At 58.6% G+C, this 56068-nt stretch carries 54 protein-coding genes, 1 tRNA gene and 2 pseudogenes (2 of these 57 running past the window's edge); 25 read left to right on the forward strand and 32 right to left on the reverse strand.

Going from position 1 to position 56068, the window contains the following annotated elements; translation table 11 throughout:
* Positions 1 to 321, reverse strand: partial view of a DUF6006 family protein gene (locus AC3IUA_RS12305; protein WP_489361222.1) — the 5' portion only. 96 nt of this gene lie to the left of the window's left edge; 321 of the gene's 417 nt are visible here — the first part of the coding sequence; it begins with the start codon at positions 319 to 321; its stop codon lies off the left edge, out of view.
* Positions 322 to 765: 444 nt separating this feature from the next.
* On the opposite strand from AC3IUA_RS12305, the gene AC3IUA_RS12310 reads away from it, so the two are divergent.
* The 4 genes from AC3IUA_RS12310 (at position 766) to AC3IUA_RS12325 (ending at position 4759) form a co-directional block, all read left to right on the forward strand.
* On the forward strand, positions 766 to 1155 hold the full coding sequence (locus AC3IUA_RS12310) for a RidA family protein (RefSeq protein ID WP_489361224.1): 390 nt from the start codon (positions 766 to 768) through the stop codon (positions 1153 to 1155).
* 197 nt (positions 1156 to 1352) lie between these two features.
* On the forward strand, positions 1353 to 2117 hold the full coding sequence (locus tag AC3IUA_RS12315) for an IclR family transcriptional regulator (protein WP_489361226.1): 765 nt from the start codon (positions 1353 to 1355) through the stop codon (positions 2115 to 2117).
* A 39-nt stretch (positions 2118 to 2156) separates the two neighbouring features.
* Positions 2157 to 3374: an amino acid deaminase gene (locus AC3IUA_RS12320; protein ID WP_489361228.1), complete on the forward strand. Its 1218-nt coding sequence runs from the start codon at positions 2157 to 2159 to the stop codon at positions 3372 to 3374.
* A 413-nt stretch (positions 3375 to 3787) separates the two neighbouring features.
* Positions 3788 to 4759, forward strand: a complete 972-nt coding sequence (locus tag AC3IUA_RS12325) for an IS110 family RNA-guided transposase (RefSeq protein ID WP_489355766.1) — start codon at positions 3788 to 3790, stop codon at positions 4757 to 4759.
* A gap of 87 nt (positions 4760 to 4846) precedes the next feature.
* Here the strand turns inward: AC3IUA_RS12325 and AC3IUA_RS12330 are convergent, their stop codons facing one another.
* From AC3IUA_RS12330 to AC3IUA_RS12395, 14 genes are all read right to left on the reverse strand, one after another.
* Positions 4847 to 5122, reverse strand: coding sequence for a peptidylprolyl isomerase (locus tag AC3IUA_RS12330; protein WP_489361230.1), 276 nt, complete (start codon positions 5120 to 5122; stop codon positions 4847 to 4849).
* Positions 5123 to 5178: 56 nt separating this feature from the next.
* Positions 5179 to 7716 (reverse strand): PAS domain-containing hybrid sensor histidine kinase/response regulator, encoded by a 2538-nt coding sequence (locus AC3IUA_RS12335; RefSeq protein WP_489361232.1) that lies wholly within the window; start codon positions 7714 to 7716, stop codon positions 5179 to 5181.
* Positions 7717 to 7849: 133 nt separating this feature from the next.
* Entirely contained in the window at positions 7850 to 9805 is a 1956-nt protein-coding gene (locus AC3IUA_RS12340; RefSeq protein WP_489361234.1) for an acetoacetate--CoA ligase, read from the reverse strand.
* Positions 9806 to 10006: 201 nt separating this feature from the next.
* On the reverse strand, positions 10007 to 10780 hold the full coding sequence (locus AC3IUA_RS12345) for a 3-hydroxybutyrate dehydrogenase (RefSeq protein WP_489361235.1): 774 nt from the start codon (positions 10778 to 10780) through the stop codon (positions 10007 to 10009).
* 7 nt (positions 10781 to 10787) lie between these two features.
* Complete coding sequence (locus AC3IUA_RS12350; RefSeq protein ID WP_489361237.1) at positions 10788 to 12179, reverse strand: GntP family permease; 1392 nt, start codon at positions 12177 to 12179, stop codon at positions 10788 to 10790.
* Between the two features lie 294 nt (positions 12180 to 12473).
* Positions 12474 to 13889, reverse strand: coding sequence for a sigma-54 interaction domain-containing protein (locus AC3IUA_RS12355; protein WP_489361239.1), 1416 nt, complete (start codon positions 13887 to 13889; stop codon positions 12474 to 12476).
* Positions 13890 to 13907: 18 nt separating this feature from the next.
* Positions 13908 to 14147 (reverse strand): hypothetical protein, encoded by a 240-nt coding sequence (locus AC3IUA_RS12360; protein ID WP_489361241.1) that lies wholly within the window; start codon positions 14145 to 14147, stop codon positions 13908 to 13910.
* A gap of 43 nt (positions 14148 to 14190) precedes the next feature.
* A complete protein-coding gene (locus AC3IUA_RS12365) occupies positions 14191 to 15780 on the reverse strand; it encodes an ABC transporter ATP-binding protein (RefSeq protein WP_489361243.1) in 1590 nt (529 codons plus the stop codon).
* Between the two features lie 27 nt (positions 15781 to 15807).
* A complete protein-coding gene (locus AC3IUA_RS12370) occupies positions 15808 to 16830 on the reverse strand; it encodes an ABC transporter permease (RefSeq protein WP_489361244.1) in 1023 nt (340 codons plus the stop codon).
* Positions 16830 to 17888, reverse strand: a complete 1059-nt coding sequence (locus tag AC3IUA_RS12375) for a microcin C ABC transporter permease YejB (protein WP_489361246.1) — start codon at positions 17886 to 17888, stop codon at positions 16830 to 16832. The genes AC3IUA_RS12370 and AC3IUA_RS12375 overlap by 1 nt, the downstream gene beginning before the upstream one ends.
* Entirely contained in the window at positions 17888 to 19756 is a 1869-nt protein-coding gene (locus tag AC3IUA_RS12380; RefSeq protein WP_489361248.1) for an extracellular solute-binding protein, read from the reverse strand. Before AC3IUA_RS12380 ends, AC3IUA_RS12375 begins: the two co-directional genes overlap by 1 nt.
* A gap of 137 nt (positions 19757 to 19893) precedes the next feature.
* Positions 19894 to 20175, reverse strand: a complete 282-nt coding sequence (locus AC3IUA_RS12385) for a peptidylprolyl isomerase (protein ID WP_489361250.1) — start codon at positions 20173 to 20175, stop codon at positions 19894 to 19896.
* A 141-nt stretch (positions 20176 to 20316) separates the two neighbouring features.
* Positions 20317 to 21198 carry an esterase/lipase family protein gene (locus AC3IUA_RS12390; RefSeq protein WP_489361252.1) on the reverse strand — a complete coding sequence of 294 codons (882 nt, stop codon included), beginning with the start codon at positions 21196 to 21198 and terminating at the stop codon, positions 20317 to 20319.
* A gap of 303 nt (positions 21199 to 21501) precedes the next feature.
* Entirely contained in the window at positions 21502 to 22593 is a 1092-nt protein-coding gene (locus tag AC3IUA_RS12395; RefSeq protein ID WP_489361254.1) for a 3-deoxy-7-phosphoheptulonate synthase, read from the reverse strand.
* A 627-nt stretch (positions 22594 to 23220) separates the two neighbouring features.
* On the opposite strand from AC3IUA_RS12395, the gene AC3IUA_RS12400 reads away from it, so the two are divergent.
* The gene (locus AC3IUA_RS12400) at positions 23221 to 24000 is read left to right on the forward strand and encodes a carbon-nitrogen hydrolase family protein (protein ID WP_489361256.1); all 780 of its coding nucleotides are present in this window, start codon (positions 23221 to 23223) and stop codon (positions 23998 to 24000) included.
* The gene (locus AC3IUA_RS12405) at positions 23990 to 24430 is read left to right on the forward strand and encodes a GNAT family N-acetyltransferase (protein WP_489361258.1); all 441 of its coding nucleotides are present in this window, start codon (positions 23990 to 23992) and stop codon (positions 24428 to 24430) included. The genes AC3IUA_RS12400 and AC3IUA_RS12405 overlap by 11 nt, the downstream gene beginning before the upstream one ends.
* 114 nt (positions 24431 to 24544) lie before the next feature.
* On the opposite strand, the gene AC3IUA_RS12410 is transcribed toward AC3IUA_RS12405, so the two are convergent.
* Positions 24545 to 24781, reverse strand: a complete 237-nt coding sequence (locus tag AC3IUA_RS12410; RefSeq protein WP_489361259.1) for a DNA-binding protein — start codon at positions 24779 to 24781, stop codon at positions 24545 to 24547.
* 81 nt (positions 24782 to 24862) lie between these two features.
* Between AC3IUA_RS12410 and AC3IUA_RS12415 the strand changes: the two genes are divergently transcribed.
* The 5 genes from AC3IUA_RS12415 (at position 24863) to AC3IUA_RS12435 (ending at position 28574) form a co-directional block, all read left to right on the forward strand.
* Positions 24863 to 25228, forward strand: a complete 366-nt coding sequence (locus tag AC3IUA_RS12415) for a helix-turn-helix domain-containing protein (protein ID WP_489361261.1) — start codon at positions 24863 to 24865, stop codon at positions 25226 to 25228.
* 141 nt (positions 25229 to 25369) lie between these two features.
* Positions 25370 to 26011, forward strand: coding sequence for a response regulator transcription factor GacA (gene gacA, locus AC3IUA_RS12420; RefSeq protein WP_489361263.1), 642 nt, complete (start codon positions 25370 to 25372; stop codon positions 26009 to 26011).
* Positions 26012 to 26013: 2 nt separating this feature from the next.
* The gene (gene uvrC, locus AC3IUA_RS12425; RefSeq protein ID WP_489361264.1) at positions 26014 to 27837 is read left to right on the forward strand and encodes an excinuclease ABC subunit UvrC; all 1824 of its coding nucleotides are present in this window, start codon (positions 26014 to 26016) and stop codon (positions 27835 to 27837) included.
* 33 nt (positions 27838 to 27870) lie between these two features.
* Positions 27871 to 28431 (forward strand): CDP-diacylglycerol--glycerol-3-phosphate 3-phosphatidyltransferase, encoded by a 561-nt coding sequence (gene pgsA, locus AC3IUA_RS12430; protein WP_489361265.1) that lies wholly within the window; start codon positions 27871 to 27873, stop codon positions 28429 to 28431.
* Positions 28432 to 28498: 67 nt separating this feature from the next.
* Positions 28499 to 28574: transfer RNA gene (locus AC3IUA_RS12435), tRNA-Gly, on the forward strand.
* Between the two features lie 195 nt (positions 28575 to 28769).
* Here AC3IUA_RS12435 and AC3IUA_RS12440 read toward each other — a convergent pair.
* Both AC3IUA_RS12440 and AC3IUA_RS12445 read right to left on the reverse strand, forming a co-directional pair.
* A complete protein-coding gene (locus tag AC3IUA_RS12440) occupies positions 28770 to 29600 on the reverse strand; it encodes a universal stress protein (protein ID WP_489361267.1) in 831 nt (276 codons plus the stop codon).
* A 117-nt stretch (positions 29601 to 29717) separates the two neighbouring features.
* Positions 29718 to 29948: a hypothetical protein gene (locus AC3IUA_RS12445; RefSeq protein WP_489361269.1), complete on the reverse strand. Its 231-nt coding sequence runs from the start codon at positions 29946 to 29948 to the stop codon at positions 29718 to 29720.
* Positions 29949 to 30088: 140 nt separating this feature from the next.
* Between AC3IUA_RS12445 and AC3IUA_RS12450 the strand changes: the two genes are divergently transcribed.
* A complete protein-coding gene (locus AC3IUA_RS12450; RefSeq protein ID WP_489361271.1) occupies positions 30089 to 31750 on the forward strand; it encodes a SulP family inorganic anion transporter in 1662 nt (553 codons plus the stop codon).
* A 63-nt stretch (positions 31751 to 31813) separates the two neighbouring features.
* On the opposite strand, the gene AC3IUA_RS12455 is transcribed toward AC3IUA_RS12450, so the two are convergent.
* The 5 genes from AC3IUA_RS12455 to AC3IUA_RS12475 all read right to left on the reverse strand — a co-directional run bounded on the left by AC3IUA_RS12455 (position 31814) and on the right by AC3IUA_RS12475 (position 34513).
* Entirely contained in the window at positions 31814 to 32005 is a 192-nt protein-coding gene (locus AC3IUA_RS12455; RefSeq protein WP_489361273.1) for a CopG family transcriptional regulator, read from the reverse strand.
* Between the two features lie 280 nt (positions 32006 to 32285).
* A complete protein-coding gene (locus AC3IUA_RS12460) occupies positions 32286 to 32729 on the reverse strand; it encodes a DUF6691 family protein (RefSeq protein ID WP_489361275.1) in 444 nt (147 codons plus the stop codon).
* Between the two features lie 2 nt (positions 32730 to 32731).
* Complete coding sequence (locus AC3IUA_RS12465; protein WP_489361276.1) at positions 32732 to 33166, reverse strand: YeeE/YedE family protein; 435 nt, start codon at positions 33164 to 33166, stop codon at positions 32732 to 32734.
* A 55-nt stretch (positions 33167 to 33221) separates the two neighbouring features.
* On the reverse strand, positions 33222 to 33479 hold the full coding sequence (locus tag AC3IUA_RS12470) for a hypothetical protein (RefSeq protein ID WP_489361278.1): 258 nt from the start codon (positions 33477 to 33479) through the stop codon (positions 33222 to 33224).
* Positions 33480 to 33586: 107 nt separating this feature from the next.
* Positions 33587 to 34513: a universal stress protein gene (locus tag AC3IUA_RS12475; RefSeq protein WP_489361280.1), complete on the reverse strand. Its 927-nt coding sequence runs from the start codon at positions 34511 to 34513 to the stop codon at positions 33587 to 33589.
* 226 nt (positions 34514 to 34739) lie between these two features.
* On the opposite strand from AC3IUA_RS12475, the pseudogene AC3IUA_RS12480 reads away from it, so the two are divergent.
* Together AC3IUA_RS12480 and AC3IUA_RS12485 are read left to right on the forward strand one after the other, a co-directional pair.
* A pseudogene (locus tag AC3IUA_RS12480) lies at positions 34740 to 35136 on the forward strand (MgtC/SapB family protein); the annotation flags it as partial.
* A gap of 161 nt (positions 35137 to 35297) precedes the next feature.
* Positions 35298 to 36215: a universal stress protein gene (locus AC3IUA_RS12485; RefSeq protein WP_489361282.1), complete on the forward strand. Its 918-nt coding sequence runs from the start codon at positions 35298 to 35300 to the stop codon at positions 36213 to 36215.
* A 163-nt stretch (positions 36216 to 36378) separates the two neighbouring features.
* Here the strand turns inward: AC3IUA_RS12485 and AC3IUA_RS12490 are convergent, their stop codons facing one another.
* From AC3IUA_RS12490 to AC3IUA_RS12505, 4 genes are all read right to left on the reverse strand, one after another.
* A complete protein-coding gene (locus AC3IUA_RS12490) occupies positions 36379 to 36552 on the reverse strand; it encodes a hypothetical protein (RefSeq protein ID WP_489361284.1) in 174 nt (57 codons plus the stop codon).
* A 107-nt stretch (positions 36553 to 36659) separates the two neighbouring features.
* Entirely contained in the window at positions 36660 to 37631 is a 972-nt protein-coding gene (gene dsdC, locus AC3IUA_RS12495) for a DNA-binding transcriptional regulator DsdC (RefSeq protein ID WP_489361286.1), read from the reverse strand.
* 294 nt (positions 37632 to 37925) lie between these two features.
* A complete protein-coding gene (dsdA, locus tag AC3IUA_RS12500; RefSeq protein WP_489361287.1) occupies positions 37926 to 39278 on the reverse strand; it encodes a D-serine ammonia-lyase in 1353 nt (450 codons plus the stop codon).
* Positions 39279 to 39321: 43 nt separating this feature from the next.
* Complete coding sequence (locus AC3IUA_RS12505; protein ID WP_489361289.1) at positions 39322 to 40662, reverse strand: GntT/GntP/DsdX family permease; 1341 nt, start codon at positions 40660 to 40662, stop codon at positions 39322 to 39324.
* A gap of 301 nt (positions 40663 to 40963) precedes the next feature.
* On the opposite strand from AC3IUA_RS12505, the gene AC3IUA_RS12510 reads away from it, so the two are divergent.
* Both AC3IUA_RS12510 and AC3IUA_RS12515 read left to right on the forward strand, forming a co-directional pair.
* A complete protein-coding gene (locus AC3IUA_RS12510) occupies positions 40964 to 41275 on the forward strand; it encodes a hypothetical protein (RefSeq protein WP_489361291.1) in 312 nt (103 codons plus the stop codon).
* 187 nt (positions 41276 to 41462) lie between these two features.
* Positions 41463 to 41690, forward strand: a pseudogene (locus AC3IUA_RS12515) (methyl-accepting chemotaxis protein); the annotation flags it as partial.
* Between the two features lie 78 nt (positions 41691 to 41768).
* On the opposite strand, the gene AC3IUA_RS12520 reads toward AC3IUA_RS12515, so the two are convergent.
* A complete protein-coding gene (locus AC3IUA_RS12520; RefSeq protein ID WP_489361292.1) occupies positions 41769 to 43301 on the reverse strand; it encodes a methyl-accepting chemotaxis protein in 1533 nt (510 codons plus the stop codon).
* A 764-nt stretch (positions 43302 to 44065) separates the two neighbouring features.
* Here AC3IUA_RS12520 and AC3IUA_RS12525 point away from each other — a divergent pair.
* The 6 genes from AC3IUA_RS12525 (at position 44066) to AC3IUA_RS12550 (ending at position 48861) form a co-directional block, all read left to right on the forward strand.
* Positions 44066 to 44908: an amidohydrolase family protein gene (locus tag AC3IUA_RS12525; RefSeq protein ID WP_489361294.1), complete on the forward strand. Its 843-nt coding sequence runs from the start codon at positions 44066 to 44068 to the stop codon at positions 44906 to 44908.
* 53 nt (positions 44909 to 44961) lie between these two features.
* Positions 44962 to 45714: a maleate cis-trans isomerase family protein gene (locus AC3IUA_RS12530; RefSeq protein ID WP_489361295.1), complete on the forward strand. Its 753-nt coding sequence runs from the start codon at positions 44962 to 44964 to the stop codon at positions 45712 to 45714.
* Between the two features lie 9 nt (positions 45715 to 45723).
* Positions 45724 to 46563: an alpha/beta fold hydrolase gene (locus AC3IUA_RS12535; protein ID WP_489361297.1), complete on the forward strand. Its 840-nt coding sequence runs from the start codon at positions 45724 to 45726 to the stop codon at positions 46561 to 46563.
* 2 nt (positions 46564 to 46565) lie between these two features.
* Complete coding sequence (locus tag AC3IUA_RS12540; RefSeq protein WP_489361299.1) at positions 46566 to 47612, forward strand: 2,5-dihydroxypyridine 5,6-dioxygenase NicX family protein; 1047 nt, start codon at positions 46566 to 46568, stop codon at positions 47610 to 47612.
* The gene (locus AC3IUA_RS12545) at positions 47609 to 48226 is read left to right on the forward strand and encodes an N-carbamoylsarcosine amidohydrolase (protein WP_489361300.1); all 618 of its coding nucleotides are present in this window, start codon (positions 47609 to 47611) and stop codon (positions 48224 to 48226) included. Before AC3IUA_RS12540 ends, AC3IUA_RS12545 begins: the two co-directional genes overlap by 4 nt.
* A gap of 131 nt (positions 48227 to 48357) precedes the next feature.
* Complete coding sequence (locus AC3IUA_RS12550; RefSeq protein ID WP_489361302.1) at positions 48358 to 48861, forward strand: MarR family winged helix-turn-helix transcriptional regulator; 504 nt, start codon at positions 48358 to 48360, stop codon at positions 48859 to 48861.
* A gap of 59 nt (positions 48862 to 48920) precedes the next feature.
* On the opposite strand, the gene AC3IUA_RS12555 is transcribed toward AC3IUA_RS12550, so the two are convergent.
* Genes AC3IUA_RS12555 through AC3IUA_RS12570 form a run of 4 tightly spaced genes read right to left on the reverse strand, consistent with a single transcriptional unit; the run spans position 48921 to position 52350 of the window.
* Positions 48921 to 49463, reverse strand: a complete 543-nt coding sequence (locus AC3IUA_RS12555; RefSeq protein WP_489361304.1) for an aromatic-ring-hydroxylating dioxygenase subunit beta — start codon at positions 49461 to 49463, stop codon at positions 48921 to 48923.
* Positions 49463 to 50752 carry an aromatic ring-hydroxylating dioxygenase subunit alpha gene (locus AC3IUA_RS12560; protein ID WP_489361306.1) on the reverse strand — a complete coding sequence of 430 codons (1290 nt, stop codon included), beginning with the start codon at positions 50750 to 50752 and terminating at the stop codon, positions 49463 to 49465. The genes AC3IUA_RS12555 and AC3IUA_RS12560 overlap by 1 nt, the downstream gene beginning before the upstream one ends.
* Positions 50745 to 52037, reverse strand: coding sequence for an NAD(P)/FAD-dependent oxidoreductase (locus tag AC3IUA_RS12565; RefSeq protein WP_489361308.1), 1293 nt, complete (start codon positions 52035 to 52037; stop codon positions 50745 to 50747). The genes AC3IUA_RS12560 and AC3IUA_RS12565 overlap by 8 nt, the downstream gene beginning before the upstream one ends.
* Positions 52038 to 52041: 4 nt before the next feature.
* Positions 52042 to 52350: a non-heme iron oxygenase ferredoxin subunit gene (locus tag AC3IUA_RS12570; protein WP_150799065.1), complete on the reverse strand. Its 309-nt coding sequence runs from the start codon at positions 52348 to 52350 to the stop codon at positions 52042 to 52044.
* A gap of 357 nt (positions 52351 to 52707) precedes the next feature.
* On the opposite strand from AC3IUA_RS12570, the gene AC3IUA_RS12575 reads away from it, so the two are divergent.
* The 3 genes in view from AC3IUA_RS12575 to AC3IUA_RS12585 are tightly spaced (each overlapping or abutting the next) and all read left to right on the forward strand, a layout consistent with a single transcriptional unit that may run on beyond the window.
* Positions 52708 to 55092, forward strand: coding sequence for a xanthine dehydrogenase family protein molybdopterin-binding subunit (locus tag AC3IUA_RS12575; RefSeq protein WP_489361309.1), 2385 nt, complete (start codon positions 52708 to 52710; stop codon positions 55090 to 55092).
* Positions 55089 to 55931, forward strand: coding sequence for an FAD binding domain-containing protein (locus AC3IUA_RS12580; protein ID WP_489361311.1), 843 nt, complete (start codon positions 55089 to 55091; stop codon positions 55929 to 55931). Before AC3IUA_RS12575 ends, AC3IUA_RS12580 begins: the two co-directional genes overlap by 4 nt.
* Positions 55928 to 56068 carry the 5' end (the start) of a xanthine dehydrogenase family Fe-S subunit gene (locus AC3IUA_RS12585; RefSeq protein ID WP_489361312.1) on the forward strand. 1056 nt of this gene lie beyond the right edge of the window, so 141 of the gene's 1197 nt are visible here — the first part of the coding sequence; the start codon lies at positions 55928 to 55930; its stop codon lies off the right edge, out of view. Before AC3IUA_RS12580 ends, AC3IUA_RS12585 begins: the two co-directional genes overlap by 4 nt.

The raw sequence follows: 56068 nt of genomic DNA on the forward strand, positions 1-56068 counted from the left end.
ATCAGCGTGGTTGAAGTACAGGCCTCCTTTTTTACCAAAGCGTGGATTGGTCAATGCCACCCACTTCGAGCCATTGTCGGAAAAACGGCCCTTCCAGCGGGCGCCGGAGGTACTGGTGGCGGTGCCGTCACCGTTGTCGATCGTTTGGCTATCCTCGACGACGGTCCACCGCATTTGCGCCGGCCGCCCGTCGATAGTGCAGGACCAGGAACCATTCCACCAGCCCGACACCGTGCTGGCGTAAGCCGGGCTGGCAACGGCGAGACAAAACAATGCCACGCTGCAGGAAGCGGCAAGTAGCGAACTGTACTTTGCGGTCATAAGCGGCATACTCCTTGCGAAAAAATACGGCCTCAATAACAGAAAAAGTGAGATTGGATGATTGATTGTTTCAGACTCCGATGCAGGGGCACTAGTTCTCTGACCAAGTACCGGATGTCGAATTTTTACGATAGACCGTACAAAGGCCGTCGTCAGAACAAATGGAAACTAATTGGGCGCTAGTAATCGCAATGAGATCAGCAGCAAATCCCATAAACATCCGAAAAATAGAACCCGTTTCACAAATCAAAGTTCGTTAATTCACAGTTGCTGACTAGTCAATCGAAATCCAATCAGGGCTTACGTCCTCTCACTGCCTGTGGCACACTTCCCGCTATACGATCCGCTATTGCGTACGTTATTCCGGTATAGCGGAATAGTGGCTGCCTCGGACCTATTTGACAGAATTTCTCAGAACACCGTTTTCACTCAGGAGAAACACTCATGAGCATTACTCGCTACGGCACCGGTAGCACCGCCGGTGGCGGCCAGCCGCGTCCTTTCGCCCGCGCAGTCGAAGCCGATGGCTGGCTGTACGTGTCCGGCCAGGTCCCGGCGGTGGATGGCGAGATCATCAGCGGCGGGATCGTCGAGCAGACTCACCAGGCCATGCGCAACCTGATCGCCATCCTCGAAGAGGCCGGTTATGCCCTGGAGGATGTGGTGCGTACCGGCGTGTGGCTGGAAGACCCGCGGGATTTCTGGAGTTTCAACAAGGTGTTTTCCGAGTACTTCAAAAGCGAACACGCCCCGGCGCGGGCCTGTGTGCAGGCGAACATGATGGTCGACTGCAAGGTCGAGATTGATTGCGTGGCGTACAAGAAGAAGGCCTGAATCGCGTGTTGTTGCACCTTCACGGGTGTACCTGCTCGGCGTAGGAGCTGGCGCAGCCTGCGATCTTTTGGCGATGTTGGAGATGGCCCAAGGGCAAGATCAAAAGATCGCAGCCTACGGCAGCTCCTACGGGCCATTAGTCTGTCGCCTGAGCCACGGTTAATATCCCCGGCGAATTTGAATGGGAACCCACTGACATGACCGAAGACACCATCAAGCGCCGGGCTCGCGGGCTGGACCGGGCGTTCGACATCCTCGATTTCCTCAAGGAAATCGGCCAGCCGTTGCGCCCCAACGATATCGCCAGTGGCATCGGCAGCCCGAAATCCACGGTCTATGAGTTGGTCGCGTCCTTGCTCGAACGACGGATTCTCGAACCGGTGGGCAAGGACGGTCACGTCTACCTCGGCCGTCAGCTGTACTTCCTCGGTCAGGCGCATTTACGCCATTTCGACCTGAGCCGCGAGGCTGATCATGCCTTGCAGGAGATCGTCAGCCAGACCCGCGAGACCGCGCAGTTGTGCCTGCTCAACGGGCGCAAGTACACCGTCGCGCAGATGAAGGAAGGCGAGCGGCACTTCCGGATTTCCTCGGACATCGGCGAGAACGCGCCGATTCCCTGGACCGCCTCCGGACGCCTGCTGCTCAGTCATTTGAGCGATCAGGAGATTGTCGAGCTGATCGCTGACGAGGACTTCATCCTGCCCGACGGTCAGCGCCTGCCGCTGGACACCTTCCTCAAGGAAATTCGTCAGGCTGGAGTCGAAGGCTTCTTTTCTTTCGACAGCGTGGCCGACACCTTTACCCATTGCTTCGCCGCGCCGGTGAAGGACGAACGCGGCATTTGCATCGCGACCCTGTGCATCGTCGCCCCACGGGCCGACGCCAGGAACAATTACAACGACTACCGCCGGGTGCTGATCGACAGTGCGAACAACCTGGCCCGTCGTATCAATGATTAACTGCGGTTGCTAGCGGCCGCACAGGTGAGGAATCAGATCATGTCTTGCGCCTTGAATATCGCTGCCGTGGAAAAGGGCACCGCCCAGCCCGGTGCCAACCTGGCGCGAGACGTCAGCCTGCCGGCGCTGGTGCTGCACCGTGAAGCCCTGGAGCACAATATTCGCTGGATGCAGGACTTCGTCAGCAACAGCGGTGCCCAGCTCGCGCCCCATGGCAAGACAAGCATGACCCCAGCGCTGTTTCGTCGGCAGTTGGCGCAGGGCGCCTGGGGCATCACCCTGGCGACGGCGGTGCAGACCCGTGCGGCCTATGCCCACGGTGTACGCCGGGTACTGATGGCCAACCAGTTGGTCGGCGCGCCGAACATGGCGTTGATCGCCGAGTTACTGGCGGACCCGTCCTTTGAATTCCATTGCATGGTCGATCACCCGGACAACGTCGCCGACCTCGGGGCCTTTTTCGCCGCGCGCGGAGTGCGCCTGAATGTGATGATCGAATACGGCGTGGTCGGCGGCCGTTGCGGCTGCCGCAGCGAGCAGGAAGTGCTGGATCTGGCGCAGGCGATCAAGGCACAGCCGGCACTGGCCCTGACCGGTATCGAAGGTTATGAAGGGGTGATCCACGGCGACCAGGCCGTGAGCGGGATTCGACAGTTTGCCGACTCGTTGGTCCGTCTGGCGGTGGAGTTGCAAGACAGCGGCGCCTTCGCTATCGACAAGCCGATCCTCACGGCGTCGGGTTCGGCCTGGTATGACCTGATCGCCGAATCCTTCGAGACACAGAACGCCAGCGGACGTTTCCTTAGCGTGCTGCGGCCCGGCAGTTATGTGGCCCACGACCATGGCATCTACAAAGAAGCGCAGTGCTGCGTGCTCGATCGGCGCAGCGATTTGCACGAAGGCCTGCGCCCGGCGCTGGAAGTCTGGGCCCATGTGCAGTCGTTGCCGGAACCGGGGTTCGCGGTGATCGCCCTGGGCAAGCGCGATGTCGCCTACGACGCCGGCTTACCGACGCCGCTGTTGCGTTACAAGGCTGGTGTGCTGCCGGCCAAGGGTGACGACGTCAGTGCCTGCGAGGTGACGGCAGTCATGGACCAGCATGCGTTCATGACGGTGGCGCCCGGTTGCGAGTTACGCGTGGGGGACATCATCTCCTTCGGCACTTCGCACCCATGCCTGACCTTTGACAAGTGGCGCACCGGGTGTCTGGTGGATGAGCAGTTGAATGTCATCGAAAGCATGGAAACCTGTTTCTAGGCTTGAGACCGAGTCGCGGCCGTCGGAACGCCCCCTGGAGCAAGCCCGCTCCTACATTAAACCGTGTCAAGCCAAATGCAGTCCCATGTAGGAGCTGCCGCAGGCTGCGATCTTTTGATCTTCTGCGATGTTGCCGACACCAAAAGATCAAAAGATCGCAGCCTGCGGCAGCTCCTTGTATCTCGACTATCGCTCCGCCAGGAGCGATAGTTCTCGACTGATCATCGAGGGAGGGATTTGGAAGCCGTGCAGCTCCTTAGGCCTAGAGCCTGCGACGTAGATCGTGCTCCAACCCTCCACACTCACTCATATAGTTCGAACGGTATCTTGGGCCCGTCTCTGGCGAGAGCCCGCATTCGCAAGGTTGGACAGAGTGCAGTGATGATCACAATTGATTCAATTGGGAGACGATCATGTCCGATTATGTTGGCGTCGACGCCGCTAAACACACCTTTGACATCGCCAAATACCTGCCTAACGGCAAACATAAAACCAAAGCAAAATTGCCCAATGCAATCAAGGGGTTCGAGGAGTTCCACGCCTGGCTGCAGAAGCACGTCGAGCCTTCAGCCTTAATCGTGATGGAAGCCACCGGCATCTACCACGAAGCGCTGGCCGAGTTCTTGTACAACAAGGGCTATCGGGTCTGTGTCGTCAATCCTGCGCAGACCAAAGCCCATGCCAGGAGTGATTTGCAACGGGTCAAAACAGACAAGACCGACGCCAAGCTAATCGCCGATTTCGCCAAGGAAAAGCATGAAAAGCTAACGCTGTGGGCGCCGGAGCCACTGAAGTATCGACAGGTGAAGGCCATGGTTCGTCGCCTGAACGACCTTCAGGAAATGCTGCAAATGGAACGTAATCGTCTGGACGTGTCCGACGACAGCGTCAAGGTTTCGATCAATTCCGTCATCAACCACATCCAGAAAGAGATTGCCGAAACCAAAAAGGCGCTGAAGAAACACATTGATGACGACCCGGACATGCGCCAAATGCGCGACTTGGTGGTGACCATTGATGGCATTGCCGACAAATCGGCGCAGATGCTTTTTGCCGAGCTGGGCGACCTGCGAAAGTATTCGAATCCTCGACAAATGGTGGCGGCGGCGGGCTTAAATCCAAAGCTGGAAGAGTCTGGCCAGCTTAAGGGCCGCACCTTTATCTCGAAAATCGGATCAGCGCGACTCCGCACCGGGCTCTACATGCCAGGTCTGGTGGCGATGCAGCATAACGAAGCGATTATCGCGCTCAAAGAGCGATTGAAAGCCAACGGCAAGGCCCCCAAGCAGATCATCTGTGCAGCGATGCGCAAGCTGCTGCACATCATCTTTGGAGTGATCAAATCGGGCCAACCATTTGACCCGAAACTTGCGCTTGCCCGGTGAGGGTTAAGACGGTATCTACAGAATCAAAAGATCGCAGGCTGCGCCAGCTCCTACGAAAAGCCCGGCCGCATCATCACCGAAATCTTTTCAGTCCCGATAAAACACCTGCACCAGGTGATAGCCGAACTTGCTCTTGATCGGCCCATGCACAGTGCGCAGCGGTTTCTTGAAGATCACTTGATCGATGGCGCCGACCATCTGCCCTGGCCGTACTTCGCCCAAGTCACCGCCGCGCTTGCCGGAGGGGCAGGTGGAGTACTTCCTGGCCAACACATCGAAGGCTTCGCCTTTGGCGATACGCTGCTTGAGTTGTTCGGCTTCTTCGGCCGTTTTCACCAGGATATGGCGGGCTTGAGCTTTCATCGGGGCAGTTACCTTGAAGCGGTAGTGTCAGCGGGGCGCGGGATTATGCCCGAAACTCAGCTGTTCTGGCTGATCATCGTGCGAATCTTGGTGGCCAGCACGTCGATGGAAAACGGTTTGGCCACCATGTCCATGCCTTCCTCAAGGAAGCCCTGGCGTTCGAGGGCCTTTTCGGCGTAACCGGTCATGAACAGCACTTTGAGTTGCGGGCGATTCTGGCGGGCGATTTCCGCCAGTTGGCGGCCATTCATGCCAGGCAGGCCGACGTCGGTCACCAGCAGGTCAACCCGCAAGTCGGACTCCAGCAGCGGCAGTGCGGTTTTTGCATCTTCAGCTTCATGGGCGTTATACCCCAGTTCATCCAGCACATTGAGCACCAGCATCCGTACCGCCGGGTCGTCTTCTACCAACACCACGGTTTCGCCCGCGATGGCCGGTGGTGTGACCTGGGGGCTGGCCGCCTGGGTTTTTTCCACGGCCGCGAGGTAAAGCCTCGGTAGATACAGGCGCACGCTGGTGCCTTGGCCGGGGAGACTGGAAAGGCTGACATGGCCACCGGATTGCTGGGCAAAACCATAGATCATCGACAAGCCCAGGCCAGTGCCCTGACCGATGGGTTTGGTGGTGAAAAACGGGTCGAAGGCTTTGGCCAGCACCGAAGGGGTCATGCCGCTGCCATTGTCGGTGACGCCAATCATCACATAGTCGCCGGCCTTGACTGGTTCCAGGGTGCTGATATCCGTACCGTCCAGGTAGCTATTGGAGGTTTCGATCAGTAGTTCGCCGCCATTGGGCATGGCATCGCGGGCGTTGATCACCAGATTGAGCAGGGCATTTTCCAGTTGGCTGACGTCGGTGTTAACCGGCCAGACTTCGTCAGCCAGCTGCAGTTTGAGGTTGATGTGCTCGCCCTTGGTGCGGCTGAACAGATCTTCCAGCGAGTGCACCAACTGGTTGGGGTCGATGGGTTTGCGATCCAGCGATTGCCGGCGGGAGAACGCCAGCAGCCGATGGGTGAGGGCAGCGGCGCGGTGGGCCGAAGACACTGCCGCATCGGTGAAACGGCCAATCTCGGCGCTACGCCCTTCGGCAATATAACGTTGCATCAGGTCGAGGCTGCCGATAATCCCGGTGAGCATATTGTTGAAGTCATGGGCGATGCCGCCGGTGAGCTGGCCGAGGGCTTCCATTTTCTGCGCATGGCGCAGTGCCTCTTCGGCGCGCTCGCGTTCGAACATTTCATTTTGCAGGCGCAGGTTGGTTTCAGCCAGTTCCCGAGTCCGGGCGGCGACGCGTTCTTCCAGGGTTTCATTGAGGTTGCGCAGGGCGGCTTCGGTTTGTTTGCGCTCGGTTTCATCGATCACAAAGATGTAGAAGCCATTGATCGCACCATCGGCACCGTGGCGCGGCAGGTACTTCATCAAGGCATGGCGCGGGCGCCCGTCACGGTGGAAGGATTCTGCCTCGAAGCTGCAAGGCTGGCCGGCGAGGGCCGCGGCGATCTGTTTGGCGCGGGCGGCATACAGTTCTTCGCCGATGACTTCGCGGATGGTTTTTCCGTACAGCTCTTGCGGGGTCATGCCATACCAATCCAGGTAGGCGGCGTTGTTCAGCCGAAAGCGCTCTTCGTTGTCGACATAACCGATCAGCACCGGCATGGCATTGATGATCAGCTGCAGCTCGGTCTGGCTTTGGCGCAGCGCTTGCTCCATCTGCTTGCGATCTGTCAGGTCGAGTGCGGCGCCAAGGAAACGGAGTGGCCGGTCGTGGTGATCCTTGTAACAGCGGCCGCGGGCAAACACCCAGCGCAGTTGGCCATCGGGCAGCAGCAGACGGTATTCCTCGGCATATTCAGTGCCGTGGGTAATGCAGTATTTGATCCCGCGGGCGACCATGCCACGGTCTTGCGGGTGGACGGCGCTCAGGTAGTCGCTGATGGGCAGTTGCCCGGCCAGGGCAGGATCGATCCCGTGCAGCTGGGCAAAGTGTGGGTCGGCGATAAAGCGATCTTCGGCGATATCCCAGTCCCAGATACCCACCGCGTCGGTGGCCGAGAGCGCCAGTTGCAGGCGCTCTTCGGACTCGCGCTGAGCCTTGATACTGGCTTCGGAGCGCAGTTTCAGTTCCAGCGCGACCCGCCGACGTTCGTTGGTCTCGATGGCGGTGACCAGAATCCCGGCGACCAGCCCGTGCTCATCGCGGATCGGGCTGTAGGTCAGGTCAAGCCAGAGCTCGGAGTCGCGGCCCCGGTGTTGCAGGTTGAAACACTGTTCGCTGTAGGTGCGCACCTGGCCCTGCAATACGGCATTGTAGATGGGCGCGGTGAAGTCCTGGAGTTCCGGCCAGATCAGGTGCGTCGGCTGTCCGAAAGCCTGCGGATGCTTGTGGCCGGCCAGCAGGGCGAAGCCGTCGTTGTAGATTTGCGTGAGCTGCGGGCCCCACAGCAGCAACATGGGCATCGGCGAATGAATCACGATGTCCACGGCCGTGCGCAGGCTTTGCGGCCAGTTGCCGGGCTCGCCCAGCGGACTTTGCGTCCAGTCCAGACGGGCTATCAGTGCCTGGGCTTCACTGCCGGTGGGCGATTCGTTCATCGGATAGATCCTGAGAGGGGAGCCTGGTGGCCTGTTGTATCTAGGATGCTTCCAGACGTTAGACGTTCAATACCTCAAAAAGTGGCATTTATCGATTGTTTCTATTCGTATGAGTGCTTAAGGGGGCCGGATTTTACACCTTCAACTCCGCGCGGTCGCGAAACTGTTCCAGGGCCTGCGGATTGGCCAGCGCATCAGTGTTCTTCACGACCTCCCCATGCACCACATTCCTCACCGCCAGCTCGACAATCTTGCCGCTGATGGTGCGTGGAATATCGGTGACGGCGAGGATTTTCGCCGGCACATGCCGCGGCGTGGTGTTGCTGCGGATCACCTGGCGAATTTCTTCCTCGAGCGCTGCATCGAGCTCGACGCCTTCACGCAGGCGCACAAACAGCACCACGCGCACGTCGTCCTGCCAGCTCTGGCCGATAGCGATGCTTTCCAGCACCTGCTCGATTTTTTCCACCTGGCGGTAGATCTCCGCAGTGCCGATGCGCACGCCGCCCGGGTTGAGCACCGCGTCCGAACGACCGTGGATCATCAGGCTGCCATGGGGCAGTTGTTCGGCATAGTCACCCTGGGCCCATACGCCGGGGAACTGGCTGAAATACGCGGCGCGGAATTTTTCCTGCTGCGGGTCGTTCCAGAAGCCGATCGGCAGGGCCGGGAAGTGACGGGTGCAGACCAGCTCACCTTTCTCGCCGATGACTGGCTGGCCAGCGTCGTTCCACACTTCAATGGCCATGCCCAGGCTCTTGCCCTGCATCTCGCCGCGACGCACCGGCAACAGCGGATTGCCGGCGACAAAACAGGAAACGATGTCGGTGCCACCGGACATCGACGCCAGGCACAGATCGCTTTTGATCTCGCGGTAAACGTAGTCATAGCTTTGCGGCGACAGCGCCGAGCCGGTCGACAGAATGGTCTTGAGACTGCCCAGGTGATGGCTGTGGCGCGGCTGCACGCCGGCGCTTTCGAGGCTTGCGAGGTACTTGGGGCTGGTGCCGAATACAGTGATCTGCTCGCTGTCGATCAGGTCGATCAAGCGCGCCGGCCCCGGGTGAAACGCAGAGCCGTCGTAGAGCAGCACACTGGCCCCGACCGCCAGCGCCGAGACCAGCCAGTTCCACATCATCCAGCCGCAGGTGGTGTAGTAGAACAGCAGATCGTCACGCCCCAGGTCGACATGCAGGCCATGTTCCTTGACGTGTTGCAGCAGTACGCCGCCGGTGCTGTGGATGATGCATTTCGGGATGCCGGTGGTACCGCTGGAATAGAGGATGTACAGCGGATGGTCGAAGGGCACGGCGACGAATTCGGGCTCGCCGCCGGCCTGGTAGAAATCATTCCAGAGCGCCACATTGGCCGGGCTCTGGTAATCCTCGACGCGGCTCTGGGGTCGTGCAAAGGGCACGATGATCAATTGCTGCAGCGAGGGCAGGCGCTGGAGAATCTCGTTGATCTTCGCGGTCTGGTCGATCTCTTTTCCAGCGTAGCGGTAGCCGGCGCAGGTGATCAGCACCTTGGGTTCGATCTGGCCGAAGCGGTCGATCACCCCTTGGGTGCCGAAATCCGGCGAGGAGCAGGACCAGATGGCCCCCAGGCTGGTGGTGGCGAGCATGCCGACCAGGGTTTGCCAGGAGTTGGGCATACAGGCGGCGACCCGGTCGCCAGCGGCGACGCCGGCCGCTCGCAGGCTCTTTTGCAGGCCGGCCACATGGTTGGCCAGGTCAGCGTAGGTCAGTTGTTCGCGCTGGCCGTTCTCGCGGATGGAGATTACCGCCGGGGAGTTGTCACGGCGACGCAGCAGGTGTTCGGCGAAGTTCAGCGTGGCACCGGGGAACCACTGGGCGCTGGGCATGCTGGGGCCTTCGACCAGCACCGCGCTGGGGGGCGTGTGAAATTCGATGTCGAAGAAGTCGACAATGGCCTGCCAGAACTCTTCGCGCCGATCGACGCTCCATTGGTGCAGGGCAGGGTAGTCGGTGATGTCGAGGTCGTGGCGGTGATTGATGAACCGCCGGAAAGCCTCCATGTGGGTCTTGCTGATTCGCTCGGCGCTGGGTTGCCAGAGGATTTCGGACATGGCTGGTCTCTTTTTTGTTTTAAATATGCCTGATCGATACACAACCCGTAGCAGCTGGCGCAGCCTGCGTTCCTCTGCGCAGCAGTCGTAATCCGGATAATTCAATCATCCTGACGGACCGCATGCACTGAATTTACGACCGCTTCGCGATCGAACGCAGGCTGCGCCAGCGGCTACGGGATTTGCACCAGCTTCAAAGTTTTATTGCGCCAACCACCCACCATCGATATTCCACGCCGCGCCACGCACCTGGCTGCCGGCTTCGCTGCACAAAAATAGTACCAGTTCACCCAGCTGCGGTGGAGTGACGAACTCCAGCGAAGGCTGTTTCTCGGCCAGCAGATCATGTTGCGCCTGCTGCGGGTCGACGCCTGTGGCAATGCGCGCATCGATCTGCTTCTGCACCAGCGGAGTCAGCACCCAGCCCGGGCAGATGGCGTTGCAGGTGATGTTGGTAGTGGCGGTTTCCAGGCCGACCACTTTGGTCAGGCCGATCACCCCATGCTTGGCGGCGACATAGGCTGACTTGTTTGCAGAACCGACCTGGCCGTGCACCGAGGCGATGTTGACGATCCGCCCCCAGCCCTTGGCACGCATGCCGGGCAGGCTCAGCCGGGTGCCGTGGAACACCGAAGAGAGGTTGATGGCGATGATTGAGTCCCAGCGCTCCAGCGGAAAGTCTTCCACGGGGGCTACATGCTGGATGCCGGCGTTGTTCACCAGAATGTCGACGCCGCCGAATTCGCGCTCGGCATAGGCGATCATCTCGGCGATTTGCGCCGGGTCGCTGACATCGGCCGGATGATGGCCGACCTTGCCGCCAAACTGTGAAACCTCGGCGATGACCGCCGAGGCATCCCCGAAACCATTGAGAATCAGATTGGCGCCAGCCTTGGCCAGGCTCAGGGCGATGCCCAGGCCGATGCCGCTGGTGGAGCCGGTGACCAGTGCGGTTTTGCCGGAAAGATTAGTCATAAGTTCCTCACACAATGCCGGTGGCGTAGAAGGTGCCGATCACCACGAAAACCGCGAGGGTCTTGATGATGGTGATGCCGAAGATATCTTTGTAGGCTTCGCGGTGGGTCAGGCCGGTAACCGCCAGCAAGGTGATCACCGCGCCGTTGTGCGGCAGGGTGTCCATGCCGCCGCTGGCCATGGCCGCGACCCGGTGCAGGACTTCCAGCGGAATATTCGCCGCATTGGCCGCTGCGATAAAGCTGTTGGACATCGCCGCCAGGGCGATGCTCATGCCGCCCGAGGCCGAGCCGGTGATACCGGCCAGCAGGGTGACGGTAATGGCTTCATTGACCAGCGGGTCGGGAATGCTCTTGAGCCAGTCGGCCAGCACCAGGAAGCCCGGCAGCGAGGCGATCACCGCACCGAAGCCGTATTCCGAAGCGGTGTTCATCGCCGCCAGCAGCGCGCCGCTGACCGCACTTCTGCTGCCTTCGGCGAGTCGGCCGCGGATCGCCTGGAAACCGAAGACCAGCACCATGATGATGCCCACCAGCAGCGCTGCCTGGACCGCCCAGATCGCGGTGAGCTTGGCGATTTCGGTTTGCACCGGTGCGGCCATGCCCGGCAGGCTGAGGCTGTGGGTCTTGCCGTACCAGAGCGGAATCCAGTGGGTGAACAGCAGGTTCATCAGGCCGACCAGCAGCAGCGGCGAGAGGGCGATCCAGGGGTTGGGCAGCGTGATGTCTGCAGCGGTTTCCGGCTCGTTGCGCAGCTCGCTGCCATAGCCTTCGCCCGAGCGCTGGGCCTTGTTGCGCTGGCGCTGCAGATAGAGCATGCCGACGCAGAACACGAAGATTGCACCGATCAACCCGAGCCACGGCGCGGCCCAGGCAGTGGTGTTGAAAAAGGTGCTGGGGATGATGTTCTGGATCTGCGGGGTGCCGGGCAGGGCGTCCATGGTGAAGGAAAACGCACCCAGGGCGATGGTCGCCGGGATCAGGCGCTTGGGGATATTGCTCTGGCGGAACATCTCGGCGGCAAACGGGTAGACCGCGAACACCACCACGAACAGCGACACACCGCCGTAGGTCAGCAGGGCGCAGACCAGCACGATGACCAGCATTGCCTGACGGGTGCCAAGCAAGCGAATGGCTGCGGCGACGATCGAACGCGAGAAGCCGGACAGCTCGATCAGCTTGCCGAACACCGCACCGAGCAGGAACACCGGAAAATACAGTTTGATGAAACCGACCATTTTCTCCATGAACACCCCGGTGAAGGCCGGAGCGACAGCGGAAGGGTCAGTGAGCAATACCGCGCCAAGGGCGGCAATCGGGGCGAAGAGGATAACGCTGTAGCCACGGTAGGCGGCGAGCATCAGCAGCGAAAGGGCTGCTAAAGCGATGATCACACTCATGGTGTGTCTCCTGGATTGTTATTTTTGTAGAGGTGAAGCTTTGGTGGCTGTGGGTATAGCCAGTTTCGTGCCAGTACACTAACTTGTTGAAAAATATAGATATTTTATTTTTGTGTGGTGTGGGAGAGTCAATCTGTCTCTTTTTGGAGACCGGGGGTGTCGGAAAAGATTGCAGCCTGCGGCAGCTCCTACGGGTTTTCGGTCGCGCCGATTGGTGTAGGAGCTGCCGAAGGCTGCGATCTTTTGATTTTCAGCAATCTGAAAGGTCATCTCAATTATGAGATTTATGTCTCTCTATTGAGACTCTGCAATCCCCAACGCCACCATCTTCTTGTACAGCGTCGATCGCCCCAACCCCAGGCGCGCCGCAGCCTCGATGACTTTCCCACCACATTGCGCGAGGGCCGTTTCAATCAACTGCCGATCAAACCGCTCTCGCGCCGCGCTGAAGCTTTCATTGACAATAGGCCCCAGCGCCGAAGACGCAAGGCGCTCCACCGGACTGAAAGTCCCGATTGCCGCGCGGATATCCGCTGCGTTCAACATCAGGTCGTCGCTGAGCAACGCCGCGCGTTCCAGCACATTACGCAATTCACGGATGTTGCCCGGCCAGGCATGCTGGCCGAGCAGCGCCAGGGCTTGGCTGTCGAGCTCATGCTGGCTGCGCAGTTCTTCGAGGATGGCTTCGCTCAACGCCGGCAGATCGTCGAGTCGTTCGCGCAGTGGCGGTACCTGGATCGGCAGCACGTTGAGGCGGTAATACAGGTCAGCACGAAACTCGCCGCGCTTGATCGCGGCCTGCAGGTCGGTGGAGGTGGCGGCAATCACCCGCACATCGCTCTGGATCACTTCGTTGGAGCCGACCGGTTCGAACTCCTTCTCTTGCAGCACCCGCAGCAACTTGCTCTGCAATGGCAGCGGCATGTCGCCGATTTCGTCGAGAAACAGCGTGCCGCCCTGGGCGATCTGCAGTTTCCCGCTGCGACCCTTGCGGTCCGCGCCGGTGAAGGCACCGGGGGCGGTGCCAAAGAATTCGGCTTCCAGCAGTGTTTCCGGAATCGCCGCGCTGTTGATGCTGACAAAGGCTTTGTGCGCCCGCGGCGAGGCGCCATGGATCGCCTGGGCCAGCAACTCCTTGCCAGTGCCGGTTTCACCCAGCAGCAATACCGGTGAATCGGCGCTGGCGCTGCGCCGGGCCCGGCGTTTGACTTCCAGGCTGGCGGCGCTGGTGCCGATGAAGTGCGCGAAGTTGTATTTGGTCTGCCGCGCCCGCAGCAGCGAGCGAGTCGAAGCCAGCTCCTCCTGCATGCTCATGTAGCGCTTGAGCATGGGTGACAGACTGCGCAGTTCATCGAACAGGGCAAAACCGATGGCGCCGATGACTGTGCCGGCATCGTCATGGATCGGCAGGCGCATCACCACCAGCGGCTCTTTCGGGGTGTCCTGCATGTCCAGCAGGATCGGTCGACCGGTGCGCACTACTTCGCGCAACAGGCTGCCGGGGATCACGCTTTCACAGGGCTTGCCGATGGCCACCTCGGCCGATTCGAGGCCGAAGCGTTTGGCGTAACGCTCGTTCATCCAGACGATATTGGCATCGCGGTCGACGATCACCGTGCCTTCGCTGGATTGCTCGATGATCTCGAACAACGAGCGGATCGCCAGCAGGCGCACACGCTGGTAATCCTTGAGGCTTTCGGTGTCGTTCATGGGCGGTCCCGACAAAGGTTACTTTTTCCGGGCAGCGGCTTCGGCGGCCAGACACTCAAGGGCGAACTGTTCGGTATAGGTCATCTGGATCAGGGTGGTTTCGCCTTTGACGGTGCGCGAACCTTCGAGGATGTAGCGAATACGCTTGTCGGTGACGCCGATGCGTTTGGCGATCCAGGAGGGGGTCTGGCCAATGCGCGAGATTAGCTTGTCGGCATAGTCGGTGGAGGGGTTATACAGTTCTGCGTTAGGGCTCATGGGTGATGTCCGGATAAGAAAATGGGCTGCAATAGGCTCAAGGTTACAGGGTCGCTGGCGAATGCGGGAGCGCGGCGGCCAGGAGTTCTTTGGTATAGGGGTGCTGCGGCGCACCGAACACCTCATGGCTGGCGCCACTTTCCACCACTTTACCGTCCTTGATCACGATCATGTCATGGGCCAGGGCGCGTATCACCGCCAGGTCATGGCTGATGAACAGGTAGGTCAGGCCGTGTTTTTCCTGCAGCTGACGGAGCAGGGCGACCACTTGCTTTTGCACCGTGCGGTCCAGCGCCGAGGTCGGTTCGTCCAGCAGAATCAGCGCCGGCTTGAGCACCAGTGCCCTGGCGATGGCAATGCGTTGGCGCTGGCCGCCGGAAAATTCATGGGGATAGCGATGGCGGCTTTGTGGATCGAGGCCGACTTCTTCGAGCACCCGAATCACCTGGGCTTCGCATTCGGCAGCGGTCGACTGGCTGTGAACTTCCAGGCCTTCACTGATGATCTGTGCCACGGACATCCGTGGGCTGAGGCTGCCGAACGGGTCCTGAAACACCACTTGCATCTGTTTGCGCCAGGGCCGCAGTTGCTTCTGGGTCAGGCCGTCGAGGGCCTGGCCCTGGAAGCGGATACTGCCTTGGGAATCGAGCAGGCGCAGGATCGCCTGGCCGAGGGTGGACTTGCCGGAACCGGACTCGCCAACGATGCCCAGGGTCTTGCCGCGCTGCAGGCTGAGGCTGATGCCATCGACCGCGCGCAGGTAAGTCTTGCGTTGAAACAGCCCGCCGCCCAGCGGGAATACCACGCTGAGGTCGTCGACCTGCAACACCGCCTCGCGTTCATCCCGCGGCAAGGCTTCGCCTTCCGGTTCGGCGTTGAGCAGTACGCAGCTGTAGGGGTGTTTTGGCTGGGTGAAGAGCGTCTCGGATTCCGCCTGCTCGACGATTTGCCCTTCGCGCATCACGCAGACCCGTTGCGCGATGCTGCGCACCAGATTGAGGTCGTGGCTGATCAGCAGCAACGACATGCCCAGACGCTGTTGCAAGGATTTGAGCAGCAACAGGATCTTGCGCTGCACCGTCACATCCAGCGCGGTGGTCGGTTCGTCGGCGATCAGCAGTTCCGGTTCGCAGGCCAGGGCCATGGCGATCATCACCCGTTGACGCTGGCCGCCAGAGAGCTGATGGGGATAGGCCTTGAGCCGCTCCTGGGGTTTGCGAATGCCCACCAGTTCGAGCAATTCGATGATGCGTTGTTGTGCGGCCCTGCCACCCAGGCCCTTGTGCAGCAGCAGGGTCTCGCCGATCTGCTTTTCGACACTGTGCAACGGATTGAGCGAGGTCATCGGTTCCTGGAAAATCATCGAGATGCGATCGCCGCGCAGCTTTCGCAGCACGCTGGCATCCGCACCCAGCAGTTCCTGGCCGCGATAGCGGATGCTGCCGCTGCTGTGTGTGCCGGTCTGGGGCAGCAGTTGCAGGATCGAGTGGGCGGTCACCGATTTGCCCGAGCCCGATTCGCCCACCAGTGCCAGGCATTCTCCGCGACGGATATCCAGGCACAGGTCGCGCACGACCTTCTGGCCGTTGAAGGCCACGCTGAGGTCGCGGATTTCGATCAGGTTGTCGCTCATGTATTGGGTCCGCTTCATAATCGTGGATCAAGATCGTGGATCAAAGGCGTCGCGCAACGCCTCGCCGATAAACACCAGTAATGAAAGAATCAGCGCCAGGGTGAAAAACGCCGTCAGGCCCAGCCAGGGTGCTTGCAGGTTCTGCTTGCCCTGGCCGATCAGTTCGCCCAGCGAGGCGCTGCCGGCGGGCATGCCGAAGCCGAGGAAGTCGAGGGCGGTGAGGGTGGAAATCGCCCCGGTGAGAATGAACGGCAAGTAGCTCAAGGTGGCGTTCATGGCATTGGGCAGGATGTGCCGCACGATCACCTTGCGGTCGGTCAGGCCCAGGGCGCGGGCGGCTTTGACGTACTCCAGGTTGCGCCCGCGCAGGAACTCGGCGCGCACCACGTCCACCAGCGCCAGCCAGGAAAACAGCGCCATGATCCCCAGCAGCCACCAGAAATTCGGTTCGACAAAGCCCGAGAGGATGATCAACAGGTACAGCACCGGCAGCCCCGACCAGACCTCCAGCAACCGCTGACCGAGCAGGTCGACCCAGCCACCGTAGTAGCCCTGCAGGGCACCGGCGGCGATGCCGATCAGCGCGCTGATAAAAGTCAGCGCCAGGGCAAACAGGATCGACACCCGCGCACCGAAAATCACCCGCGCCATGACATCGCGGGCCTGATCATCGGTGCCGAGCCAGTTGACTTTCGACGGTGGGCTGGGGGCGGGCTGGGTGAGCTCGTAGTTGGGCGTGTCGTCGTTGAACGGAATCGGCGGGAACAGCATCCAGCCGCCGTCCTGGCGAATCAGTTGCTGCACATAATCGCTGCGGTAATCAGCCTGGAACGGCAGCTGTCCCCCGAATTCCTGCTCGGTGTAGCGTTTGAACACCGGGAAATACAATGAGTTCTGGTAACTGAGCACCAGCGGTTTGTCATTGGCGATCAGTTCACCACCAAGGGTCAGGATAAACAGGCCGACAAACAGCCACAGCGACCACCAGCCACGGCGATTTTTCTTGAAACGCTCGAAGCGTCGACGGCCCAGGGGCGAGAGTCTGAACATCAGGCGTTCCTCGCGGCAAAGTCGATACGCGGGTCGACCAGGGTGTAGCAAAGGTCGCCGATGAGTTTTATCAGCAGGCCGAACAGCGTGAAAATAAACAGCGAGCCGAATACCACCGGGTAATCCCGCGAGACCGCCGCTTCGTAACTCATGCGGCCCAGGCCATCGAGGGAGAAGATTACTTCGATCAACAGGGAACCGGCGAAAAACACGCTGATGAAGGCCTGGGGAATCCCTGAGACCACCAGCAGCATCGCATTGCGAAACACATGGCCATAAAGTACCCGTCGCTCGCTCAGCCCCTTGGCGCGGGCGGTGACCACGTATTGACGGGTGATTTCGTTGAGGAACGAGTTCTTGGTGAGAATGGTCAGCGTGGCGAAACCGCCGATCACCAGCGAGGTGACGGGCAGTACCAGGTGCCAGAAGTAGTCGGCGATTTTGCCGAGGGTCGAGAGTTGTTCGAAATTGTCCGAGACCAGGCCGCGCACCGGGAACCAGTTCAACGAGGTGCCACCGGCGAACACGACGATCAGAAACATTGCGAACAAAAACGCCGGCATGGCATAGCCGAGGACGATCGCCGTACTGCTCCAGATGTCGAAGTGGCTGCCGTGATGCACCGCTTTGCGAATCCCCAGCGGGATCGACACCAGGTAGGTGATGAGCGTCGCCCAGAGCCCGAGGGAGATGGTCACCGGCATCTTGTCGAGAATCAGATCGGTGACCGTGGCGCCGCGAAAGAAGCTCTTGCCGAAGTCCATTCGCGCGTAGCTCTTGAGCATCAGCCACAGGCGTTCCGGTGCCGGTTTGTCGAAGCCGTATTGCTTTTCGATGTCCTTGATCAGTTGTGGGTCGAGGCCGCGACTGGCCCGTGAGCCATGGTTCATGGCCTCGCTGGAACCGCCGATACCCGCGCCGCCGATCCCTTGCAGGCGAGCGATGGCCTGTTCCACCGGGCCGCCCGGTGCCGCCTGGACGATGACGAAGTTGACCAGCAAGATCATCAGCAGGGTCGGGATGATCAGCAGCAGGCGCCGCAGTATGTAAGCCAGCATCAGTGTGGCCCTCCGGGTTTGCCCCGACGGATGCGCTCGGCGGCCATCTGTTCGTTGGTCAAGGGGACGCTGCTGGTTTCCCACCAGGTTTCGATGGCTTCGTCATTGCTGGCTTGCACCGCGGGCCTGCCAAAACGGTTCCACCACACGGTGGAGGACCCCGGTGGGTAGTAATTTGGAATCCAGTAGTAGTTCCACTGCAACACCCGGTCCAGCGCATGGGCATAACGCAGCATCTCTGGCGCAGTGGTGGCCTTGACCAGCCCGCTGATCAGGCTGTCGACCGCCGGATTCTTCAGGGCCATGTAGTTATTGGAGCCGGGGTCATTGGCCGAGGCCGAGCCGAAGTAGTTGTACAGCTCCATGCCCGGCGAGGTGGTGACCGGGTAGCCGGTAACGATCATGTCATAGTCACGGGCCATCAACCGGTTCACATACTGCGAGGAGTCGATGCGCCGAATGTTCAGGGTGATGCCGATCTGTGCCAGGGTGCGTTTGTAAGGCAGCAGCAGGCGGTCGATGCCGCTTTGCGTATTCAGGAAGGTGAAACTCAAGGGTTCACCTGCGGCATTGACCAGTCGATCGCCGTCCGGTTTCCAGCCGGCCTCTTCGAGCAAGGCCAGTGCCTGCAGCTGTTTGTCGCGGATCAGCCCACTGCCATCGGTCTTCGGCGCCTCGAATACCTGGGTAAAGACTTCATCGGGAATCTGTCCGCGCAGCGGCTCGAGGATTGCCAGCTCGCCCGCGTCCGGAAGTGCCCGGGCCGCCAGCGCGGTGTTGGAGAAGTAGCTCTGCTGGCGGATGTACATATCACGCATCATTTGCCGGTTGCTCCACTCGAAGTCCCAGAGCATGGCCAGCGCCTGGCGCACGCGGCGGTCCTGGAACATCGGGTTTTGCAGATTGAACACAAAGCCCTGGGAGGGTTGCGGTGCCTCTTTGGCCAGCTGGGCTTTTTGCAGGCGGCCATCACTCAGGGCCGGGCCCTCGTAACCGATGGAGTAGCCGGTGGCCGAGAACTCCCGGTTGTAATCATAGGCGCCACCGCGCAGCACTTGGCGCGCGACGTCGGTATCGCCGAAGTACTCGATGCTGAATCGATCGAAGTTGTAGAGCCCGCGGCTGACAGGGAGGTCCTTGCCCCACCAGTCGGCGTCGCGGGCAAAGGTGATGCTGCGGCCGGAGTCGACCTTGCTGACTCGATACGGACCGCTGCCCAGCGGTGCTTCGTAGCCGCCGCCATTGGCAAAGTCGCGGGTTTTCCACCAGTGTTCGGGAAGCACCGGCAAGCTCGCGATATCCAGCGGCAGGGTGCGGTTTTCATTGCTTTTGAAGTCGAAACGGATGGTGCGCGGCGACTCCACCTCGACGCCTTTGACGTCGGCGAACTGGGTGCGATAACGCAGGCTGCCCTGGGTCATCAGCAAGTCATAGGTGTAGCGCACATCCTCGGCGGTAATCGGCGTACCGTCGGCAAAACGGGCTTTGGGGTTCAGATAAAAGCGCAGCGACAAACCGTCGTCGGTCCGCTCCATCTTTTGCGCGACCAGGCCGTACACCGTGTAGGGCTCATCCAGAGAGCGCTGGGCCAGCGGCGAGTAGATGAAACCATCGAGTTGCGAAACGCCGATGCCTTTGTCGATATAGGGCAATACATGGTCAAAATGGCCGATCTCGATGGCCGAGCGGCGCATGCTGCCACCCTTGGGGGCCAGTGGATTGGCATAGGCAAAGTGACTGAAGCCGGCGGGGTATCTGGCGGGTTCGCCATACACCGTCATTGCATGTTGCGGTGCGGCATTCACAGCCGTGGCGCCCAGCAACAGGGCCAGGGCGGTGAACATCAATAAAGGGAAAGCCAGTCGCATTGTCAGCCTTAAGAGCCGGGTGATCGATGAAGATAATTTGTACGCTACCGGCGTGTCCCTCGCCAGTCACAATTGCTTCACTTAAACGCAACGGCCCACCAGAAGGCGGGCCGTTGTTAAAACAAATCGCGGATGGATCAGTCTTGACGGCTGGTCACTTCCAGCAGGTGATAACCGAACTGGGTTTTGACCGGGCCTTGCACGGTGTTGAGCGGCGCGCTGAAGACCACGGTGTCGAATTCCTTGACCATCTGGCCCGGGCCGAAGGAGCCGAGATCGCCGCCCTGACGGCTGGACGGGCAGGTGGAGTTGGCTTTGGCGATTTCAGCGAAGTCGGCGCCGGCTTCGATTTGGGCTTTCAGTTCATTGCACTTGGCTTCATCGGCAACCAGGATGTGGCGGGCAGTGGCTTTGGCCATGGGAGATACTCCATTCAACTTGCATTAAAAGTGCTGAGCCTACCGGATTCTGTGGGCTATTTCTCGGCAAAGTTCCCTGGCCGTGCCTGCTTTCGGTGCACCCTGGTGATGACCGGGGGATCGCAAATGGCCGGCACGGCATCACAAGCCAAGGTTTTTCAGGCGTTCGGCGTGCTGGACATAGAGTTCGACCGGGTCGACCCCTTTGCGCACCAGTCCGGCCGTCTGATTGACGGTGTCCATATGGTCCAGCGGGTAATCGGAGCGGATGACCGTGCCCAGGTGCGAGCTGTAGCGACCGACCCAGCCGTCGTTGCCTTCAGACTCACTGCTGAAGTACTCGGAAAAAGCCCGGCATATGCCGTGAAGCGGATCGAGCAGGTTCGGCCCTTCAGCGAGCAGGTTGTCAGTGAGGATGCCGCTCCAGGAGAAATAGCGCACACCGTTGACCAACTCCTTGCCGCTGCCGCCCCAGGTTTTCGGCAGGCCTTGCGGGTACTTGTGGTTGAAGGCGCCTACACCTTCGGTGGTCAGGGCGTTGAGTGCGGCTATCGCATTGTGGGGTGTCTGGGGGGTGGTGCTGAGCAAGGTCAGAAACTCGGCAAACAGAGTCACCACGGCCGCGGCCGCAGACTCGGGCAATTGTCCTGGGGTCAATGCCTTGCGCAGGTAGTCGGCGAGTTCTGAGCCATAATTCGGGCCGCTGACCGAGGTCACTGAGGCGATCTTTTTCGGTTGGGTCGCGGCCGCGTAACGGGCCGCCAGCGCGCCTTGGCTATGGCCGATCAGATTGACTTTGGCGGCACCTGTTTCGAGCAGCAGCCGATCGATTTGTGCCAGCAACTGTTCGCCACGCAGTTCGTTGTTATGAACGGCGGACAGGTAAGGGACGAAGACTCTCGCGCCAGCGAGTCGCAGGGCAGGCTTGATACCGTGGAAGAGCTCCAGCTTGCCTATGCGCTCAAAGCCGAACAGTCCGTGGACCAGGAGAATGGGATATTGAGTCTCTGCATTCCGTTGCATGTTCGTTCCTTTCTAAAGTGAAGGGGCGGGTTTCCTCCTCACTCTAGTGCAGGCGGCGAGGAGTAATGAGTGGGAAATAGCCGCAGTTTTCTGAAGAAAATGGCATAGGAATGGTCGGGTTATTCAGATTGTAATAAAGGGGTAATCGGATCCAGTCTTCTCCCTCGCAGGTGACGACTGGAGATTGAGTTGGAGTCACCCTGCGATTAATCGTTATTTACCCGCTGCGAGCTGTGGGGCGTCCGGGGTCTGATGGGCGATCAGGCCCCGAGCCGTGCGGGTGATGGGCAGTGGCGGTCGTTATCAAAGGCTCGCTTGCGCAGGGGAGGCGGATCCACGCAACTGCCGCGCCGCCTGGCGCAAGAGTTGCTCGGTGGCATCCCAACCCAGGCAGCCATCGGTCACGGACAGGCCGTAACGCAGGTTTTTGCCCAGCGGTTGGCAGCCTTCGAACAGATGGCTCTCAAGCATCATACCGATCAGCGAATGGTCGCCTTGCAAGCGTTGCTCGAGCACATCGGCGAACACTGCCGGCTGACGTGACGGATCTTTGCCGCTGTTGGCGTGGCTGCAATCCACCATGATCCGCATCGGGATCGCCAGTTTTCTCAGGTCGTTGTGCACCTGGCTGACGCTTTGCCGGTCGTAGTTCGGCCCGCGATGGCCGCCGCGCAGCACCAGGTGGGTATCCGGGTTGCCTGCCGTCTGAATGATCGCCGGATGCCCCTGGCTGTCGACACCGAAATGCCGATGGGGATGAGCCGCCGAACGCATGGCGTCACAGGCAATGGCGACGCCGCCATCGGTGCCGTTCTTGAAGCCGACCGGCAGGCTCAGGCCGCTGGCCATTTCCCGGTGGATCTGCGACTCGGTGGTGCGCGCCCCGATGGCGACCCAGCTCAGCAGGTCATCGAAGTAGCTCGCGGCCATTGGCTGCAGCAGTTCGGTGGCAATCGGCAAACCCAGGCGCAGCATTTCGCGCATCAGCTCGCGGGACAGGGTCAAGCCGCCCGCCATGTCATCGCTGCCATCGAGCTTCGGATCGTAGGCCAGGCCTTTCCAGCCGACGGTGGTACGGGGCTTTTCGACGTAGGCGCGCATCACCAGCAGCATTTGATCGCTGACCTCGGTCGCCAGTCGCGCGAGGTTGCCGGCGTATTCGAGTGCCGATTGCGGGTCATGGATAGAGCAGGGGCCGACAATGACCAGTAGACGGGGGTCTTCACCGTTGAGGATCGCGCGCACCGCTTGACGATGGGTGGCGACTTGCTGGGTCAGGGCCGTGTTGAGCGGCAATTGCTGCTTGAGCGCCAGTGAGCTCGGCAGACGCAGGGTCAGCGCTTCATTGGCAGAGGGCAAGGTGGACAGCGGCAGAGCAGAGACGGAGGAGTTCATGTTCGGGCTTCCTGGGCTGGCGGCGGGTTCGTTCCCGCGCGCTCGGCCCTACTGGGGTGTTCGACAATTGGCCGGATTGGCTACGTGTGGGTGCTTGCCACCTTTGGGTGACCGATCGGAGGCGGCAGGCTGTCCCGAACGGCGGCTGGTAAATCGCCAGGTGGTGCAGGTGTCGTAGCGGTAATAGGTGGCGTAGTTCATGGGGTGATTCCTCGATTCGTTGTGTAGTGATGCGCAAATGGTTGGGGCTGAAAAAACAAAACCCCCGATCGGGAAGCCGACCGGGGGTTGAGAATTCTCAAGTGGCGACCCGTAGAAGTGGGCGCCGTGTGGGTATCAGGCGCGCCAGTGGCTAAACCAATACCCAAAATAAAAGCTGACCGGAGCGCATGCCTTGCTCACTCGCGCAGCCGCAACCGGGCGCAGGGCGCTGGCGGTGTGACGAGGCAGTGAGAGGGTAGGCAACATGGTGTTTCTCCGATGAATGCGCCGAGCTTACTCGAGGCGGGTACAGGGGTTCAATCAGAAATTGCTATAGACCCTTGAGACGATCGCTATGACTTAAGGGGCCATCTGCTTTGTGACACACTTGTTGCATTCAAGACGATCTGTGACCAGGGACGAAACATGAGCACATTGACCATCGCTGCCGCCCAATCGATCGCCATTGCGGGTGATCTTCACGCCAATATTGCCCGGCACCGGCGCTTCATCGAGATCGCCGCCGAGCAGGGAGTGCAGCTGCTGGTGTTTCCCGAGTTGTCGCTGACCGGTTATGAACGCAGCCTGGCTGCGACACTCGCGATCACCCTGGATGACCCGGTTCTGCAGCCGCTGCGCGACGTTGTCCGGGAATTCGGGGTAACCACGGTCGTTGGCATGCCGATCAGGCTGTCAGGCGAGTCGGATGTACTGATCGGCGCACTGGTGCTGGCCGCCGATGGCTCACTGGCAATCTATAGCAAACAGCATCTGCATCCGGGCGAAGAGGTAGCGTTTGCCCCTGGCGCGGGTGGTTCGATGCTGACCATCGGCAACGCCAGTGTAGCCTTGGCGGTCTGCGCGGATTTTTCCCATGCCAGTCATGCCCGGCAAGCCGCTGATTCAGGTGCGGACCTCTATGCGGCGGGCGTGTTGATCAGCGAAAACGGTTATGCCGCGGATACCGCCTTGTTGCAGGGCTACGCTGTCGAGCATTCGATGACGGTATTGATGGCCAACCACGGCGGTGCGACCGGGGGCTGGGAGTCGGCAGGGCGCAGCGCCATCTGGGCGTCCGACGGCGAACTGATTGTCGCCGCAGCGGGTGCCGGCGATGTTCTGGTGGTCGCTCGCCATGACGCCGCTGGCTGGACTGGCCAGGTCGTGGCCGTCGGGCAAATCGACGAGTGTCGTGATGGACTATGAATTACGTCCAGCCTCATCGGCAGACTTGCGCTTTGCTCGCAGGCTGACCCGCGAAACCATGCTGCGCTATTACCTTCGCTACGATTTGCGGTGGCACGACGAAGCCTTCGATGTGGCGTGGGACGGTCGCCAGAACTGGCTGATTTGCCGGGGCGAAGCCGTGCTGGGTTTTCTCAGCCTGAGTCGCGATGCGAGGGCTTTATACATTCGTGAGTTGCATGTGATCGAGGCAAGTCGTGGCCAGGGGGCCGGAAGCTGGGCAATCGAGCAGGCGTTTTCGATGGCTTGCAAAGAGCGTCGACCTGCGTTGCGACTGACCGTATTCAAAGGCAATCCGGCACAGCGGCTCTATGAGCGGATGGGCCTGGAGGTGGTCGGTGACGACGACTGTTTTCTGCGGATGGAGCGACTGTGTTGCGCGGATACATGACCGTTCAGGCTGAGCGAATTTTACCCGCTACACTGACAAGACCCTGTTGCAGGACGCAGGGCAGGTATTTCGAGTAAAACGAGTGCGGCGGTGGATTAAGCGCATACTGATACTTCAGGCCTGCCCCTGCTCCTGACCCTGCTGCTCGGTGTCCCCCAGGATGACACCATCTTTCATGCCCAACAGGACCGCCACCTTGTGGGCCTCTCCACGCCGTCCCTTCTTGCGCCCAGCGAGCACTTGATAAGTGGTGGCCGGATCAACGCCGTGCTCGCGAGCAAATTGTTGAACGGATTTTCCTTGATGTTCCAGCCAAGCCTTGGCTTGTGCGGCGGTGCGAATACCGGGCATAGTTCAAAACCGTTCAAAAGTGTTCAATGAGCAACAGGTGTGGCACCTCAAGGGGTGCACAAAACAGGATCATACATCCAAATGAGTGGAATCGGTTCGCGTTTAAGGCAGGAAAGAGAGCGACTTGGGTTGTCGCAGAAAGTTTTTGGCGAAATCGGAGGCGTTGAAGCTAACGCGCAAGGCAAATATGAAAATGGTGGACGCGCGCCCAAGGCAGATTATTTGTCCAGAGTGGCAGAGCGGGGCGTGGATGTCTTGTATGTACTGACGGGGAACCGGACGCCGACGCTGATCGAGAATCTCAGCCAGGTGGAAGAAAAGGTCCTGGGTTGCTATCGGGCGCTGTTCAAGGAGGATCAGGATGCAATTCGCCGATTGACCATTACCCTGGCAGAGTTTTCCATTGCCCACGGTTTGAAGCGCAACTCCGAGTCAGCCGACTCCTGATCGATCAGGTCGTCAGCGCCTGTCACTCGGCAAGCGCGAATTGTGTACGGGTATGCTTTATATAACGCTGCAGCTAGGTCTGCCCGCCGGTTTTTGCTAAGGTGTCCGGCAACCAACAAGACCATATCGCGGGGTGTCTGCTTGATTAGGGTGCTAGTGGTCGATGACCATGATCTGGTTCGTACAGGCATTACACGGATGCTGTCTGATATCGATGGATTACAAGTGGTCGGCCAGGCCGAGTCGGGGGAAGAGTCCTTGATCAAGGCCCGGGAATTGAAGCCCGATGTGGTACTGATGGACGTCAAGATGCCCGGGATCGGCGGTCTTGAAGCCACTCGCAAAATGCTGCGCAGTCACCCGGAAATCAAGGTCGTCGCTGTTACTGTATGTGAAGAGGATCCGTTCCCCACACGTCTGTTGCAGGCGGGTGCCGCGGGTTATCTGACCAAAGGTGCGGCCCTGGGGGAAATGGTTCAGGCCATTCGCCTGGTGTTTGCCGGCCAGCGCTACATCAGCCCGCAAATTGCCCAGCAATTGGCGATCAAGTCGTTTCAGCCCACCAGCGACACGCCGTTCGATGCGCTGTCGGAGCGTGAGATCCAGATCGCGTTGATGATAGTGGGCTGTCAGAAAGTCCAGATTATTTCCGATAAGTTGTGCCTGTCTCCGAAAACCGTGAATACCTACCGTTACCGCATTTTCGAGAAGCTCTCGATCAGCAGCGATGTCGAATTGACGCTGTTGGCGGTCCGCCACGGCATGGTTGATGCCAGTCTCTGAAAATGACCGACCCGTTTGATCCAAGTGCTTTTCTCTCCACCTGCAGTGGGCACCCCGGTGTGTATCGCATGTTCGACCGCGATGCGCGCCTGCTCTACGTCGGTAAAGCGAAAAACCTGAAAAAACGCCTGGCGAGTTATTTTCGCAAGGCCGGACTGGCGCCGAAAACCGCCGCGCTGGTCGGGCATATCGCGCAGATCGAAACGACCATCACCGCCAATGAAACCGAAGCGTTGTTGCTTGAGCAGACGCTGATCAAGGAGTGGCGTCCGCCCTACAACATCCTGCTGCGCGACGATAAATCCTATCCTTATGTATTTCTCTCGGATAGCGAGTTTCCGCGCTTGAGCATCCATCGCGGCGCGAAAAAGCAGAAGGGCAAATATTTCGGGCCTTATCCCAGTGCCGGTGCAATTCGCGAGAGCCTGAGCCTGTTGCAAAAGACGTTCCTGGTTCGCCAGTGCGAAGACAGTTACTTCAAGAACCGCACGCGGCCCTGCCTGCAATACCAGATCAAGCGCTGCAAGGCGCCCTGTGTCGGGCTGGTCGAACCTCAAGTCTATGCCGAAGACGTGCGCCATTCGGTGATGTTCCTCGAAGGCCGCAGCAATGCCCTGACTGACGAACTGTCCAGTGGCATGGAGCAGGCCGCGAGCACGCTTGATTTCGAACGTGCCGCCGAACTGCGTGATCAGATTTCCCTGCTGCGACGGGTTCAGGACCAGCAGAGCATGGAAGGCGGTACCGGCGATGTCGATGTGGTCGCGGCGTTCATCAACCCTGGTGGTGCCTGCGTGCACCTGATCAGCGTGCGAGGCGGGCGGGTGCTGGGCAGCAAGAACTTCTTTCCGCAGGTCGGTATTGAAGAGGAGGTGGCCGAGGTCATGGCGGCTTTCCTCGGTCAGTACTACATCAGCAGCCCCGAACGGGACTTGCCGAGCGAGTTGATCGTCAACGTCGTCCATGAAGACTTCCCGGCCATTGTCGCCGCCATCGAAGAGCTGCGTGGGCGCGAGTTGAGCATCAGCCACCGGGTTCGCGGCACTCGCGCGCGCTGGCAGCAGCTGGCGGTGACCAATGCCGAGCAAGCGCTGGGCGCGCGATTGGCCAACCGCCAGCATGTTGCCGCGCGGTTCGAGGCGCTGGCTGAAGTACTGAATCTGGATGAGCCGCCACAACGCCTCGAGTGTTATGACATCAGTCACTCCAGTGGCGAGGCGACAGTCGCCTCCTGCGTGGTATTCGGTCCTGAAGGCCCGCTCAAATCCGACTATCGTCGCTACAACATAGAAGGCGTGACGCCAGGGGATGACTACGCGGCGATGCATCAGGCGCTGACTCGACGGTTCAGCAAGCTCAAGGACGGCGAGGGCAAGCTGCCGGATATTCTTCTGGTGGACGGCGGTAAAGGTCAGCTGTCCATGGCCCGTGACGTGCTCAATGAGCTGGCCGTGCCTGACCTGATTTTGCTCGGTGTCGCCAAGGGGGCCACGCGCAAGGCCGGGTTCGAAACGCTTTACCTCAATGACGCGGCCCATGAGTTCACTTTGCGCGGCGACTCTCCGGCACTGCATCTGATTCAGCAGATACGCGATGAGGCGCACCGTTTTGCCATTACCGGGCACCGCGCGCGCCGCGGCAAAACCCGGCGGACCTCAACGCTTGAGGGAGTAGCAGGGGTTGGTCCGAAACGCCGCCGCGAACTTCTCAAACATTTTGGTGGATTGCAGGAGCTGTCTCGTGCAAGCATCGAGGAGATCGCCAAAGCACCAGGGATCAGTAAAAAGCTCGCGGAGTTGATTTATGCAAACCTGCACAGCGAGTAGAATGCCCAACTCACCTCGTAGCCAGTTGTGCCGATGAATATCCCTAATCTGATCACCGTCTTACGCGTCCTGCTCATTCCGATCTTCATTCTGTTGTTTTACCTGCCCTACCACTGGAGCTACATGGCGGCCAGTTCAGTCTTTGCTTTTGCTGCTGCCACCGACTGGCTGGATGGTTACCTGGCTCGCCGGCTGGAACAAAGCACACCGTTCGGGGCCTTCCTCGACCCGGTGGCCGACAAGCTGATGGTGGCAGTGGCCCTGGTGCTGCTGGTGCAAGAACATGCCAATCTGTGGCTCACGCTACCGGCAGCCGTGATCATTGGTCGCGAAATCGTGGTCTCTGCCTTGCGCGAGTGGATGGCGGAAATCGGCGCCCGGGCGCATGTCGCGGTCTCGAACATGGGCAAATGGAAAACCGCCGCGCAGATGCTGGCGCTGGTTATCCTGCTGGCCAACCCCTCGGACTTCAGCTTCTGGGTCCTGGTGGGCTATGCGCTGCTGCTGATCGCGGCGGGGCTGACGCTGTGGTCGATGCTGCAATATTTGCGCGCCGCCTGGCCGCACCTGAAGACTGACCCTGAAAAGAAATAAAACTTTTTTGAATCAAGGGGTTGACGGGGCATCAGGATTCTATAGAATGGCGCTCAGTTACCAAGACGCGGGAATAGCTCAGTTGGTAGAGCACGACCTTGCCAAGGTCGGGGTCGCGAGTTCGAGTCTCGTTTCCCGCTCCAAATATAGATCTACAGAGCTCCATTGAATTCTGTAAATCATTGAAATAAGGACCTTCGGGTCCTTTTTTCGTTCCGGCGGGAAGCGCTGAAATCCAGAGCTTCGAGATATAGGCATCAAGGTTGCTGAATTCATTTTTGAATTCTTTTCCCTTGGAGTGTCATCTGGAGAAGCCAGGACTACTTAGCGCCAGGGTGTTACATTTCGAGGTAGCTTTTAGGCAGGAACAGGAGAGGGCGTGTGGTAGTCCGGATCATTCTTGACGTTGTACTGCCAAGCCAAAATCGGTGGACACGCGAATGACCAAAAGCGCCCATGACCAACAGATCGATATCGTGCTCGGTCTGATAAGCCTGTAGGGCGAGTTCCACTTTTCCGTCTCGGATGGCCGTCTGAACATTACAGCCGGTCAGGTTCAGAATGGCTCCCGCCGCATCGAGTTGACCCAGGTTTTTAGGCGTTTTAGCAGCGACCATGACGAGATGTATTGGCAGTTTTGTGAATGCCGGATTCGCCGCCAGCATCTCCACCCCCATGTGTGTGACTTCACTCCCGTCATAAGCGAGCATCAGGCTTCGCGGAACCTTGAAGGTAGTGGGGGTGACCAGGATAGGCTTGTGTAAAGCATCAATGATGCTTTCTAGCTGCGTGAGGAGGGGCCGAAGCACACTTTGTTTACCCATCACCAGCCAGCGCGCGTCACTTTCCATCTCTAGTAAACGACCCAGCAGTTCTCCGTTTCTTTGACGGAGTTCCGGTTTCATCACGCCATCAGCGATCGCTCGTTCCCGAGCGTTTTGAAGCATTAGGTAGCCTTGCTTCAGTGCTTGCTCATGGCGCTGTTCGTCCAGCGTCATGGCGTCTAATACGTGCGCCAGGCTACCAGGTCGAATTTCCAGGTAGGGGGGTCGATCTACAACATTCAGGAGGGTCAACGGGAGGGCGAAGTTGAGACTGGCCCACGCAGCGTAGTCGCAGACGGCCGGAAAAGTAGTTGAGCTGTCGATACAGGCCAATATGTGAGTCATCTATACCCTCTTTTCGGCGACCTTGAAGCTCCTGACAGGACCATGTGGGAGATAAACGGAAAGTGCCTGTCTCGGGCGAGAGCACTGCTTTCAGCACAAACTCCAAGAGAGGAACAATCAGAAGTGAACTTCGGCAGACTTGATGCCAATAATCCGAAGCTCATGGATCAAGTCATCCAAGTGTCCAAATGACTCAATTTCTTCATTGTCATTGACCAGAAAGTAACTTCTTCCCGCCTCCTTTTTGAAAAGGATAATCCACTCGTTCGTGTTGGCCGGGTTGGCTATCACATGGGTGTCGAAGTGAATGCCTTCATCGTGTTTGTTTTTGACGTCTTCACGTTTCATGCGGGTCTCCGAGCGTGTTTTTTAGCTCTTTCAGCACCGGATCCACAGCGTTCCCGGTGCCGTACCGAGGGTAGGCCATTTGCTTTACTATTATCACTCCATGTGAATATTATGCACATGCCATCAGAGAGAGGCTAGTCATGATTGCGATACGAGAAGCTTGGAAAGCGGGCCTGCTAGGGCGCGAGCACTGGCTTTCGAATCTCGTCTCTGGGGTCATCGTGGGCGTTGTGGCGTTGCCCTTGGCCATGGCGTTTGCGATCGCATCAGGCGTCAAGCCTGAGCAAGGGATTTACACCGCCATTGTCGGTGGTCTTTTGGTTTCGCTCTTCGGAGGGAGCCGTCTTCAGATAGCTGGCCCGACAGGGGCATTTATCGTCATTTTGGCGGGTGTGACCGCTAAATACGGCGTTGATGGCTTGCAAATAGCTACGATGATGGCTGGGGCGATTTTGTTATTGCTCGGTATCACCAAGCTTGGGGCCATCATCAAGTTCATTCCCGACCCCGTGATTGTCGGCTTCACTGCCGGTATTGGAGTGATCATTTGGGTGGGGCAATGGAAAGACTTTTTCGGCTTGCCGAAAATCAGCGGTGAACATTTCCATCAGCGACTTTGGCATTTGGTCCAGGCACTCCCCGGTTTTCACCTCCCGACGACACTATTAGCGCTGTTGAGTCTGGTGCTGGTAATCACGGCCCCCAAATTACCTGGCATAAAACGCGTGCCAGGCCCCTTGATCGCCATGGCTGTTGTGACGGCAATACAGTCTTATTTTCAGTTCGCTGGCGTTGCAACGATTGGCAGTGCGTTTGGGGGGATTCCTCAAGGACTGCCTGCGATTGGCCTACCGGAAATAACAATACCGCAGGTGATTGAGTTGATCGGACCGGCATTCGCGATCGCGATGCTGGGGGCCATCGAGTCATTACTGTCTGCTGTTGTGGCCGACGGTATGGCGGGTACCAAGCATGACTCCAATCAGGAGTTAATCGGCCAAGGCATCGCTAACCTGGTCACTCCCTTGTTTGGTGGGTTTGCTGCGACAGGCGCGATTGCTCGGACAGCGACCAATATCCGCAATGGTGGGACCAGTCCAATTGCGGGTTTTGCCCATGCTCTCACATTGGTTTTATTGATTTCTTTCCTGGCGCCTCTGGCCTCGGATATTCCGCTGTGTACCTTGGCTGCGATCTTATTTGTCGTGGCTTACAACATGAGTGAGTTGAAACACTTCAAACGCATGGTCGAGCGCGCCCCAAAAGCCGATGTCGCTATACTTCTCATCACCTTCAGCCTGACCATTTTCAGTGATTTAACGATTGCCGTGAACATCGGTGTCATTCTCGCCATGTTGCAATTCATGCGTCGGATGGCGTCTTCTGTCGAGGTGCAGCGAATGGTCGATAAAGAGCTTGAGGTTGAGTTACAGATCAATGGACATGTTCGTCTTCCGTCTGGCGTTTTGGTTTACACCATTGAGGGGCCGCTCTTCTTTGGCGCAGCAGAAACCTTTGAGCGCGTTCTGGCTCAAACGCACACGGATCCAGGTGTATTGATTATTCGTCTGAAGCGAGTTCCGTTCATGGATATAACGGGCTTACAAACACTGCTCGAAGTTATTGAGCAGTTACGTAAACGCAGCATTGTTGTAAAACTGTGTGAGGCCAACGAGAAAGTTCTTGGCAAGCTCGACAAGGCGGGGATTCTGCAAGCCCTCGGTTCAGAGCATTATCATGCGGACTTCAGTTCTGCACTGGGCGGTTATGTAGAGACCGACACGTTACCAGGCTGCAGCTGAGTTGGAGCTTTTCAGGTAAAGCGATGAGCTGACTCCCGCCGTGGCAGCTCATTGGCGATTGAATCACTTACCATTGGCCGCAACTCTGCTTTTGGTCGAGGTCGAGTAGGTCACGCCATGCGTATCCAGGTAGTCTCGAATAAGCTGACGAACGACCTGTGAAGGGGTCAGGTCCTGGGATGCACAGAGCTCCTCAAGGGCTTTTTTCTTGACGGGATCAATGAGCACAGTCAGTCGTGCAGTCTTGTTTTCCATGATATTACCGGCACCCTAAATCGTTCGATGATAATCAAATTGTAATGGCGGGGGCTTTGTTTGTCACCGATTAGGTTCGTTAGAGCTAGCGGGATTGACTGTGGTCAACGAGTGGGGATGACATCCCCACTAGGAATGGGTAAGAGAACGGATAAACGGGTAGTGAAGGGGCAGCTAATTATGGCTTCTCTCGAATCAATAGCTGCCTGGTAACAGCTGCGTTGATCTCTATTGCAGGCATGCCGACGCCGTATGAAGTCACATTGAGGCGGGGGCCTCCTTATGGGGTTGCATTACCCAGGCTTGGCTTCCCGGTAAAGCGCTCAAGCACTTCGAAGAGGATCATCCCCGTCAACATGGCACCAAGAAACACACCAGCCTGCCAGAATCCGGCACCCAGCCCAACGATTGCAGGTCCCGGGCAGATGCCGGCGATGCCCCAGCCGGTGCCGAACATCAGGCTTCCTGCGATCAAGCGTCGATCGAGTCCTCGCTTCTGAGGCAGCTGCATTGCTTCGCCCAGCAAAGAGCACTTCTGCCGTTTTGCCCAACCGAATGGCAAGGCAGCTACGGCAATGGCACTGACCATCACCAGAGCCAGTGATGGATCCCAGGTTCCGGTCAGATCGAGAAATCCCAATACTTTGGCGGGATTTGCCATACCCGCGAGCAATAAGCCCAGTCCGAAAATCAATCCTGCGAGCAACGCAATCAGCGCACGCATAGTCAGCTTCCCAATAGATGGCGAACGACGAAAACCGTTACGAATCCCGCTGTCATGAAGCTCAGCGTCGCCACCATGGAGCGTAATGACAGTCTGGAGATACCGCACACGCCATGTCCGCTGGTACACCCTGATCCATAACGAGCACCGAGCCCTACCAGTAACCCTGCCGGCAGCAGGCTGAGCCAGCCATTCTGAAACTCGATGGCGGGGACGGGAGTGAACAGTAGCCAGATCAGAGGGGTAATGAACAATCCGAGTAGAAATGCTGCCTTTTCCAAACGACCTTCATGATCTCGACTGAGTAAGCTACCCAGCAAACCGCTGATCCCGGCCACCCTCCCGTTGAGTACAACAAAGAGTCCGGCAGCCAAGCCAATCAGAGCGCCTCCGGCCAATGACCCCCAAGGGGTGAAATGGGTCCAGTCAATGACCATTGAGTTCTCCTACGCAGGCATAGTGAATGCCGATCATGGATAGCGTTAAGGGCATTTAGCCAACAACCTTCGCTGGTTGGCTGATCTTATCCTTGGTACGCAACCATTCCTGCCTGGCTTGCCGATATTTTTCATCAGCCTGCTTTTTTGCTTCAGAAAACCTTTGTAGGGTTTGAGTCGAAATCGGTTGCTCACTCAAGAGCGCATAGGCTTGAGCGCTGAGTCGATCGGCTTCAAAGAAGAGCTGATCGCTGCGACTGGTCGATTCAGGACCGGCAGCATGTCGTGTTTTTGTTGATTCTTTCAGGGTCATGGCAGCATTCCTCCCAGCAGAGCAGGGAAGTACTGGAAAACGGTACTTCGCTACTAAAATGTCGAGTTACGCAATCAGAAACGAGTGATGGGCGACTTCTGCATGATTCAATCCTCGAGTTGTTCAGGAGAGACCACCAGCATGCTGCAAGGCATTTTGTAGAGCAGGTGCTCTGCGGTACTGCCGATAAGTCTGCCCAACCCACGACGGCTTACTCTGCCCATGACGATGACATCGATGTCATAGGCGTCGGCATAACTGGCCAGGACTTTGGCCGGACTGCCCATGATCAGATGCCGCTGCTCTGCCGGTATGCCGTTGCGCTCGGCCAGTGCGTTGAAAGCCTCGCCCTGAGCGTCGTACACGGTCTTGGCCAAGGTTGAGGAAAAAAAGGTTGAACCGCTGTCAAAGCCGAACTCCGATGAGGTGATCGATGACAGGTCATAGGCGTACAACACTTCGACTTCGGCGCTGCAACTCATTGCCAGTTTCGCCGCTTCGCTGATGATCCGGTCATTGAAGTCCGGGCTTTTGCCATCGTGATGGAGAGGATCCACCGCAGCGACGATCTTGCGTGGCAAGGCATGGCGGACATTGCTCACGAAATGCAACGGCACAGAGCACTCACGCACCAAGTGCACATCGAGGGGTGTGAACATGATCCGCGTCAACAGCGATTCGTGCTCCAGCGCTTTGATCAGCATGTCCATGGGCTGTTCTTTGAGGTGGATAAGGATTTCTTCCAGTGGACGTTCGACCCACACCACCTCGGTGGTCACATTAACGCCGATTTTGCGCAGGGGCCTGGCCTGTTCCTCAAGCCATTGGCGGTGTCGCTCGACGTAGCCCAAGCGCATTTGCTCAAGCGCCTGCTCATTGACCAGGCCAGCTGTCGCCAGACCCTCGAGATAGTCAAAAGCCACGATGTGCAACGCCGCACCTTCGGCCTTGGCCAGCGCAGCAGCCCTGTCGAAGGCCGCGCTGTGCTGCATCAATGGTGAAGCCACCAGCATGAAGCGTTGTTGCCTGGACATGACAAACCTCCCGTACGGTAACAAAGAGACTCGGTCGTGCCTGGCAGCGACGGGTCATAGGGTGATGGGGCTGTTGTCCAATCGTGCTGCCAGTTGGGTTCATCTGTTTGATCTGTATCAATGTCGGGGGAGGCCGCTGATGGTGTCCGACGTGTGGTCATTCAATGGGCGGCCAAGGCAGGCTCGATATGATCAAGGCCGATTCATGTCAGCAGGCGCAACTTGAATGGATGAAGTCATCAGCATTGCCAATGCAGCCGCGGCGCTGGGGATCGGCCTGCTGATTGGCCTTGAGCGCGAACGGCACAAGGGACGAGGCGAAAGCCGGCCCTGTGCCGCGTTGCGTACCTTTGCCATCACCTAACTGCTGGGGTATGTCTGCATGCAGGTTGCCTGAAATGGAAATGCGTGATGGGCTGGTACTGCTGATTGCCGTCCTTGTGGTGTTGCCATTGGCGCCCGATCGCTACATCGGGCCTTATGCCGCCATCAACCTGCGCACCATTTGCACATTGACCGTCCTGCTGATGACGGTTGGTGCTATCGGGCATATCGTTGTCCGGACCCTGGGCACCCGCTATGGCTACGCGGTCAGTGCAATCGCCTCGGGATTTGTGGCAAGCGAGGTGGGACGGGGAGAGTTGATACAGATCAAGTCGCATCAAGGGTGAACGCTCAAGATTGAATCCTGTTCCCTGTGTCGAGATGGCGGCTTCAATCAAGACGTCTCTCAGTCCTGAACAACCCTATGCAGTCCGGTAGTGGCTGCTTGCTGAGGTGATTCATGTCCCGGAATCAGCGGTTACTGTTATTGGCACCACCTGAGATGGTACATACAGCGGCTTTCGAGCGTGCCGGGGCATTGGCCGTGGCAACAGAACTGCCCCTGCATATTGTCGCGTTCGATTATGTCGAAGCACTCTCCGTGGCCGGGCTGTTTGCTCCCGAGCAAATGAAGCAAGCCCGTGAGGGCTATCTGCAACAACACCGGCAATGGCTTGAACAGCAAGCAGAGCACCAGCGAAAGAAAGGTGTCGAGGTCACGTGTGAGGTTGTCTGGGTGCAACGGCCTTATGAAGAAATTCTTCACTATGTCAATGAAATGCCTGTCGCAATGATCATCAAGGATGCCCATGAAGAGTCGCTCCTGAAGCGAGTCTTCTTCACTCCCCTGGATTGGCAACTGTTGCGTGATTGCCCGGTGCCTGTGCATCTGGTGACGGAGGCCCGCAACCCTCTGCCTCAAAGGGTGTTGGCCATCGTCGATGTATTGCGAAGTGAAGAGCAGGACCTCAGGTTTAACGATCAAATCATAGACGCAGCAGTGAGGCTGGCTGAGCAATGCAATGCCCGGTTAGAGCTGCTGCATGCCTATGACTGGTCGGCGGTCTATGCGCCGGGTATGGGCTTTGGCGTGTTGCCCGTCGCCACCGGCCTCGACCATATAATGGGGGAGACCGAGAAGGACGCCTTTGAGGCCCTGGCCGACCGACATGGTGTTCCGGTGGATTGCCGCCATTTCATCGAGGGTGTACCGGTGCCAACCATTTGTGCGTTCGCCACGAAGCATCTGACGGACGTCATTGTCATGGGCACGGTTCAACATGGAGGATTGGACAAGCTCCTGGGCAGCACCGCCGAACATCTGTTGCATCGGGCGCCGTGCAGTGTGATGGCGATCAAGCCAACCGGCGACGAATAAACGTACAGGCTATCTGGTCCGCCCCCGGCGTCATCGTCAGTTGCCAGGATAGTGGTAAACGTCGATGACTTCAGTGGCTTGCGCTGATCCGGTCATGAAGAGCGCAGTGAGGACAGCGATACGAAGCTTGGTAGTCATGGGTGTTCTCCCGTTCAAAAGAAGTTTACCGACAGCAGCAACCACTGCCTTTAGCACCACAACCTGCGGTTTTCTTCTCGCTCTGGGCGCCTTCCGAAGTCTGTGCTGGATAGCCGGCTTCCTGCAGGGCTGCAAGCAATGCATTGCTGTCCGAATCACCATTTACCCTCACTCGTCCGGATTGCAAATCGACAGTCACTTCGCTGAATCTTGAGCATCATCCTGCTTGCCACGCTGCTCAAAGCCTATGCCTTCAAGAGTGAAGAGCCGAGTAGTATGGCCTCACCGCCTGATCGTGCACACGTATCATTCGAGCAGGTCTTCTTTCTCACCCAAGGGTGATGATTGACTCGCGCATTCTCGTAGCCAGTTCATGAAAACCAGTAATCGTTTGGGGATAGTCCCGAGCGGCGGGTGAACCAGATAATAATCGTAGTGGCCTGATCGGCTGAATCCGGCGAGGGGAAGAACGAGTTCGCCGCGATCAACGCGCTTCTGCACCAGCTGTTGACGGCCAATCGCGATACCGGCGTGGTTGATGGCTGCCGTCACACTCAAATCAGAGCGATCGAAGGTCAAGGTACGCTTGGGAAGTGCCGCGAGCAGGTTGTGCTGCTCTGCCCAGAGCGTCCACTCTGCATCATAGGCCGCATGATCCCAGGCCAGGGAGTCATGCAACGTTGTGCAATGCCTTAAGTTCTCCGGGTTTTCCTCCAGACGATGGCGTCGCGCATAGTCAGGACTGCACACGGGGGCCAGCTGTTCTCGCATCAATCGATGGCTCGTCAGCCCGGGAAATTCGCCATTGGCGTAGTACAGGGCCAAGTCAATTTTGCGGGTTCGAAAATCGACATTGTCATTACCTGACCGCAGGTCCAATGACACCAAAGGGTAACGCTCGACAAAGTCCGCCAGCCTGGGAACCAGCCAGCATTGGGCGATAGAAGGCCTTACATAGAGCGCGATGGAGCCAGCAACTTCAGCGTGTGAGGATTGCTCAAGTGCTTCGGACAATTCTCCCATCGCATTCTGGAGTATTTCAAAGATACGTTCGCCTTCATCGGTCAGGCTGACCTGCCTGGTCAGGCGCTGGAACAGTTTCATGGCTAACGCGGTTTCCAGCCGACTTATACGGTGGCTCACTGCGCTTGCGGTCAAACACAGTTCCTGCGCCGCACGGGCGAAGCTCAGATGGCGAGCGGCAACCAAAAAGGTGTGAAGGTTCGCGAACTGACTGCTGTTGAGCCTGGAACTGATACGAGGAGGAAGGTTGAGCACGACAGTTTTCCCTCAAGCACAAAAGCTGCCTTGCGCGTTCAAGCGTTCGGCTTGTCGCCATTGCCTGGCGAGCGTATGAATGGCATGGAACCCGCCTACAGCAAGGATATCCATTTTAAGCCGATGCGGCAGGCAAATGGAGGTGACTGGAAGTGGTGCACGTTGAATCCGACATCGCTTTAGCCAAGCGTACCGGACAGTGGCAAGGCGATCACCTTGCGACTGTCCGGTATTCACCCCGGCATCAGCCAGTATCTACTCAGGTTCAAGCAGCTCAGGCGCTTATTGCCCTGATCAACCCTTCGCCAGCAGTTGACGACCCTTGGCCAGATAAGCCTCCATCTCGTCAGAAGGCACCATGTTGCCGCCTGTAGCCCAAATCAAATGGGTGGCTCGCGTCATGGCTTGGTTGTCCAGGCCCAAGCGAGCCAGGTAGCCTTGCTGGTCGGCATGGACTCTGGCAATGCCGGGCACGCCGGCGAGCGCGGATGGCTCAAGGCGCACACCTTCGCTGCGCTCCATCAGTGCCAGCAAGCTGTACATTTCCTCGTCGCTGACGGTGTAGAAACCATCAAGCAAGCGCTGCATGGCCTTGCCGACAAAACCTGAAGCGCGGCCGACGGCCAAGCCGTCAGCAGCCGTCACGTTGTCAATGCCAAAGTCTTGCACGCTCACTTCGTCGTGCAGCCCGGTATAGACGCCCAGCATCATGCATGGTGAGTGAGTGGGCTCGGCGAAGATGCAGTGGACAGCGTCACCGAAGGCCAGCTTCAGGCCGAAGGCTACGCCGCCAGGCGCGCCACCCACGCCACAGGGCAGATAAACAAACAATGGATGTTGCGCATCCACGGTGATATTAGCCACCGCCAATTGCTTTTTCAGGCGCTCGGCGGCCACCGAGTAGCCCAGGAACAGGTTGACCGAGTTTTCATCGTCGACAAAATGGCAGGCTGGATCGGACTCCGCTTGTTTGCGACCTTGCGCAACGGCCACGCTGTAATCGGAGGAGTACTCAACAACCGTAACGCCGTGCGAGCGCAATTTGTCTTTCTTCCATTGTCGCGCATCTGCCGACATATGCACGGTCACCTGGAAGCCCAGCGCGGCCCCCATGATGCCGATGGACATACCAAGGTTACCGGTCGAGCCGACGGCTATTTTGTATTGGCCGAAAAACGCCCGCGCTTTATCGCTGTCCAGCACTGCGTAGTCGTCGTCAAGCGTCAACAGATTTGCGGCCAACGCCAGGTCTTCGGCATGCTTGAGCACTTCATAGATCCCACCGCGCGCCTTGATGGAGCCCGAAATGGGTAGATGGCTGTCCCGTTTGAGCCAAAGCGTCCCTGGCAATGCCTGACTGTAGCGCTCGCTCAGCAATTGCTGCAGTTGTGGCACAGGCAGAATGTCCGACTCGATAATGCCGCCACTGCATTGCGTTTCCGGAAACGCACGTCTGAGGTAAGAAGCAAAACGCGTCAGTCGAGCGCTGGCGTCGGCTACGTCTGCGGCCGTCAACCCCACATCGCTAATCGATTCCGCGACCGGAGCCACGGCAGGATTAAACCAGGTGGTTTCTTGCAGCGCGACCAGATCGCGAATCAAAGGATAACTGGCATACCAGCTTTCAAGTGTTCTTCCCAAAATCATGACGTGGTCCCTTTAAACAATCAGGCTGAAAATACGGGTTGATTCAAACAAGGTGCGACAGCAGCAGGGTCAGCCCCAGCGCGACCAGCGAAGCCAGTACGGTGGCCGAGGTGAACATCTTCAAGGCGTCGGCTAGCGAGACACCCAAGTACTCCTTGACCACCCAGAAGGCGGAGTCCGTCACATGGGTCCAGCCAATAGCGCCGGCGCCGATGGCAATGCAGATAATTTCCTTGCTCACGGCTGGATGAGCGCCCAGCATCGGCATCACCATGCCAGCCGCGCTGATCATTGCCACTGTCGCCGAACCGACGGCGAAGTGCATCAACCCTGCCACCAACCACGCAAGGACGATGGGATTCATATTCAATTGCGTCAACGAACCGGCCAGCGCGTTACCCACGCCGCTGTCGATCAAGATGCCGTTGAATGCCCCACCGGCGCCGATGATCAGCAGAATGCTGGCCAGCGGAGGAAAGCTCTTCTGAGTGTGCGCGAGCAAGTCAGGCATTGATAAGCCACGGCGCAAGCCCAGCGCCCAGTAGGCGAACACCACGGCAATGGACAGTGCTATCAGCGGCGTGCCCAGGAACGAAATAACGCTGAATACCCCGGAGTCATGGGGCAGACTGGCCGCGAAGCTTTTCCCTACCATCAGCGCAAGTGGCAGCAGGATGGTCAGCAGCGTCAAGCCAAGGCCTGGCAAGTCCCGGGTCGTGCTGTCATCGCAATGTTCATCCAGAAAAGCTTCTTGAGCGTCAGGCGCTTCACTCTTGCACACCAGCTTGACCCACAGCGGTCCGGCAATAATGGCGGTAGGCAGCGCGACAATGAGGCCGTACATAATAACCTTGCCGACATCGGCGCCCAGCATCCCGGTGATGGCCATAGCGGCAGGGTGCGGGGGCAACATGCAATGAACCGCCATTAGCGACACGGCCAAGGGCACGCCCAGGTACAGAAGGTTGATCCTGGTCTCTTTCGCGACCACGTAGATCAGTGGAATGAGCAGAACGAATCCAACCTCGAAGAACACGGGTATGCCCGCAATAAACCCTACGAGCATCATGGCCCATGAGGCACGCTCTTTACCCAGGGCGCTCAATAGCGTCTGGGCGATGCGCTCCGCGCCACCGGATTCTTCCAGCATCTTGCCGAGTATGCCGCCAAGGCCAATGATCGTTGCCAGGAACCCGAGTGTTCCACCGACACCTTTTTCATAGGAAGAGGCCATTTGCGCCAGTGGCATGCCTGAACCGATACCTACCACAAAGCTCGCCGCGGTCAAGGCCAGGAAGGCGTGGACGCGAACTTTGACGATGAGAAAAACGATCAGAATGATGGCGCAAAACAACACCAGCAATAGAGTGGGACCGCTGTGCATGATATCTCCTGGAAGAGCTTTTATTGTTGAAATCAGTGATAGGGATCACTTGGCTTTCCGGCATTAGAGGCCACTGCACAGGGCGTGACAAAGGATGGATTATCAAGGTACAGATGACATGGGATCATCTATGAGGGGAATGGCATGGGGCACCGCTGCCCCTTTTTGCGCGAGAAAGACGGCGTGAAACAAGATGGCTTTGAGGTATTACGTATTATGGTATACCGTAATCACGCTGTTCGCGTGACTACAGGGCAAGGGTTCCCCCGAGCACTATTTAAGGGTGGCATCTGGGGGTTCCATGCAATTCAAGTCCATTCGGTTTTCCGTGGTCGCGCTGGCTGGCGCCAGCGTCCTTGCCGTGGTGTCTGCACTGGTGATTTATGCGCTGTTCTCCGGGGCTCGCACCGAGGCGTTGGTTCGGGAGGTCAGTCAGGGCATGCTTGAGCGGATCATCGAAAAACGCTTGGTCGCGATCGCGCAGGAGCAAGTCAGCCAGATTCAGCGTGAACTGGAAGTGCCGCTTATCATCGCTGCCGACCTGGCGCGAACTCATATCCTTCTTGGCGACAACCAATCCATAGATACGGACAGCCCGGTGCCAGACACATGACGCCAGTGGTCGCTTTGGCCCTTGGTGGTTTCGCAATGACGACGGCAGCCTGGCGGCGCAACCACTTTCCGAAATGGAAGACCAGACGCTGCTGCCCAGTGGCTTGCGTGCGGGCGAGTACTATTTGTGCCCGCAGGAAACGCGACGCAGCTGCGTGACTGCCCCGGCGCCTTTCAAGCTCGGGGGCAAGACTGTCATGCGGGCAGTGTCGGTGATCAACGACATGAACACCCGGATCGCCAGCGCCACCGAGGAACAGAGCGCGGTAGTCGAAGACATAAACCGCAACGTGAGCACTACCGGTCAAGTGGCCCGCGAGGTCACCGAAGGTGCGCAAGAGGCCCGCCAAGCCAGTTCCGAGCTGTCTACGCTGGCCGGCCAGCAACGTGAATTGATCAATCAGTTCAAGGTCTGACTGGATGATGACAAGGTTGGCGGTGAAGCAGGGCCCGGTCGTCCAGGATCAATGCGACAAGGACAGTTTGCTGCTGCATCACACCAATTTGAATCGGCTCACCATGGTTTGCAAGTCGCCACCCAAACGGGCCAGATCACTGCTGGCTGCAGAAGATTCTTCTGCGGCTCCAGCAGATTGCTCAGCGACATCGCGAATACTTGCAACGCTGCGATTGATCTCTTCGGCCACCGAACTTTGCTGTTCGGCAGCGGTAGCAATCTGCTGATTCAACACAGCGGCGTTAATCGTTTCCAGTACCGCACCTGCTTCCTTGGCCGACCCCACCGTACTGCCTGCTTCGACGCGGCTCATGCCCATCATTTCTACCGCACCTTGCGCACCCATTTGCAAGGTGCCGACCAGGCCTTCAATTTGCGCCGTTGGTTGCTGGGTTCGGCGGGCCAACGCACGAACTTCGTCAGCCACGACGGCAAAACCTCGACCGGCATCACCCGCGCGCGCGGCTTCGATAGCCGCATTGAGGGCGAGCAGATTGGTCTGGTCGGCGATACTTTTGATCACATCCAATACCGTGCCGATGTTGGCGCTGTCGTGGCTCAGGCGCTCAACAGACTCCGCGGAATGCTCCACGCTCTTTGCCAGTCTTTCGATGCGCTCTATGGTCTGCTGAATCACGAAAGTGCCCTGATGCGCCTGCCGGTCTGCCTGATCGGCGGAGCAGGCTGCGGCTTCGGCGCTACGTGCCACATCCTGCACGGTGGCGACCATTTCGTTCATGGCCGTGGCGACCTGTTCGTTTTCCAGCTTCTGCCGGGTAATACCTGCACTGCTCTGCGCCGTCACTGCCGACATTTCCTCGGCAGCGGCCGCCAGTTGTTCAATACTGCTACTCAGACGAGTGAGCAGGTTGCGCAAGCTCAGGGTCATGGCCTGCATGGCTTGCATCAGCATACCCAGCTCGTCCTTACGGTCGCTGTGGATGTCTTGCGAAAGGTCGCCGTCAGCCACTTTACGGGCCAGATCCACCACTCGTTGCAGCGGCACGACGATCATCCGGGCAATCAGTATGGCTGCCAGCAGACCAACGACGAAACCCACCAGGGTCGCAGCACCCAACATGGTTTTGGCTTTTCCGGCTTGGGTTTCGAGGATTTTCAGTTGCAGATTCACCGCGTCATTTGACGCAGTCGCGGCCTGTGTTGCCCGCTCATTCATTTCAAATTCGGTCGTTTTCAGCTTGAGAAAGCTCCGCTGCAGTTCGCCGAAATCCGCCTGGTAGCGTGAGAGCTGGCGGAGTGCGGCATCGATGTTGCCTTGGGTGGCAGGGTCGATCAGGCTATTGCGCAATTGCTTGCCGGACGTGTTCACTTTTTCGAAATGGCCCAGCAACAGGTCGGCATACTGCTGCTCACCGCGCAAAATGAAGTCTTTTTCACGACGGCGTGCACTCAGCACTTCCTTGGTCAGGTCGCTGGCCTGGCGAGCAAATTCCAGCGAGCGAAGGCTGTTTTCATCAGCGTTTTCGCGAATTTCGCTGACCGCTGTCGCCGCGAGGCTGGCCTCCAACTCATCGAACTGTTTCATGGCCCCCCGCGCCGATTCTTCCATGGCTGTTTGTATTGCACGATTTTGTAGTGACGCCTGGCTGAGCTCGAGCAACTTATCGTATTGAGTCGCTCAGTGTTGCGAGATTCTTCGCCAGCCAGTCGCCCTCGACTGCATGGTTCAGCGCCACGCCGGCCAGCAGGCTGCTCCAGGCATTCATAAAAACGCAGTAACGACAAAGCCCTGAATAATCAGGGCTTTGTCGTATAAAGATGGCGCAGGCGATTGTCCGCCAAGCTGATCGTCGTCTTGCTGTCGTTCTTCTTGAGGTTTGCTGTAGCGCTTTATCCACGCACATACGAAACCCGGGGCGATTCAGACCTCCCCATATTCCTCCCACGACCTGTCCACCTGGTTCAGGGCTGGATTCGATCTCGAGAGCCTGGTCTTTCAGCGCCTTCACTCCCAAATGCTTTGACAATCAACCTGTCATCTGCAACGATAATTTTGTCAGTGTACTGATTGAATTTGGCACATTGGCATTTCGTGAAAAGCATCTGATGTAGCTGGGCACGCTCCGCCTCCAGAGTCGATTGATGCAGCAGTCCGGCCGGCCTAAATGATCAGTATACTGATCTTATGAATTACCGAGAGGCGAAGCGAGCAGCAGTGAGTTCTGAACCTTCTGACAGGGCCTTACAATGAAAATCACTAAACCCCGAAAGATAACTTTCGAAGAGCATTTCATGACCCCGGGTTTCGAGGGGTACTCCAAAAGCTTCATTCAACATATGAAACCTGAAATGCTCGCCAGGCTGAGCGCGCAGTTGAGCGATTTCGATGAACTTCGTCTGAGTGAAATGGATCGCTATGGCATCGATTTCAGCATCTTGTCGCAGACCGGTCCCGGGGTTCAAGGCGAGCAGGATCTCAAGCTGGCGTTGGCACAAGCCCAGCGCAGCAATGATTACCTGGCGCAACAGGTACAACGTCATCCGACACGTTTCGGCGGTTTCGCCAGTTTGCCCATGCACGACCCAAAACTGGCGGCCGCCGAGCTCACCCGTGCAGTAAAGGACCTGGGATTCAAGGGCGCATTGGTGAATGGCCATACCCAAGGCATGTATTACGACGACCCTGCCTATGATGAGTTCTGGGCGTGTATGCAGGAACTTGACGTACCTTTTTATCTGCATCCGTCAGATGCCTATGTTTTCCCCCAGGTGTTCGACGGCCATCCAGAAATGCGTGGCGCAGCGTGGGGCTGGGGTGTTGAAACGGCCAGTCATGCCTTGCGCCTGCTATTCGGTGGGGTGTTCGATCGTTTTCCTGACCTCAAGGTCATTCTGGGTCATATGGGCGAAGGCCTGCCGTTTATCCCGTGGCGCCTCGACAATCGCTTCGCGGTTTATCCCCATGGCGTACATCTGGAGCGAGCGCCCTCTGAATACATCGGCAGCAATATCCTGGTGACGACATCAGGGGTTTGCTCCCCGGCCGCTTTGAAATGTGCACTGGCAGAGTTGGGAACGGAAGCTGTGATGTTCTCCGTCGACTACCCCTACGAGTCTACGGCTGTTGCAGTCGAGTTCATCGATTCGGTTGATATTGATGAAGAGGTGCGCGCCCAGATCTGCCATGGCAACGCAGAACACCTATTCAAGCTCTGAATCCGCCAACGCCACACCGACCACGTCAATCAGCTAATACCGAGACTTTTATCATGACCAAGCTCCTGCGCATCGGGCAAATCGTGCCCAGCTCCAATACCACCATGGAAACCGAAATCCCTGCGATGCTGGCCGCCCGCCAGTTGATCCGGCCTGAGCGCTTCACTTTTCACTCCAGCCGTATGCGTATGAAGCATGTGTGCAAGGAAGAACTGGCGGCGATGGATGCTCAATCCGACCGCTGCGCACTCGAGTTGTCCGACGCGCGTGTCGATGTCCTCGGCTACGCCTGCCTGGTGGCAATCATGTCCATGGGCAAGGGTTACCATCGCGAGTCTCAACAACGCTTGAGCAAGGTTACCCAGGATAACGATGCTCCGGCACCGGTGATTACCAGTGCGGGTGCCCTGGTGGACGGAATCAAAGTGCTCGGCGCCAAACGCATCGCTTTGGTGGCGCCCTATATGCGGCCGCTCACGGAGCTGGTGGTCGACTATATCCAGCACGAAGGCATCGAAGTCAAAGTCTGGCACGCGCTGGAAATTCAGGACAATCTCGCGGTCGCTCGTCATGATCCGGCCAACCTGCCAGGCATCGTTGCCAATCTGGACCTCGAGGGTGTAGATGCCATCGTTTTGTCGGCCTGTGTGCAAATGCCTTCGTTGAGCGCGGTGGCCATGGTCGAGGCACAAACCGGAAAACCAGTGTTGACCGCAGCCATCGCCACGACCTACGCCATGCTCAAGGCGCTTAACCTTGAGCCGATCGTTCCCGGTGCCGGTGCGCTACTGTCCGGTGCCTACTGAGGAAGTGCCATGAGTCAATTTCTATATGGCGCCAATATCCGCGCCAACGATATCCGTCAACATTACTTGCGCTTTGGCGGAGCCAGCGATGAGAGGGCCACGCGTGACCCGGTCATCATCATTCCCGGCATCACCAGTCCGGCAGTGACCTGGTCTTTTGTCGCCGAGCGCTTCGGCCATGCATTCGACACCTACGTGCTGGATGTGCGTGGGCGGGGGCTTTGCGAGTCAGGTGCGGATCTGGACTATAGCGTGGAGGCGCAGGCCGCCGATGTCAGCGCGTTCGCCGAAGCCATGGGTTTTTCCCGCTTCAGTCTGGTCGGACACTCCATGGGGGCGCGCATTGCCGCGCGGATGGCGCGCAATAGTGGTGCCAGCATGGCCCGCATGGTTCTGGTCGACCCACCCGTCTCGGGCCCTGGTCGACGCGCATACCCGTCGCAATTGCCGTGGTATGTCGACTCGATTCGCTTGTCTCAAGCCGGGATGAGCGCTGATGACATGCGCAGCTTCTGCCCGACCTGGACCGATGAGCAATTGTCACTGCGCGCCGAATGGCTGCACACCTGTGACGAGCGCGCGATCAAAGCCAGCTTCGAGGCTTTTCATACCGAAGATTTTCATGCCGATTTACGCCACGTCACTTGCCCGGCACTGCTGATGGTTGCCGAGAGAGGCGGGGTGATACTGGATGAGGATATCGAGGAAATCCAGGGGTTGGTGAGCGACCTGGCAGTCGTCCGGGTGGCCGATGCCGGGCATATGATCCCTTGGGATAACGAAGAGGGGTTCTATCGGGCGTTCGACAGTTTCCTGGGGGCTTCGTTGCCCTCGGCCAGTGGAGAATAAGCATGGCTGTCAGCGATTATGATTTGATCGAGGCCTGGAAGCACGTTCTCACCCTCAGCGATCTCCAGCGTGGTCAGAGTGTGACCATCCTGACGGGGGCCGATACTCATCCGCAAACATTGCGCACCGCTCAAGTGGCCTGTCAGGCCCTGGGGGCGGTCGTCAATCGGCTGGATCTGCCACCGGTCAACGGTGAGAAGGCGCTTAGCCGGGACTCCCTGGCGTACCTGGGAGTTACTCCGTTGACCGGTAATGCGCCAGCGCTGGCGGCATTGAAAGCCAGCGATCTGGTGCTGGACCTGATGACGTTGCTGTTCTCACCTGAGCAGCACGAAATCCTTGCCAGCGGTACTCGGATACTGTTAGCGGTGGAACCGCCGGAAATCCTGGTGCGCCTGCTGCCCACCGTCGCTGATCGACAGCGTGTACTGGCGGCGGCAGCGCTGATGGAGCGCGCCCGTCAGATGCACGTTACTTCGGCGGCCGGTACATCGCTGACCTGTCCATTGGGTGAGTTTCCGGCGATCAGTGAATATGGCTTTGTCGATGCCCCCGGTCGCTGGGATCACTGGCCCAGCGGTTTCGTGCTGACCTGGCCGAACGAGCTGGGTGCCAATGGGCGGATTGTGATCGACCGCGGCGATATCCTGCTGCCCCATAAGTCCTATGTGCAAGATCCGATTGAGCTGCAGGTTAAAAGTGGCTACGTGACTAGCATTGAGGGCGGCGTGGAAGCTGCATTGTTGCGCGACTACATGGAGGTATTCAACGACCCTGAGGCTTATGCGCTGTCTCATATCGGCTGGGGCCTGCAGCCACGTGCACGCTGGTCGACCCTGGGTTTGCTCGATAGAGAAGCCCATATCGGGATGGATGCCCGTGCATACGAAGGCAATTTCCTGTTCTCCATGGGACCGAATAACGAAGCGGGCGGCAAGCGCACCACGGCTTGTCATATCGATATACCGCTGCGTGATTGCACAGTGCGTCTGGATGACCGAGTGGTCGTCGATAAAGGGCGGGTAATGGACCGAGGGGACATGCAATGAGTGAAAAACTGCACACCTACGAACGCCAGGGGTTTGGCACGCAGATGGAGCTGCCGGGGCCCTATGGGCTGTTGATCATCGACCTGGTCGAAGGCTTTGCCGACCCGGCAATCTTCGGCGGAGGCAATATTCCCGAGGCGATTGAGTGTACCCAAGGGCTACTGGCTCACGCGCGCGATAAAGGCTGGCCGGTGGCTCACAGCCGCATTGTCTTCGCCGATGATGGGGCCGACCGCAATGTATTTACCCTGAAAGTGCCTTCGATGCTGACCTTGCTCGAACACGAGCATCGAAGTGCCATTGTGCCGTCGTTGACTCCGATCGAGGGCGAATTGGTGGTGCGCAAGACCCTGCCTTCAGCATTTTTCGGCACGGACCTGGCTGCCTGGCTCAACTTTAATGGCGTGCGTACGTTGCTGGTTGCCGGGGCCGTCACCAGCGGTTGTGTACGCGCCAGTGTGGTCGACGCCATGAGCCATGGCTTTCGCCCGCTCGTGGTGTCTGATTGCGTCGGTGATCGGGCGCTGGAGCCCCATGAAGCGAACCTCTTCGACATGGCGCAAAAGTACGCGGCAGTGATGACGTTGGAGGAAGCGCTCGCGACAGTTGGCTGATCGAACAGAGGGTCTGTCATCCATCATTGCCGTGTGCAAATGGCTCGATGACAGACCCTGCTAGCAACGTGACCGTGCCAACGGCCCCATGGTACGGTTATGCTTAGTGTCATTTATAACTAGGAAATTACATGACAGCCCTTGGTAGTACGACACCCGACTCTGACCTGGACGATCCGGCCAAAGAGCTGCTTTGGGGGCGCCCGGGTTTTCTCGTACGTCGCCTGCATCAGATTCACGTCGCATTGTTCTTCGAAGAATGCAAAGGGATGAATATCACCCCCGTTCAATATGCCATTCTCACGACCCTTTCGGTCATGCCTGGGCTGGACCAGACAGCTCTGGCCCAGGAGGTCGGACTTGATCGGACCAATACCGCTGATGTGGTCAAGCGTCTCGAAACCCACGAATTGATTTATCGCCAACCGGATCCCAATGATCGGCGTACGCGCAACGTTTTTCTTACCCCCCAGGGCAAAGAAGCCGTGGTGCTCATGCATGAAAGCATGGCCAGGGCTCAGGAGCGGATGCTCCAGCCCTTGCGTCCGGCCCAGAAGAAGCAGTTCATGGGCTTGTTGGCCGTACTGGTGGAATCCAACAACCAGTACAGTCGAACGGTATTGCGCGGGCTTTGATGGGCTACTGCCAGTGTCGAAGCCAGCCCGTCACGGCGCTGGCTGACTCGACGCTTTCTCTACAGTGGATACACCAGATCGTTGGCGATCAGCGTGCTGTCATAGATCACTTGGCGCTCCAGCAGTAGCAGCACGCCGTCGACTCGCTGGAAGCGGTCGTGATAGGTGCCGGCCATATGAGTCGTTGTCGGGCCTTCCACCAGTGTCTGCAGCAGCATGAAGTTGGCCTGGGCGGTGATGATGCCGTTGCTCGACTCATCGATCACGCGGGTATTGCCTAGCAGGTGCAGGTGGTAGCGTGGTGCGAACATTTGAGTGCGAGAGATGGCCACCGCGCGGTCATGCATCATGTTGCGGCCCTCGGCGTAGATCAGGCCGACGGGCATTCCCATCTCGGCGTTTTCCCTTGAGGTCACGCGATACAGAGCATCGCTGGTGAAAAACGCTGGCCACTGCTCGATCAGGCCGTCGTCCAGCACGGCACAGTAGTCGGCATTGAAGGTCTCGATCTCCAGTCGCAAGCGCAGGGCCGTGGCCCGGTCAAGCCGGCAGGGGCGGTAAAGAGGGTAGGGACGGTTCAGTTCGTTGGCAAAGGCGTTCATTACAGCTCCATGATTTCGCGGTAGTGGCGGTAGAGGGCGCGGATCGCGGCTTCTGAAATCAGGGAGTTGGTGGTACCCACCTGGCCGTGATCAAGTTTGAGGATGTTGAAGTCACTGCTGGAGCGGCGCAGCCCTTCCTGGACGTACTTCATCGCTTCATTGTCTTCCAGCCCGAGGAATCCGGCAGGGCCCATCAGGTTGCCTTGACGCAATCGATGGCGCGTCATTTCCTCGGTGTCGCCTTCATAGCCGAACATTGTCCATTGCATGATCATGCTGTTAGGACCGTTGGGTACGATCTGCCGTACGCCCAGGGTGTTCATTTCCCGCTGTACGATCAGGTTCGGCCAGATGGTCTGCATGGTGACCGACCATGGCGAGTCGGTTTCCTTGATGTAGTCGAGGAAACGCTCGTCGAGCAGGCGCATGCCTTCATGGTACGAGCGCATTTCTGCCTTGTTGGCGTCGCTGACGGCCGCGTATTTGTCTTCGCTCTTGGCCGAGGCCATGGTGCCGTGTCGACCGTGAACCGGGTCGGCAATCATGGCGGACTTGTTGCCTGCCACCAACAGGCCGAAGACCACCAGAAAGGAATGCAGCAAGGTGGCGTGGTAAGGGTCCTTCAGGTTTTCGTGGTACATCTTCCAGTTGCACGGCAACTCATTGCGGTAGTAACCGAGCACTTTGAGCTTGCGGCCATCGAAGACCTTGCCCATATCTTCAATGATTTCCGGGGTCAGGTATTCTTCGATGGGTTCGACATCGGCGTGGTAGGACGCGAAGACGACACCGTTCCAGGAGGTGACGTGGAGCTTTTTCAGGCCGTGGTCTTCGTTGCGAAAATCCTTGGGCATGCCGCCCTGGCGATTCACCCCACGCTTGAAGGGCACGCCCTGCAGGTTGCCCTTGAGGTCGTAGGACCACTGATGGTACGGGCAGACAAACTCTTTGGCATTGCCTTGGCTGTGTCGGCAGAACTCCGCACCGCGATGCGCGCAACGGTTTTCGAAGACATTGACCGAGCCGTCTTCTGCCCGTGCAACCACCACTGGGGTCGGGCCAACAAAGGAGCGCTTGTAGTCTCCGGTGTTGGGGAGCTCGGCTTCCAGTGCGACAAAGTTCCAGGTGCGGCCATGGAAGATCCGTTCGACTTCGCGATCATAGACGGCATGGCTGGTGTAGACCCAGTCGGGGATGTAGTGAAGGTCATCGTGGGGCCACTGGCAATCGGCCAGGGCCAAGTCCTTGTTGCCCCCGGTGCGGGCAATGACATCCTGCGAGTTATACATGGAGCGGCTCCTGAGAGGGGGCTGAAGAGGTGGGCTGTATCGAGGCGCTGAATTGTTTTTCCAGCTGGCGTAGCGGCTGGTTGATGTCTGCCAGTGCGTGTGCCGAGCACGCGACGCCAGCCTCCATGAGGCTCTTGAGCGGGCGCAGTTCGCCGCCTGCGTTGGCGCACACCACATGTCTGAGTTGGCCGTTGCGCAGACCAAAGCTCACCCATTTTGGTGCCTCGGGAGTCGTGCTGAAGGTGCGTTGAACATAGGTCAGGCCTGGTTCGGGAAGCCCGAGCATCTGCAGGTTGCAATCGAATTGATCGCTCCAGAACCAGGGCAGCGGGGTGGGGCTGTCGTCCTCACCGAGCATGGCTGCCGCAGCAATGCGTGCCTGTTCGTTGGCGTACTGCCAGGACTCAAGGCGCATGGGTTGACCGCAGTGAGCGACCCTCTGGGTGGCACAGTCACCCGCGGCATAAATGCCGGCCATGCTGGTGGCGCATTGGGGGTCGACGGCGATGCCGCCATCGTCGGCCAACGCCAGGCCAATGGCTTTGGCCAGTGTGGTCTCGGGTTGCATGCCGGCGGCGACCAGAATAGTGCTTGGCGTAATGTCTGTACCGTCGCTCAAGCGGTATACGCCTGGCTCGCCGGCGTGCTGCTGGTCGATGCTGGTGGCCAGGCGCAAGTCCACGCCGTAGTGACGCGCACGCGCCGCCAACCAGATCGAGATATCGCTGGGCAGTGCCCGTTTGAGCAGATGCTCCCCGGCTTCCAGCTGAGTCACCTCGACACCCAGAGCGCGAGCGGTAGAGGCGACCTCCAGGCCAAGGAAACCGGCACCGACGATTAACAGGCGACCTTGAGACTCCTGGAGGGTGTGGCGCAGTTTAAAGGCGTCGTCGGCCGTTCTCAGATAATGGACATTGGCCATGGTCCGCGGGAATTTTTCCAGGACGCGCGGCTGTCCTCCGGTCGCCAGCAGGCAGCGATCCCACTCGATCAGGGTACCATCGTCCAACAAAGCCGTACGCTTGAGTGGGTCCAGTGACTGGACGGCGGTCCCCAGGTGCAGCTCGATCTCATGCTCGCGATAGAAGTCGGCATTGTGCAGGCCGCTGACCGTTTGCGAAGACTCTGTCAGTACCGATTTGGACAAAGGCGGCCGCTCGTAGGGCGGATGAGGCTCTCGGCCAACCAGCACAATCCGTCCGCTGAAACCACGCTGACGCAATGAGGCGGCGGCCATGGCGCCGCATTGACCGGCACCGACGATAAGAATGCGTTCAATGGTCATGGCGTTAACCCAGGTTCACGAGTACGGCGTCACCTTCGACCTTTACGGCGTAGGTTTTCAGGGGCTCGGTGGCTGGCGCGCATTGAGCCGCGCCGGTGCGCACATCGAATGTCGCCTGATGCAGAGGGCATTCGATGCAGCCGTCCTCCAGGTAGCCCTCCGAGAGCAGGGCGTGCTGGTGGGTACAGATGTTGTCTGTTGCAAAAAACTCCCCATCGCAGCGGTACAGCGCCAGGTGTGCTTCGGGTAGTTTGAAGGCCATTACCTGGTCGTCCTGAAGGACGTCCACCGTTGTTATTTTTATCCAGCTCATTAGGTTGCCCTTTGTCAGTATGCCCACAAATAATATTCAGTGTACTGACTAATATGTCAAATGATTTGAGCGCAGGATCGGCATTCGCATTGAGCCTATGAAAGGAAGAAAACGCGCGGCTGTGAATTTTTAGCGGCTAGTCGTTGACGTGGCTGAAGGGATGATTATTATGTAAGTGTACTGATTAAATTCATACGTTAGCTGACGAAATTATAAAAACAGCCTTAAGCCTTAAAGGACACTGATCATGCAGCTTCGCCGTTTCCTGAAAAATCTGGGTGCCGAGTGTCAGTGCCCCTGTCATCTCGTGGCGCATGCCGACCGGTTGAACATCGGAAACTCAGGAGTCCGTAAGGTATGAGCGAAGCTAATGAGTACCCCGGCAAATCGGGTCAGGGTGTTGGCGCCCGAGTGAGGCGCAAGGAAGATGAACGGCACCTGCACGGTCGGGGCAAGTTTGTTGCCGACTACCACATGCCAGGGCTTCGGGAAGTGGCCTTTCTGCGCAGCCCTCTGGCCCATGCCCGGATCACCTCGATAGACGTGCCGCCAGCCTTGAAGGGTCGGGCATTCGTGCGCGCTGACATGCACAGTGCCAGCGACATCGTGGCCGACTCGACGCTCCCCACGTATCAACCCTCTGTCCAGCCGCCGCTGGCCAGTGGCAAGGTGCGTTTCGTCGGTGAGCCCGTGGTGATGACCTGCGCGGCGACCCGTGCCGAGGCCGAAGATCTGGTCGAGCAGGTGATGGTCGATTACGAAGACCTGCCCGTGTATGCCGACGCTGCCAGCAGCGTCGCCGCTACAGGTGACTTCATCCATGACAACTGGCATGACAACCGCTTCGTCACCTTGAATGCCGACAAGGAATTTACTGAGCGTGCGGCGGCGGCCAGCGTGACGGTCACGCGTCGAATGAAGCTGGCACGTCAATGCATGGTGCCGATGGAAGGCAAAGCAGTTCTGGCTTACTGGGATCACAGCCTGGACCAACTGGTGGTCGTCACTGCCACCCAGGTGCCGCACATGATTCGCACCATCCTGGCCCAGTGTCTGAAGCTGGATCAGGGGCAGGTGCGGGTCATCTCGCCGGATGTTGGCGGTGCCTTCGGCTACAAATGCGTGTTGCAGCAGGAAGAGCTATGTATCGCCTGGCTGGCCATGACCTTCAAACAACCGTTCCGGTTTATCGAAGATCGCCGGGAGCACCTCACGGCGGGGGCCAATAGTCGCGAGCATGAATATGTCATGACCGCTCATGCGGATGCTCAGGGGCGGGTGTTGGCGCTCGATGCCAAAATCATCATCGATGGCGGTGCCTATTCGGTCTGGCCGTTCACCATCGGTCTGGAGCCGGGCCAGGCGGTTGGCAATTTGCCCGGCCCCTATGCTTTTCAGGGTTACCGCTGTGTCACCGAATGCGTGGCAACCAACAAACCAGGCTTTGTCCCTTACCGCGGGGTGGCTCGCACCGGTGTCTGCTTCGCCATGGAGCTGACCATGGATGCGCTGGCTCGAGCCGTCGGGCGCGATCCTCTGGATGTACGCCTGGACAACCTGGTTCGTCCTGAGCAAATGCCCTTCATTAACGTCGCCAACAAGCATCTCGACAGCGGTGACTATCCGGCCAGCCTGCGCAAGGCTGCCGAGCTGATCGGTGCGTCGGCGATTCGTGAGCGCCAGCGTCTGGGTGAAGCGGACGGTCGGCGCATCGGTCTTGGCTACGCGACCTATACCGAGCAGTCTGCCCACGGTACGTCGGTGTTCGCGACCTGGGGTACTCCTGTCATACCCGGTCACGAGCAGGCGACTGTGCGTATGACGCCGGATGGCGGCCTTGAAGTGCGGGTAGGCGTGCACTCCCACGGTCAGGGTATGGAAACGACCTTCGCCCAGGTAGCCCACGAGGTACTGGGGATCGATATTGCCCGGATCAAGGTGCTGCATGGCGATACGGGTCAGACACCATTCTCTACCGGTACCTATGCGTCGCGGTCGATGGTCATGGCTGGTGGGGCAATCGCGCGCGCCTGTCGCGAGTTGTTGCCGCGCTTGACCCATATCGGTGCCTTTTTGCTGGGTGTTCCCGATTCAGAGGTCAAGCTGCAAGGAGGCAGGGTGGTGTGTGATCAAGCCTCGGTGTCGCTGGATGACGTGGGTGCGGCCTGGTACATCAGGCCTCATACGCTACCCGCTGACGTCAACCCTGCCGGACTGGAAGTTACCACGGGATTCAAGCCAGCCGTTGATACCGGAGCCTTTAGCTACGCTACCCATGCGGTACTGGTTGCCGTTGACACCGACAGCGGTGAGGTCGAAATCCTAGACTACGTGGTGGTCGAGGATTGCGGCACGATGATCAACCCTATGTTGGTCGAGGGGCAGACCTATGGCGGGATCGCCCAGGGCATCGGCACTGCCATGTACGAAGAAACGCCCTACGACGTCAACGGCCAGCCATTGGCTTCGACGCTGGCGGATTACATTTTGCCAGGCCCGACCGAAGTGCCCGCATTGCGGATTCACCACATGGAGACGCCTTCGCCCCATACCGAATTTGGCGCTAAAGGCATGGGGGAGGGCGGTGCCATCGCTCCGCCCGCAGCCATCTTCAATGCGGTCAATGATGCCCTCGCGGATCTTGGCGTTGAGGTCGCCGAAACCCCATTGACTCCGCGTCGGCTGCTACAGGCGCTGGCCAACGCCCGGGCAGAAAACAACAAGCAGGAGGTGGCCGCATGAAAGCAGTTGCGTTCGACTATCTACGTCCCGCGACCCTGTCGGCCGGGCTGCAAGCACTGGCCGATCAGTCCGCGGGTATCGTCAAGGTCATGGGCGGTAGTCAGTCGCTGGGCCCCATGCTCAACCTGCGGCTGGCGCGTCCGAACAAGGTGGTGGATGTCAGCGGCTTTACCGAGTTGCAACAGGTGAGCGAGGACGGAGAGTGGCTGCTGGTTGGCGGCGCGATTACCCACTCGCAGATTGAAGATGGCGTGTTCGCCGCACTGCGTGGAACCTTGCTCGCCGAAGTCGCTCCACAAATCGCCTACAGGGCTATTCGCAACCGCGGAACGATCGGTGGCAGCCTGGCCCATGCGGACCCGGCGGCTGACTGGGTGTTGGTGGCTTTTACCCTGGGCGCCGAAGTGGAATTGCGCAGTGTTCGAGGAACACGTCGGTTGACCATGGCCGAGTTCATGCTCGGTGCCTATACCACTGTGCTGGCAGAAGATGAGCTGATTACCGGGCTGCGCATTCCGCGTCTGGGGCCACGTGCAGCCTGGGGCTATCACAAGCTTTGCCGAAAAACCGGCGAGTTCGCCGAAGCCAGTTGCGCAGCGGTGTTCGACCCGGATCGTGGCCTGGCCAGGATTGTTCTCGGCGCGCTTGATGGCCCACCTTCACTGCTTGGGGAGTTGTCGGTAGCGGTCGCCCGTCTCGGGGCGGCAGCACTTGAACCTGCCGCGCTGGCAAAAGCGGTGGCAAGCGTGACACCCGGTAAAGACGCAGTTGACCGGCAACAAAGCCTCACCGCCTTGCGCCGGTGTCTCGATTCGATATTCAAGGAACCTCGGGTATGACTTCTGTACGTATCAACGTCAACGGTAATCTGCTCGAGCGTGAGGTTGCGCCGAGAATGCACTTGGGCGACTTCGTTCGTGAGGAAGGCCGATTTACCGGCACTCACCTGGGCTGCGAGCATGGCGTGTGTGGTGCC

The organism is Pseudomonas sp. KH_050, assembly GCF_057838875.1.

Bases quoted from the DNA above. Each gene is read 5' to 3' on its own strand.
- AC3IUA_RS12310 (WP_489361224.1), top strand. From the start codon at position 766: ATGAGCATTACTCGCTACGGCACCGGTAGCACCGCCGGTGGCGGCCAG.
- AC3IUA_RS12315 (WP_489361226.1), top strand. From the start codon at position 1,353: ATGACCGAAGACACCATCAAGCGCCGGGCTCGCGGGCTGGACCGGGCG.
- AC3IUA_RS12320 (WP_489361228.1), top strand. From the start codon at position 2,157: ATGTCTTGCGCCTTGAATATCGCTGCCGTGGAAAAGGGCACCGCCCAG.
- AC3IUA_RS12325 (WP_489355766.1), top strand. From the start codon at position 3,788: ATGTCCGATTATGTTGGCGTCGACGCCGCTAAACACACCTTTGACATC.
- AC3IUA_RS12330 (WP_489361230.1), bottom strand. From the start codon at position 5,122: ATGAAAGCTCAAGCCCGCCATATCCTGGTGAAAACGGCCGAAGAAGCC.
- AC3IUA_RS12335 (WP_489361232.1), bottom strand. From the start codon at position 7,716: ATGAACGAATCGCCCACCGGCAGTGAAGCCCAGGCACTGATAGCCCGT.
- AC3IUA_RS12340 (WP_489361234.1), bottom strand. From the start codon at position 9,805: ATGTCCGAAATCCTCTGGCAACCCAGCGCCGAGCGAATCAGCAAGACC.
- AC3IUA_RS12345 (WP_489361235.1), bottom strand. From the start codon at position 10,780: ATGACTAATCTTTCCGGCAAAACCGCACTGGTCACCGGCTCCACCAGC.
- AC3IUA_RS12350 (WP_489361237.1), bottom strand. From the start codon at position 12,179: ATGAGTGTGATCATCGCTTTAGCAGCCCTTTCGCTGCTGATGCTCGCC.
- AC3IUA_RS12355 (WP_489361239.1), bottom strand. From the start codon at position 13,889: ATGAACGACACCGAAAGCCTCAAGGATTACCAGCGTGTGCGCCTGCTG.
- AC3IUA_RS12360 (WP_489361241.1), bottom strand. From the start codon at position 14,147: ATGAGCCCTAACGCAGAACTGTATAACCCCTCCACCGACTATGCCGAC.
- AC3IUA_RS12365 (WP_489361243.1), bottom strand. From the start codon at position 15,780: ATGAGCGACAACCTGATCGAAATCCGCGACCTCAGCGTGGCCTTCAAC.
- AC3IUA_RS12370 (WP_489361244.1), bottom strand. From the start codon at position 16,830: ATGTTCAGACTCTCGCCCCTGGGCCGTCGACGCTTCGAGCGTTTCAAG.
- AC3IUA_RS12375 (WP_489361246.1), bottom strand. From the start codon at position 17,888: ATGCTGGCTTACATACTGCGGCGCCTGCTGCTGATCATCCCGACCCTG.
- AC3IUA_RS12380 (WP_489361248.1), bottom strand. From the start codon at position 19,756: ATGCGACTGGCTTTCCCTTTATTGATGTTCACCGCCCTGGCCCTGTTG.
- AC3IUA_RS12385 (WP_489361250.1), bottom strand. From the start codon at position 20,175: ATGGCCAAAGCCACTGCCCGCCACATCCTGGTTGCCGATGAAGCCAAG.
- AC3IUA_RS12390 (WP_489361252.1), bottom strand. From the start codon at position 21,198: ATGCAACGGAATGCAGAGACTCAATATCCCATTCTCCTGGTCCACGGA.
- AC3IUA_RS12395 (WP_489361254.1), bottom strand. From the start codon at position 22,593: ATGAACTCCTCCGTCTCTGCTCTGCCGCTGTCCACCTTGCCCTCTGCC.
- AC3IUA_RS12400 (WP_489361256.1), top strand. From the start codon at position 23,221: ATGAGCACATTGACCATCGCTGCCGCCCAATCGATCGCCATTGCGGGT.
- AC3IUA_RS12405 (WP_489361258.1), top strand. From the start codon at position 23,990: ATGGACTATGAATTACGTCCAGCCTCATCGGCAGACTTGCGCTTTGCT.
- AC3IUA_RS12410 (WP_489361259.1), bottom strand. From the start codon at position 24,781: ATGCCCGGTATTCGCACCGCCGCACAAGCCAAGGCTTGGCTGGAACAT.
- AC3IUA_RS12415 (WP_489361261.1), top strand. From the start codon at position 24,863: ATGAGTGGAATCGGTTCGCGTTTAAGGCAGGAAAGAGAGCGACTTGGG.
- uvrC (WP_489361264.1), top strand. From the start codon at position 26,014: ATGACCGACCCGTTTGATCCAAGTGCTTTTCTCTCCACCTGCAGTGGG.
- pgsA (WP_489361265.1), top strand. From the start codon at position 27,871: ATGAATATCCCTAATCTGATCACCGTCTTACGCGTCCTGCTCATTCCG.
- AC3IUA_RS12440 (WP_489361267.1), bottom strand. From the start codon at position 29,600: ATGACTCACATATTGGCCTGTATCGACAGCTCAACTACTTTTCCGGCC.
- AC3IUA_RS12445 (WP_489361269.1), bottom strand. From the start codon at position 29,948: ATGAAACGTGAAGACGTCAAAAACAAACACGATGAAGGCATTCACTTC.
- AC3IUA_RS12450 (WP_489361271.1), top strand. From the start codon at position 30,089: ATGATTGCGATACGAGAAGCTTGGAAAGCGGGCCTGCTAGGGCGCGAG.
- AC3IUA_RS12455 (WP_489361273.1), bottom strand. From the start codon at position 32,005: ATGGAAAACAAGACTGCACGACTGACTGTGCTCATTGATCCCGTCAAG.
- AC3IUA_RS12460 (WP_489361275.1), bottom strand. From the start codon at position 32,729: ATGCGTGCGCTGATTGCGTTGCTCGCAGGATTGATTTTCGGACTGGGC.
- AC3IUA_RS12465 (WP_489361276.1), bottom strand. From the start codon at position 33,166: ATGGTCATTGACTGGACCCATTTCACCCCTTGGGGGTCATTGGCCGGA.
- AC3IUA_RS12470 (WP_489361278.1), bottom strand. From the start codon at position 33,479: ATGACCCTGAAAGAATCAACAAAAACACGACATGCTGCCGGTCCTGAA.
- AC3IUA_RS12475 (WP_489361280.1), bottom strand. From the start codon at position 34,513: ATGTCCAGGCAACAACGCTTCATGCTGGTGGCTTCACCATTGATGCAG.
- AC3IUA_RS12485 (WP_489361282.1), top strand. From the start codon at position 35,298: ATGTCCCGGAATCAGCGGTTACTGTTATTGGCACCACCTGAGATGGTA.
- dsdA (WP_489361287.1), bottom strand. From the start codon at position 39,278: ATGATTTTGGGAAGAACACTTGAAAGCTGGTATGCCAGTTATCCTTTG.
- AC3IUA_RS12505 (WP_489361289.1), bottom strand. From the start codon at position 40,662: ATGCACAGCGGTCCCACTCTATTGCTGGTGTTGTTTTGCGCCATCATT.
- AC3IUA_RS12510 (WP_489361291.1), top strand. From the start codon at position 40,964: ATGCAATTCAAGTCCATTCGGTTTTCCGTGGTCGCGCTGGCTGGCGCC.
- AC3IUA_RS12520 (WP_489361292.1), bottom strand. From the start codon at position 43,301: ATGGAAGAATCGGCGCGGGGGGCCATGAAACAGTTCGATGAGTTGGAG.
- AC3IUA_RS12530 (WP_489361295.1), top strand. From the start codon at position 44,962: ATGACCAAGCTCCTGCGCATCGGGCAAATCGTGCCCAGCTCCAATACC.
- AC3IUA_RS12535 (WP_489361297.1), top strand. From the start codon at position 45,724: ATGAGTCAATTTCTATATGGCGCCAATATCCGCGCCAACGATATCCGT.
- AC3IUA_RS12540 (WP_489361299.1), top strand. From the start codon at position 46,566: ATGGCTGTCAGCGATTATGATTTGATCGAGGCCTGGAAGCACGTTCTC.
- AC3IUA_RS12545 (WP_489361300.1), top strand. From the start codon at position 47,609: ATGAGTGAAAAACTGCACACCTACGAACGCCAGGGGTTTGGCACGCAG.
- AC3IUA_RS12550 (WP_489361302.1), top strand. From the start codon at position 48,358: ATGACAGCCCTTGGTAGTACGACACCCGACTCTGACCTGGACGATCCG.
- AC3IUA_RS12555 (WP_489361304.1), bottom strand. From the start codon at position 49,463: ATGAACGCCTTTGCCAACGAACTGAACCGTCCCTACCCTCTTTACCGC.
- AC3IUA_RS12560 (WP_489361306.1), bottom strand. From the start codon at position 50,752: ATGTATAACTCGCAGGATGTCATTGCCCGCACCGGGGGCAACAAGGAC.
- AC3IUA_RS12565 (WP_489361308.1), bottom strand. From the start codon at position 52,037: ATGACCATTGAACGCATTCTTATCGTCGGTGCCGGTCAATGCGGCGCC.
- AC3IUA_RS12570 (WP_150799065.1), bottom strand. From the start codon at position 52,350: ATGAGCTGGATAAAAATAACAACGGTGGACGTCCTTCAGGACGACCAG.
- AC3IUA_RS12575 (WP_489361309.1), top strand. From the start codon at position 52,708: ATGAGCGAAGCTAATGAGTACCCCGGCAAATCGGGTCAGGGTGTTGGC.
- AC3IUA_RS12580 (WP_489361311.1), top strand. From the start codon at position 55,089: ATGAAAGCAGTTGCGTTCGACTATCTACGTCCCGCGACCCTGTCGGCC.